Source organism: Pseudogulbenkiania ferrooxidans 2002, from assembly GCF_000174355.1.
Classification (GTDB): domain Bacteria; phylum Pseudomonadota; class Gammaproteobacteria; order Burkholderiales; family Chromobacteriaceae; genus Pseudogulbenkiania; species Pseudogulbenkiania ferrooxidans.
Window position 1 is genome coordinate 1 of the sequence record NZ_ACIS01000015.1, and the last position, 56,146, is coordinate 56,146.

51 protein-coding genes (1 of these 51 cut by a window edge) are annotated in these 56,146 nt (G+C 65.7%); 28 read left to right on the forward strand and 23 right to left on the reverse strand.

Translation table 11 applies throughout. From position 1 onward, the window contains the following. The 6 genes from FURADRAFT_RS18960 to FURADRAFT_RS18985 all read right to left on the reverse strand — a co-directional run. The coding region (locus FURADRAFT_RS18960) for a glycosyl transferase group 1 (RefSeq protein WP_008955789.1) at window positions 1–742 on the reverse strand (742 nt) is incomplete at its 3' end. Further along, the gene (locus FURADRAFT_RS18965; protein WP_008955790.1) at window positions 712–1,992 is read right to left on the reverse strand and encodes a glycosyltransferase family 4 protein; all 1,281 of its coding nucleotides are present in this window, start codon (window positions 1,990–1,992) and stop codon (window positions 712–714) included. The genes FURADRAFT_RS18960 and FURADRAFT_RS18965, both read right to left, overlap by 31 nt. A gap of 154 nt (window positions 1,993–2,146) precedes the next feature. Next, window positions 2,147–3,517 (reverse strand): NAD(P)(+) transhydrogenase (Re/Si-specific) subunit beta, encoded by a 1,371-nt coding sequence (locus FURADRAFT_RS18970; protein ID WP_008955791.1) that lies wholly within the window; start codon window positions 3,515–3,517, stop codon window positions 2,147–2,149. A 9-nt stretch (window positions 3,518–3,526) separates the two neighbouring features. After that, window positions 3,527–3,823, reverse strand: coding sequence for a proton-translocating transhydrogenase family protein (locus FURADRAFT_RS18975; RefSeq protein ID WP_008955792.1), 297 nt, complete (start codon window positions 3,821–3,823; stop codon window positions 3,527–3,529). A gap of 17 nt (window positions 3,824–3,840) precedes the next feature. Continuing rightward, a complete protein-coding gene (locus tag FURADRAFT_RS18980) occupies window positions 3,841–5,004 on the reverse strand; it encodes a Re/Si-specific NAD(P)(+) transhydrogenase subunit alpha (protein ID WP_008955793.1) in 1,164 nt (387 codons plus the stop codon). 230 nt (window positions 5,005–5,234) lie between these two features. Next, entirely contained in the window at window positions 5,235–5,990 is a 756-nt protein-coding gene (locus FURADRAFT_RS18985) for a sulfite exporter TauE/SafE family protein (protein ID WP_008955794.1), read from the reverse strand. 200 nt (window positions 5,991–6,190) lie between these two features. On the opposite strand from FURADRAFT_RS18985, the gene ugpQ reads away from it, so the two are divergent. Continuing rightward, on the forward strand, window positions 6,191–6,937 hold the full coding sequence (gene ugpQ / locus FURADRAFT_RS18990; RefSeq protein WP_008955795.1) for a glycerophosphodiester phosphodiesterase: 747 nt from the start codon (window positions 6,191–6,193) through the stop codon (window positions 6,935–6,937). A 214-nt stretch (window positions 6,938–7,151) separates the two neighbouring features. Here ugpQ and glpD read toward each other — a convergent pair whose 3' ends face one another. Next, window positions 7,152–8,651 carry a glycerol-3-phosphate dehydrogenase gene (gene glpD, locus FURADRAFT_RS18995; protein WP_008955796.1) on the reverse strand — a complete coding sequence of 500 codons (1,500 nt, stop codon included), beginning with the start codon at window positions 8,649–8,651 and terminating at the stop codon, window positions 7,152–7,154. Between the two features lie 281 nt (window positions 8,652–8,932). Between glpD and FURADRAFT_RS19000 the strand changes: the two genes are divergently transcribed. Beyond that, window positions 8,933–11,563: a sensor domain-containing diguanylate cyclase gene (locus FURADRAFT_RS19000; protein ID WP_008955797.1), complete on the forward strand. Its 2,631-nt coding sequence runs from the start codon at window positions 8,933–8,935 to the stop codon at window positions 11,561–11,563. Here FURADRAFT_RS19000 and mnmE read toward each other — a convergent pair. The 5 genes from mnmE to rpmH form a co-directional block, all read right to left on the reverse strand. Further along, window positions 11,522–12,874, reverse strand: coding sequence for a tRNA uridine-5-carboxymethylaminomethyl(34) synthesis GTPase MnmE (gene mnmE / locus FURADRAFT_RS19005; protein ID WP_008955798.1), 1,353 nt, complete (start codon window positions 12,872–12,874; stop codon window positions 11,522–11,524). The genes FURADRAFT_RS19000 and mnmE overlap by 42 nt on opposite strands. A gap of 310 nt (window positions 12,875–13,184) precedes the next feature. Next, window positions 13,185–14,837, reverse strand: a complete 1,653-nt coding sequence (gene yidC / locus FURADRAFT_RS19010) for a membrane protein insertase YidC (protein ID WP_008955799.1) — start codon at window positions 14,835–14,837, stop codon at window positions 13,185–13,187. Between the two features lie 22 nt (window positions 14,838–14,859). After that, complete coding sequence (gene yidD / locus FURADRAFT_RS19015) at window positions 14,860–15,069, reverse strand: membrane protein insertion efficiency factor YidD (RefSeq protein WP_008955800.1); 210 nt, start codon at window positions 15,067–15,069, stop codon at window positions 14,860–14,862. Beyond that, window positions 15,045–15,407, reverse strand: coding sequence for a ribonuclease P protein component (gene rnpA / locus FURADRAFT_RS20320; protein ID WP_081455972.1), 363 nt, complete (start codon window positions 15,405–15,407; stop codon window positions 15,045–15,047). Before rnpA ends, yidD begins: the two co-directional genes overlap by 25 nt. 3 nt (window positions 15,408–15,410) lie before the next feature. Continuing rightward, complete coding sequence (gene rpmH / locus FURADRAFT_RS19020; RefSeq protein WP_008955801.1) at window positions 15,411–15,545, reverse strand: 50S ribosomal protein L34; 135 nt, start codon at window positions 15,543–15,545, stop codon at window positions 15,411–15,413. Between the two features lie 335 nt (window positions 15,546–15,880). Here rpmH and dnaA point away from each other — a divergent pair, with 335 nt between their 5' ends. The 7 genes from dnaA (at window position 15,881) to FURADRAFT_RS19055 (ending at window position 24,936) form a co-directional block, all read left to right on the forward strand. Next, window positions 15,881–17,281, forward strand: coding sequence for a chromosomal replication initiator protein DnaA (gene dnaA, locus FURADRAFT_RS19025; protein ID WP_008955802.1), 1,401 nt, complete (start codon window positions 15,881–15,883; stop codon window positions 17,279–17,281). A 23-nt stretch (window positions 17,282–17,304) separates the two neighbouring features. Continuing rightward, entirely contained in the window at window positions 17,305–18,411 is a 1,107-nt protein-coding gene (dnaN, locus tag FURADRAFT_RS19030; protein WP_008955803.1) for a DNA polymerase III subunit beta, read from the forward strand. A 98-nt stretch (window positions 18,412–18,509) separates the two neighbouring features. Continuing rightward, window positions 18,510–20,900, forward strand: coding sequence for a DNA topoisomerase (ATP-hydrolyzing) subunit B (gyrB, locus tag FURADRAFT_RS19035; RefSeq protein ID WP_008955804.1), 2,391 nt, complete (start codon window positions 18,510–18,512; stop codon window positions 20,898–20,900). Between the two features lie 232 nt (window positions 20,901–21,132). Then, window positions 21,133–21,990, forward strand: coding sequence for a restriction endonuclease (locus FURADRAFT_RS19040; RefSeq protein ID WP_008955805.1), 858 nt, complete (start codon window positions 21,133–21,135; stop codon window positions 21,988–21,990). Window positions 21,991–22,166: 176 nt separating this feature from the next. Next, window positions 22,167–23,159, forward strand: a complete 993-nt coding sequence (locus tag FURADRAFT_RS19045; protein WP_008955806.1) for a hypothetical protein — start codon at window positions 22,167–22,169, stop codon at window positions 23,157–23,159. Beyond that, window positions 23,156–24,256 carry a hypothetical protein gene (locus FURADRAFT_RS19050; protein WP_008955807.1) on the forward strand — a complete coding sequence of 367 codons (1,101 nt, stop codon included), beginning with the start codon at window positions 23,156–23,158 and terminating at the stop codon, window positions 24,254–24,256. The genes FURADRAFT_RS19045 and FURADRAFT_RS19050 overlap by 4 nt, the downstream gene beginning before the upstream one ends. Beyond that, on the forward strand, window positions 24,256–24,936 hold the full coding sequence (locus FURADRAFT_RS19055) for a hypothetical protein (RefSeq protein WP_008955808.1): 681 nt from the start codon (window positions 24,256–24,258) through the stop codon (window positions 24,934–24,936). The genes FURADRAFT_RS19050 and FURADRAFT_RS19055 overlap by 1 nt, the downstream gene beginning before the upstream one ends. A 366-nt stretch (window positions 24,937–25,302) precedes the next feature. Here FURADRAFT_RS19055 and FURADRAFT_RS20855 read toward each other — a convergent pair whose 3' ends face one another. Then, complete coding sequence (locus tag FURADRAFT_RS20855; RefSeq protein ID WP_201441977.1) at window positions 25,303–25,635, reverse strand: hypothetical protein; 333 nt, start codon at window positions 25,633–25,635, stop codon at window positions 25,303–25,305. Between FURADRAFT_RS20855 and FURADRAFT_RS19060 the strand changes: the two genes are divergently transcribed. The 4 genes from FURADRAFT_RS19060 (at window position 25,628) to FURADRAFT_RS19075 (ending at window position 29,980) form a co-directional block, all read left to right on the forward strand. After that, window positions 25,628–27,295: an ABC-F family ATP-binding cassette domain-containing protein gene (locus tag FURADRAFT_RS19060; RefSeq protein ID WP_008955810.1), complete on the forward strand. Its 1,668-nt coding sequence runs from the start codon at window positions 25,628–25,630 to the stop codon at window positions 27,293–27,295. The two genes, FURADRAFT_RS20855 and FURADRAFT_RS19060, sit on opposite strands and share 8 nt — an antisense overlap. A 213-nt stretch (window positions 27,296–27,508) precedes the next feature. Then, complete coding sequence (locus FURADRAFT_RS19065; protein ID WP_008955811.1) at window positions 27,509–28,297, forward strand: alpha/beta fold hydrolase; 789 nt, start codon at window positions 27,509–27,511, stop codon at window positions 28,295–28,297. Between the two features lie 158 nt (window positions 28,298–28,455). Beyond that, window positions 28,456–29,685: a molybdopterin-dependent oxidoreductase gene (locus tag FURADRAFT_RS19070; protein ID WP_008955812.1), complete on the forward strand. Its 1,230-nt coding sequence runs from the start codon at window positions 28,456–28,458 to the stop codon at window positions 29,683–29,685. A gap of 10 nt (window positions 29,686–29,695) precedes the next feature. Continuing rightward, entirely contained in the window at window positions 29,696–29,980 is a 285-nt protein-coding gene (locus FURADRAFT_RS19075) for a sulfite dehydrogenase cytochrome subunit sorb (RefSeq protein ID WP_008955813.1), read from the forward strand. A gap of 269 nt (window positions 29,981–30,249) precedes the next feature. On the opposite strand, the gene FURADRAFT_RS19080 is transcribed toward FURADRAFT_RS19075, so the two are convergent. The 8 genes from FURADRAFT_RS19080 to kynB all read right to left on the reverse strand — a co-directional run bounded on the left by FURADRAFT_RS19080 (window position 30,250) and on the right by kynB (window position 38,602). After that, window positions 30,250–30,528, reverse strand: coding sequence for a hypothetical protein (locus tag FURADRAFT_RS19080; RefSeq protein WP_008955814.1), 279 nt, complete (start codon window positions 30,526–30,528; stop codon window positions 30,250–30,252). Between the two features lie 109 nt (window positions 30,529–30,637). Further along, on the reverse strand, window positions 30,638–32,221 hold the full coding sequence (locus tag FURADRAFT_RS19085) for an asparaginase domain-containing protein (RefSeq protein WP_008955815.1): 1,584 nt from the start codon (window positions 32,219–32,221) through the stop codon (window positions 30,638–30,640). Between the two features lie 46 nt (window positions 32,222–32,267). Beyond that, window positions 32,268–33,077: a hypothetical protein gene (locus tag FURADRAFT_RS19090; RefSeq protein ID WP_008955816.1), complete on the reverse strand. Its 810-nt coding sequence runs from the start codon at window positions 33,075–33,077 to the stop codon at window positions 32,268–32,270. A 395-nt stretch (window positions 33,078–33,472) separates the two neighbouring features. Continuing rightward, complete coding sequence (locus FURADRAFT_RS19095; protein WP_008955817.1) at window positions 33,473–34,243, reverse strand: ABC transporter permease; 771 nt, start codon at window positions 34,241–34,243, stop codon at window positions 33,473–33,475. Between the two features lie 5 nt (window positions 34,244–34,248). Next, window positions 34,249–35,061, reverse strand: coding sequence for an ATP-binding cassette domain-containing protein (locus FURADRAFT_RS19100; RefSeq protein WP_008955818.1), 813 nt, complete (start codon window positions 35,059–35,061; stop codon window positions 34,249–34,251). A 114-nt stretch (window positions 35,062–35,175) separates the two neighbouring features. Then, window positions 35,176–36,564 (reverse strand): amino acid permease, encoded by a 1,389-nt coding sequence (locus FURADRAFT_RS19105; RefSeq protein ID WP_008955819.1) that lies wholly within the window; start codon window positions 36,562–36,564, stop codon window positions 35,176–35,178. A gap of 122 nt (window positions 36,565–36,686) precedes the next feature. Beyond that, window positions 36,687–37,937 (reverse strand): kynureninase, encoded by a 1,251-nt coding sequence (kynU, locus tag FURADRAFT_RS19110; protein ID WP_008955820.1) that lies wholly within the window; start codon window positions 37,935–37,937, stop codon window positions 36,687–36,689. Between the two features lie 29 nt (window positions 37,938–37,966). Next, window positions 37,967–38,602, reverse strand: a complete 636-nt coding sequence (gene kynB, locus FURADRAFT_RS19115; protein ID WP_008955821.1) for an arylformamidase — start codon at window positions 38,600–38,602, stop codon at window positions 37,967–37,969. Window positions 38,603–38,742: 140 nt separating this feature from the next. Between kynB and FURADRAFT_RS19120 the strand changes: the two genes are divergently transcribed. The 4 genes from FURADRAFT_RS19120 to FURADRAFT_RS19135 all read left to right on the forward strand — a co-directional run bounded on the left by FURADRAFT_RS19120 (window position 38,743) and on the right by FURADRAFT_RS19135 (window position 40,597). Beyond that, on the forward strand, window positions 38,743–39,216 hold the full coding sequence (locus FURADRAFT_RS19120) for an Lrp/AsnC family transcriptional regulator (protein WP_008955822.1): 474 nt from the start codon (window positions 38,743–38,745) through the stop codon (window positions 39,214–39,216). A 149-nt stretch (window positions 39,217–39,365) separates the two neighbouring features. Next, window positions 39,366–39,629, forward strand: a complete 264-nt coding sequence (locus tag FURADRAFT_RS19125; protein WP_008955823.1) for a hypothetical protein — start codon at window positions 39,366–39,368, stop codon at window positions 39,627–39,629. A gap of 220 nt (window positions 39,630–39,849) precedes the next feature. Continuing rightward, a complete protein-coding gene (locus tag FURADRAFT_RS19130) occupies window positions 39,850–40,326 on the forward strand; it encodes an aminoacyl-tRNA deacylase (protein ID WP_008955824.1) in 477 nt (158 codons plus the stop codon). A 64-nt stretch (window positions 40,327–40,390) separates the two neighbouring features. Beyond that, on the forward strand, window positions 40,391–40,597 hold the full coding sequence (locus FURADRAFT_RS19135) for a CDGSH iron-sulfur domain-containing protein (RefSeq protein WP_008955825.1): 207 nt from the start codon (window positions 40,391–40,393) through the stop codon (window positions 40,595–40,597). Window positions 40,598–40,684: 87 nt separating this feature from the next. Here the strand turns inward: FURADRAFT_RS19135 and pdxH are convergent, their stop codons facing one another. Next, window positions 40,685–41,326 carry a pyridoxamine 5'-phosphate oxidase gene (gene pdxH / locus FURADRAFT_RS19140; protein WP_008955826.1) on the reverse strand — a complete coding sequence of 214 codons (642 nt, stop codon included), beginning with the start codon at window positions 41,324–41,326 and terminating at the stop codon, window positions 40,685–40,687. A 192-nt stretch (window positions 41,327–41,518) separates the two neighbouring features. Between pdxH and hemA the strand changes: the two genes are divergently transcribed. From hemA to FURADRAFT_RS19185, 9 genes are all read left to right on the forward strand, one after another. Next, complete coding sequence (hemA, locus tag FURADRAFT_RS19145) at window positions 41,519–42,772, forward strand: glutamyl-tRNA reductase (RefSeq protein ID WP_008955827.1); 1,254 nt, start codon at window positions 41,519–41,521, stop codon at window positions 42,770–42,772. Continuing rightward, window positions 42,772–43,848 carry a peptide chain release factor 1 gene (prfA, locus tag FURADRAFT_RS19150; protein WP_008955828.1) on the forward strand — a complete coding sequence of 359 codons (1,077 nt, stop codon included), beginning with the start codon at window positions 42,772–42,774 and terminating at the stop codon, window positions 43,846–43,848. Before hemA ends, prfA begins: the two co-directional genes overlap by 1 nt. Window positions 43,849–43,985: 137 nt before the next feature. Then, window positions 43,986–44,177, forward strand: a complete 192-nt coding sequence (locus FURADRAFT_RS19155; protein WP_008955829.1) for a YgaP family membrane protein — start codon at window positions 43,986–43,988, stop codon at window positions 44,175–44,177. A 187-nt stretch (window positions 44,178–44,364) separates the two neighbouring features. Continuing rightward, a complete protein-coding gene (locus FURADRAFT_RS19160; protein WP_008955831.1) occupies window positions 44,365–45,231 on the forward strand; it encodes a DMT family transporter in 867 nt (288 codons plus the stop codon). Between the two features lie 536 nt (window positions 45,232–45,767). Further along, window positions 45,768–46,709, forward strand: a complete 942-nt coding sequence (locus FURADRAFT_RS19165) for a choline ABC transporter substrate-binding protein (protein WP_008955832.1) — start codon at window positions 45,768–45,770, stop codon at window positions 46,707–46,709. A gap of 33 nt (window positions 46,710–46,742) precedes the next feature. Further along, window positions 46,743–47,633 (forward strand): BKACE family enzyme, encoded by an 891-nt coding sequence (locus FURADRAFT_RS19170; protein ID WP_008955833.1) that lies wholly within the window; start codon window positions 46,743–46,745, stop codon window positions 47,631–47,633. A 102-nt stretch (window positions 47,634–47,735) separates the two neighbouring features. Beyond that, the gene (locus FURADRAFT_RS19175; protein WP_008955834.1) at window positions 47,736–48,701 is read left to right on the forward strand and encodes an L-carnitine dehydrogenase; all 966 of its coding nucleotides are present in this window, start codon (window positions 47,736–47,738) and stop codon (window positions 48,699–48,701) included. A 1-nt stretch (window position 48,702) separates the two neighbouring features. Beyond that, a complete protein-coding gene (locus tag FURADRAFT_RS19180; RefSeq protein ID WP_008955835.1) occupies window positions 48,703–49,200 on the forward strand; it encodes a thioesterase family protein in 498 nt (165 codons plus the stop codon). Next, a complete protein-coding gene (locus tag FURADRAFT_RS19185) occupies window positions 49,197–51,155 on the forward strand; it encodes an acetoacetate--CoA ligase (RefSeq protein ID WP_008955836.1) in 1,959 nt (652 codons plus the stop codon). Before FURADRAFT_RS19180 ends, FURADRAFT_RS19185 begins: the two co-directional genes overlap by 4 nt. Window positions 51,156–51,292: 137 nt before the next feature. Here FURADRAFT_RS19185 and FURADRAFT_RS19190 read toward each other — a convergent pair whose 3' ends face one another. After that, entirely contained in the window at window positions 51,293–52,285 is a 993-nt protein-coding gene (locus tag FURADRAFT_RS19190; protein WP_008955837.1) for a GlxA family transcriptional regulator, read from the reverse strand. Between the two features lie 231 nt (window positions 52,286–52,516). Between FURADRAFT_RS19190 and FURADRAFT_RS19195 the strand changes: the two genes are divergently transcribed. After that, window positions 52,517–53,794 (forward strand): MdtA/MuxA family multidrug efflux RND transporter periplasmic adaptor subunit, encoded by a 1,278-nt coding sequence (locus FURADRAFT_RS19195; RefSeq protein ID WP_008955838.1) that lies wholly within the window; start codon window positions 52,517–52,519, stop codon window positions 53,792–53,794. Then, window positions 53,791–56,146, forward strand: the 5' portion of a protein-coding gene (locus tag FURADRAFT_RS19200) for an MdtB/MuxB family multidrug efflux RND transporter permease subunit (protein WP_008955839.1). 737 nt of this gene lie beyond the right edge of the window; only the first 2,356 of its 3,093 coding nucleotides appear in the window; its start codon is at window positions 53,791–53,793; its stop codon lies beyond the right edge, outside the window. The genes FURADRAFT_RS19195 and FURADRAFT_RS19200 overlap by 4 nt, the downstream gene beginning before the upstream one ends.

Below are 56,146 nucleotides of genomic sequence, written 5' to 3' on the forward strand. Positions count from 1 at the left end.
CCAGTTCCGCCGCCGCCGCACCGTCACCGACGATCAGCCAGTGCAGATGGCGCCCCTCCGCCAGCAGCCGCCGGTAGCACGCCGCCATCAGCCGGTACGAGGCCATCTTGTCGCCCGGGCGCAGCATCGCCACGCTGATCAGCCAGGGCCGCGCCGGGTCGAGCCCGGCTTCGCGCGCCAGCTCCCCCCGCGGGCGGCGCCGCGCCAACGTCGTGGTGTCGATGAACGGCGGCAGCCGGCGCAGCACCCGCAGCGGGTTGGCCAGGATCGTCGCCAGGCCGGGCTCGTCGCGCGGGTTGACGATGAAGATGCGTGCCGCCTGGCGGATCGCCGCCACGCAGTCGGACAGGTTGTCCTGCCACAGCCCGCCTTCCTGCTGCGGCGCGTGCGAGGCCTCGCACAGCAGGTAGGGGATGCCGAGCGCGCGGCACACCGCCGGGCCGATCCAGTCCGGCGCCTTGTGGTAGAGGTGGTAGGTGAACCAGGCCTGCGGCCGCTCCTCCGGCGGACGGGCGCGATAGGCGGCGATCAGCGCCGCGGCGCGGCGTTCGGCGCGCGCCTTGAGCCGCTGTTGCTGGCGCGGATCACCGACGCCGTCGTAGCTGCGCAGGCTGGAGGCCAGCTCCACTTGCCAGCCGGCCAGGCGCAGACCGCGCAGCAACAGCCGCGCCAGCGTGCGGTCGCCGGACGGCACCGGGTGGCGCGGCGATTTCAATGGGGCGTAGAAGGCGAGACGGGGCATGCTGCCTCCGTAGCGGGAAGAGGGGTGTCAAAACAGGCCAGCAGCCGCTCGATGCCGCGCTCCATGGCGAACTCGCGGCGCACCCGCTCGGCGCCGGCCTGGGCCAGGCGCTGGCGCAGGCCGGGGTCGGCGATCAGCCGCGCCAGCGCCGCGCCGAGCGCCGCCACGTCGCCGGGTTCCACCAGCACGCCGCTCACGCCGTCCTCGATCAGTTCGGGGATGCCCGACAGCCGCGTCGACAGGCAGCACACACCCTGGCTCTGCGCTTCCATCAGCACGTTGGGCAGGCCGTCGCGGTCGCCGTCGTCGACCACCTTGCACGGCAGCGCGAAGAGATCGGCCTGGCGGTAGGCCGGCAGCACCTCTTGCTGCGGCAGCGCGCCCAGCCAGCGGATGTTGTCGGCCAGCCCGAGCCGCTCCGCCTGGCGTTTGAGTTCCGGCAGCAGCGTGCCGCCGCCGATGTGGCTCAGGCGCCAGTGCTGCCCGGGCGGCAGCGTCGCCAGCGCCGCGAGCAGGTCGTCGTAGCCCTTCTTGGCCACGGCGCGGCCCACCGACAGCAGCTCCACCGGGTGCGCCGGGTCGCTGCCGTCGCGCGCGGCCGGGGGCGCGGGCGGCGGCGGAAAGCGCGCGAAGCTGATGCCGTGGTAGACCAGATGCACCTTGCCGCGCCCCTCAGGCAACGCCGAGAGGTAGTCGTGGTTGGCGCGGGTGCAGGTGGCGAGCCACTGCATGTCGGCCAGCTTGGCGCGGATTTCCCACTCCGGCTGGGTCCACACGTCCTTGGCGTGCGCCGACGCCGCCCACGGCAGGCCGCTCAGGCGCGCGGCGTAGCGCGTCACCGAACCGGGGGTGTGGATGAAATGCACGTAGAGCTGCTCGATCTCGGGCGGGCACTCCGCCGCCAGCACCAGTGCCTGGCCGAAACGGCGCACCCGGTTGGGGGTGAAGTCGCGCGCGAGGTCGGCGAGGAACAGCCGCCAGGTCGCCCACAGCGCCGCCGGCCGGCGCAGCGCCAGCAACGCGGCACGCAGCACGCGCCACGGCTGCTGGTACAGGTACTCCGGCAGATACACCACGCGGGCGCGGATCTCGTCGTGCACCGGGTGGCGCTCCAGGTCGGTGGGGTGGCGCAGCGAAAACAGCGTCAGCGTGAAGCCGCGCGCCTCCAGCTCGCGCAGCTCCTGCGCGATGAAGGTTTCGGAAAGGCGCGGGTAGCCTTTCAGGACGACGCCGAGGTGGCGGGTTGGCATGGTGGGGTTCCGGTCGCTCTGTTGGGTTGTGGCCGAGACCATTCCAGTATCGACCAGTTTTGCGCGCCATGCCGTGGCTTCGCGCGGGCGACAAAAAACCGCCCGGCCGTTGCCGGCCGGGCGGTCGATCTTTCAAGGTTGGCCCAAGCCGGCGTTAATGCGCCACGCTCTTCACCAGGTCTTCCACCACCTTCTTGGCGTCGCCGAACACCATCATGGTCTTGTCCATGTAGAACAGCTCGTTGTCCAGACCGGCGTAACCGGCGTTCATCGAGCGTTTGACCACCACCACGGTGCGCGCCTTGTGCGCCTCCAGGATCGGCATGCCGTAGATCGGGCTTGCCTTGTCCTTCTGCGCCGCCGGGTTCACCACGTCGTTGGCGCCGATCACCAGCACCACGTCGGTGTTGGCGAAGTCGGAGTTGATCTCCTCCATCTCCTGCACCTGCTCGTACGGTACCTCGGCTTCAGCCAGCAGCACGTTCATGTGCCCCGGCATGCGGCCCGCCACCGGGTGGATGGCGTAGCGCACCTTCACCCCGGCCTCGTGCAGCAACTCGGCGAACTCCTGCAGCGCGTGCTGCGCACGCGACACCGCCAGGCCGTAACCCGGCACGATGATCACGCTGTCGGCGTTGCTCATCAGGAAGCCGGCGTCCTCGGCCGAGCCCGACTTGTAGTTCTTCGGACCCGACGCGCCCGCCGCCGCCGCGGCCGGTTCGGCGCCGAAGCCGCCCAACAGCACGCTGACGATGGAGCGGTTCATCGCCCGGCACATGATGTAGGACAGGATGGCACCGGAGGAACCGACGCAGGCGCCGGCGATGATCAGCACCGGGTTGTTCAGGGTGAAGCCGATGCCCGCCGCCGCCCAGCCCGAGTACGAGTTCAGCATCGACACCACCACCGGCATGTCGGCGCCGCCGATCGGAATGATCAACGTCACGCCCAGCACCAGCGCCACCGCCACCATCGCCAGGAAGGCGGCGTGGCTATCGCTGACGAAGTAGACGATGCCGAAGCCCACCATGGCGATGGCCAGGATCAGGTTGAGCAGGTGCTGGCCGCTAAACGACACCGCCTTGGAGCCGAACTTGCCCGACAGCTTGCCGAACGCCACCACCGAGGCGGTGAAAGTGATCGCGCCGATGAAGGCGCCGATGAACAGCTCGACCTTCTGCACCGGGGTATGCTCCACCCCGCTGTGGAAGATCGCCGCCACCGCGATCAGCACCGCCGAGAGGCCGACCAGCGAGTGCATCGCCGCCACCAGCTCCGGCATGCCGGTCATCTCGACGGTCTTGGCGCGCCACGCCCCGATCACCGCACCGCCGGCGATGGCTGCGCCGATCAGCGCCAGCACCGGCTTGTCCATGATCAGGAAGGTGGTGACCACGGCGATCAGCATGCCCACCATGCCGTACAGGTTGCCGCGCAAGGCGGACACGGGGCTGGACAGCCCCTTCAGCGCGAGGATGAACAGCACCGCCGCGATCAGGTAGAGGATTGCAGAGATATTTTCCATGGCGGCTCCTTACCTTTTCTTCTTCTTGAACATATCGAGCATGCGCTGGGTCACCAGGAAGCCGCCGAAGATGTTGATGCTGGCCAGGAAGATGCCGATGGCGCCGAGCACGGACGTCAGGGTGATGGCCTCACCGTTGATGTCCACCACCTGCAGCAGCGCCCCGACCACGATGATGCCCGAAATGGCGTTGGTCACCGCCATCAGCGGGGTGTGCAGCGCCGGGGTGACGTTCCACACCACGTGATAGCCGACGAACACGGCCAGCACGAACACGGTCAGACTGGTGATGAAAGGATCGATCATGATGCTCTCCTGGAAGGTCAGGCCCGCGTCGCGGCCGGCTGGGCGGCGGCGGCGGACGGGGAGGAAGGTTGGCCGAAGCGCACCGCGCCGTCGTGGGTGATCAGCGTGGCGGCCAGGAGGTCGTCTTCCAGGTTGAGGGTGAAACCGTCCTTGCTCAGCATCAGCGACAGGAAGGTCAAGAGGTTGCGCGCGTACAGGCTGGAGGCGTCCGCCGCCACCAGCGCCGGCAGGTTGGTGGTGCCGACCACGGTCACGCCGTTGTCGGTCACGCTCACCTCGCCCGGCACCGTCAGCGCGCAGTTGCCGCCGGCCTCCGCCGCGATGTCGATGATCACCGAGCCCGGCTTCATCGCCCGCACCACCTCGGCGCTGATCAGCTGCGGTGCCTTCTTGCCCGGGATCAGCGCGGTGGTGATGATGATGTCCGCCGCCATGGCGTGCTTGGTCACCAGCTCCGCCTGACGGCGCTTGTAGTCGTCCGACATCTCCTTGGCGTAGACCCCGTCGCTGGCCGCCTTCTCCTCATCGGTCATCGGCACCTCGATGAACTTGGCGCCGAGCGACTCCACCTGCTCCTTGGTGGACGGGCGCACGTCGGTCGCCTCCACCACCGCGCCCAGGCGCTTGGCGGTGGCGATGGCCTGCAGCCCCGCCACGCCCACGCCCATGATCAGCACGCGCGCCGGCTTCACCGTGCCGGCGGCAGTCATCAGCATCGGCATGAAGCGCGGGTAGTAGTGCGTGGCCAGCAGCACCGCGCGGTAGCCGGCGATGTTGTTCTGACTGGAGAGCACGTCCATGCTCTGCGCGCGCGTGGTACGCGGCAAGAGTTCCATGGCGAAGGCCGACAGCTTCTTGGCCGCCATCGCCGCCAGGTGTGGGTTGGCGTAGGGGTTCATCAGCGAGACGACGGTGGCGCCGGTCTTGAACTCGGCGATCTGGTCGGCCTCGGGCGGGCGCACCTGGAGCACGATGTCGGCGTTGGCGAGCGCGCTGGCGCGGTTCGCCGCCAGGCTGGCGCCGGCGTCGGCGTAGGCCGCATCGGGGACGGCGGACAGGCGTCCGGCCCCCGACTCGACGACCACGGTGTGACCCATGGCGACGAGTTTTTTCACCGTTTCCGGTGTAGCGGCCACGCGCGCCTCGCCAGCCAGACGTTCGGCTGGAATTGCGATCTGCATGGTCAGTTCCTCAGTTGTGTGAAAAGCGTTAGTAAAGACGGCAAACGGCTGTTATCCCCGAAGATTAAACAGCCGTTCGTTTTATCTTTATGTATTTATTTGTTATTAAGCGTAGCGCTTTTATACTTTTGCGACAAATTTTGCGGAAAACTTGTCCACTGTCAATGCGACTTTAGATGTCCCAGATTGCACCGGCATGTCTTGCTCCGCTGTCAATCCGACTCCAAACGTCACCCCAGCATGTCGTAGGCGAACTTGCCGATCAGCCCGGTCACCAGGATCAGGAACAACACCCGCACCAGCCCGGCTCCGCCCTTGATGGCAATGCGGCTCCCGACCTGGGCACCGACGATGTTCGACAACGCCATCGGAATGCTCACCGCGTACAGAATGTTGCCGGTGGTGACAAAAAACGACAGTGCCGCGATATTGGTCGCCAGGTTCACCACCTTGGCCGCGGCCGAGGCGTGCAGAAAGTCGAAGGCGAAACAGCGCACGAACAGGAAAATCAGGAACGTCCCGGTACCCGGCCCGAAAATGCCGTCGTAGAAGCCGATGCCGCCGCCGATCAGCAGCGCCAGCCGCTTCTCCCGCGCGGTGACCGCCGTCGGCTTGTGCACCCGCCCCAGATCCTTCTTCTTCAAGGTATACAGCGCCATCGCGATCAACAGCACCAGCACCACTGGTTTCATCACCTGCTTCGGCACGTGGCTCGCCGCGGTGGCGCCGGCGAACGACAGCAGGAAGGCCGCGCCGGTGGCCGGCAGAATCAGGCCCCACGCCATCCTCACCCGTTTGACGAAGCTGCGCGTGGCGCTGGCGGTACCGAACACCGAGGCGAACTTGTTGGTGCCCAGCAGCGTGGCCGGAGCCTGCGTCGGCAAACCGTTGAACAGCGCCGGCAGCTGGATCAGTCCACCGCCACCGACTGCCGAATCGATCATGCCGGCAAAAAACGCCATCAGGCATAGAAAAACCATTTCCATTGGGCTATTTCTTCTATTTGTTGCGCCGCACAAGCCATGATGACAGTAACTTTTTGTCACACGAGCTGTAAAGCAGGGTTTACGATTAAGGGAAAACGCGAGACCGTAAAGCATAATCGATTCCAACGTTTTTCACGTTGGGGCGGCAATGAGCCGCTTGTCATGCCGCCCGTCATCCCGATCGAGGTACCGAAGTGACCATGCCGTTATGGCCCTATCCGCTGGTATTCGCCCATCGTCTAGGCGGAGCGCTGGCACCGGAAAACACCCTGGCAGGCTTGTTGATCGCGGCACGGCTGGGCGTACGCGCGGTGGAGTGCGACGTCAAGCTGTCGGCCGACGGCGAGCCGTTCCTGTTGCACGACGACACCCTGCAGCGCACCACCAACGGTGCCGGCCCGGCCCGCGCGCTGACGTTGGCGCAGCTGCGCGAACTGGACGCCGGCAGCCGCTTCCACGCCGCCTTCGCCGGCGAAGCGTTGCCGCTCCTGGAGGAGCTGGCCACGCTGTGCCGCAGTGGCGGCATCCAGGTCAACCTCGAGATCAAGCCCTGCCCGGGGCGCGAGGCCGAAACCGGGCGCGTGGTCGCCCGCGCGGCGCGGCGGCTATGGCAGCGCGCCGCAGTGCCGCCGCTGCTGTCGTCGTTCTCGGCCGAGGCGCTGCACGCCGCCCGCATCGCGGCACCGGAGTTGCCACGCGGCCTGCTGTTTGACACGGTGCCGGCCAACTGGCGCGCCCAGCTTGACGCCGTCGGCGCCCTGGCGCTGCACTGCCACCACGCCAGCCTCAACCTGGCGTTGGTCGAATCCATCCACAGCGCCGGCTACGCCGTCATGGCCTACACCGTGAACGACGTCATGGAAGCGCGGCTGCTGCAGTCCTGGGGGGTCGACATGCTGTGCACCGACCGCCCGGACCGATTGGGAGAGCTGCAAAGCCGGGTCTAGCCCATCCCATGAGGTGGCTGTGCCTTCGCATCTTGAGTGCTGGCGGACGGCGTGCAAATCTCTCGCTGAGCCAATCGAAGATTGGCACGCAGGGATTTGCACGCCGTCATTCGCTCCGCGATACGGAATCCTCAGCTACGGCATGATCATTCCGGTTACTGTGCTCCGGTAGCACTCAACCTGCCTTGGCTCGCTCACCCACTGGAACGGACTTTCAGTCCATCCCCAACCCCGCATAGCGCCTCTCCCACTCGGCAGCAAAAGCCTGGCGCTCGGCCGCGCTCATCGCCAGCCCGCACTTGCTGCGGCGCCACAATACGTCGTCCGGCTGGCGTGCCCACTCCTCCCTGATCAGGTATTCCACCTCGCGCTGGTACAGGCCGCCGCCATGGTTGGTGCCGAGGTCGGCCAGCGCCGTCGCTTCTTGCAGCAGCCGCTCGATCAGGCTGCCGTGGCGCTGCAGCAGCGCCGTCAGCAGGGTTGCCGGCAGCCAGGGATAACGCTGCGCCAGCTGGTGCCGGTAGGCGCTCAGCGTCAGCGTCGGCAAGACGCCGCCGGGCAGCGCCGGGGGCGGCTCGTCCGGCAGCTCCAGGTCGAAGTGGCCGGCCAGCCGTGTCAGCGCGGCGCGCGCCAGCTGGCGATGCGTGGTGAGCTTGCCGCCAAACACCGACAACAGCGGCACGTCGCTGCCGTCGAGTTCCAGATGGTAGTCGCGCGTCACCGCCGTGGCGCTGGGCGAGCCGTCGTCGAACAGCGGCCTCACCCCGGCAAAGCTCCACACCACATCCTGCGGCCGGATCGGGCGCACGAAATACTCGTTCACCACGCGGCACAGGTAGTCGATCTCCTCCGCGCTCGCCGCCAGTGTCGCCGGGTCGCCGTCGAACGGCACGTCGGTGGTGCCGATCAGGGTGTAGTCGCCGTACGGCAGCACGAACACCACGCGGCGGTCGCCGTTTTGCAGCAGGTAGGCGTGCTCGCCCTCGTAGCAGCGCGGCACCACGATGTGGCTGCCCTTGACCAGTCGCAGGCGGGAGCGTCCGGCGTGACCCAGGCTGGTTTCCAGCACCCGTTCCACCCACGGACCGGCGGCGTTCACCAGTGCGCTTGCCGTCACCGTGCGCGGCGCACCGGAAGAATCCGCCAGGCGCGCCAGCCAGCCCCCCTCGCTGCGGCAGGCGCCTTCCAGGCGGGTGCGGGTCAGCACGTCGGCGCCGTACTCGCGCGCCTGCATCGCGTTGAGCACCACCAGCCGGGCGTCGTCGACCCAGCAATCGGCGTAGCTGAAGCCGGTATGGTAGCGCGGGCGCAGCGGCGCCCCGGCCGGATGCTGCGCCAGCGTCAGGCGCTGGCTGGCCGGCAGCTGCTCGCGGCTGCCGAGGTGGTCGTACAGCAGCAGCCCGAGGCGGATCATCCACACCGGGCGCAGCGCCTTGTGATGCGGCAGGATGAAGGTCAGCGGGCGGATGATGTGCGGCGCCATCGCCAGCAGCACCTCGCGCTCCGCCAGCGCCTCGCGCACCAGGCGGAACTCGCCATACTCCAGGTAACGCAGGCCGCCGTGGATCAGCTTGCTCGACGCCGACGAGGTATGCGCCGCCAGGTCGTCCTGCTCCACCAGCAGCACCGAGAGTCCGCACTGGGCCGCCAGGTTGGCGATGCCACAGCCGTTGATACCGCCCCCCACCACCAGCACATCGTAATGATCTCGCATCGTTGCCCCATCCCGTTTGGCTGTCCTGCTTTCAGCATACGACATGGTGCCGGCGCAAGGAGGGCGGCGGTGGTCAATAGCGCCGGCACATGGGCGGCGCCATGGGCCGCCAGCCCCCACCGCGATCCGATGCCACAACCAGGTAAAAATTTGTTCGGCATCTACTCATTCGGCATGGTGGACGGTATTTTTCCGGTAGAATGTCGGGCACCATGGCACTCGCTGCGTCCCGGTGCCATTCCGGCTCATGCCCACTAACCCGACCCTAGTCCGACAACACCATGTGGAATGCTACCCGCCTGCGTCTGGCAGCGGCTCTCGTCGTGCTGGCCACCGTGCTGGCCCTGCCAGCCTACTGGCTGCGCCTGGAGCACAGCCACGACGTCTTGCGGGCGCAGGCGTTGCAGCAGAGCGCCCTGCACGCCGAGCAGATGGCGGCCGCGCTGGCCGACAGCCAGGCCGGCGCGCTGGCCAACGTCGACTTCGCGCTGCAGGGCCTGCGCGCGGAATACCTGGTGGCGCCCGAGCAGGTGGCGCTGCACGCCAGGCAGATCATCGCCACCTTCCCGGCCGGCATGCTGAGCCAGATCGCGGTGATCAACGCCGACGGCTACCTGACCTTCTCCAGCCTGAACGACTCGCTGCACGTCTACCTGGGTGACCGCGACCACTTCAAGGTGCACGCCATCAGCCGCACCGACCAGATCTACATCAGCAAGCCGGTGCTGGGGCGGGTGTCCCAGGCCTGGAGCATCCAGTTCTCGCGCCCGATGTACCGCGACGGTAAGTTTGCCGGGGTGATGGTGTTCTCGATTGCGCCGGACTTCTTCATCAACCGTTTCGGCGCGCTGCGCCTGGGGCCGAACGACACCCTGGCGCTGTTGCGCAGCGATGGCCGCTTTCTGGCGCGCAATCGGCTGCAGGACAAGGCGATGGGGCAGCCGTTCGACTTCAACGCGCCGTTCCGCGGCCCGTCCCCCGCCGCGCATGGCAGCTTCCGCCTGACTTCCACGCTCGACCACGTGCCGCGCATCCACGCCTGGCAGCTGCTGGAGGTGTTCTCGCTGATCGCCGTGGTCGGTTTCGACGAGCGCGCCGTGCTGGCACCGGTCGAGCGCACCATCGCCGCCAGCCGCGAACAGAGCACGGTGGGGTCGCTGCTGCTGGCCGGCTGCGCCGCGGCCCTCGCGCTGCTGCTGTTGCGCCTGGCGCGTCAGCAGCACGCGCTGGACGAGAGCGAGGCGCGTTATAGCGGCCTGTTCGAGAACAACGCCGCCATCAAGCTGCTGGTCGACCCGGCCGGCGCCCGCATCGTCGACGCCAACCCCGCCGCCGCCGAGTTCTACGGCTACCCGCGCGAGGTGCTGGCGCGGATGCGCCTGCCGCAGCTGATCTCGCTGCCGGCCGAGGTGCTGCAGCGCGAAATGGAGCGCGCGCTGTCCGGCGAGAGCGCCCGCTTCAGCTGCGTCCACCACCTCGCCAACGGCGAGCAGCGCCAGGTCGAGGTCTACACCGGGCCGGGCCCATTGGACGGCCGCAACCTGCTGCACTGCATTGTGCACGACGTCAGTCCCCGCCATGAACTGGCGCGGCGGCTGCGGCACAGCGAGGAACAACTCCAGGCCCTGTTCGACAGCGTGGCCATGGGTGTCGCCGTGGTCGACGCCGACGGCGCGGTGAGCGCCGCCAACCCGCTGGCGCGGCGCCTGCTGGGGCTCGACGAGGCGGGCTGGATGCGGCCCGAGCGCTGGCTGGTGCACCCGGACGGCACGCCGCTTGCCGCCGCTCAGGCACAAGGACTGGCGGCGGTGCGCGACGCGGCCCCGCTCGAGCACGAACAGCTCGGCATCGCCAGCCATGGCGCCGAACCGCAGTGGCTGTCGCTCAGTGCCCGTCCGCTCGGCGGCGACGCCCAGGGCCGGACACCCGCGGCGCTGCTGGCATTCAGCGACGTCTCGCCGCTCCTGGCCGGCCAGGCGGCGCAACGGCTGGCGCAGTCGGTGTTCGACGCCGCCAGCGAAGGCATCATGGTGACCGATCTCGACAGCGTCATCGTCACGGTCAACCACGCCTTCAGCCTGCGCAGCGGCTACAGCGCCGACGAGATCGTCGGCCACACCCCCGCCATGCTGGCCTCGGGCTGGCACGATGAGGCCTTCTACCGGACGCTGTGGCAACGCCTGCGCCAGGACGGCCATTGGGAGGGCGAGATCAACAACTGCCGCAAGAATGGCACGGTGCAGGCCGAGTGGCTGAAGATTTCGGTGCTGGCCGACGAACAGGGCCGGCCCAGCCACTACGTTGCGCTGTTCAGCGACATCTGCCCCGAGCGGCAGCGCCAGCAGGCAGCCTGGCAGCAGGCCCACTGCGACACCCTGACCGGTCTGCCCAACCGCACCCTGCTGCTGGCCCGGACGTCGCGCGCCATGGCACGCGCCGAGGCACACGGCCAGCGCGTCGCGCTGCTCTATCTCGATCTGGAGCGCTTCCAGCCGATTGCCGCGCGCTACGGCGAAGCAGCCGGCGAGCAGCTGCTGCGTCAGGTCGGGCGGCGTTTGGAGAATGGCTTGCGCCCGCAGGATTGCGTGGCGCGGCTGGGGTGTGACGAATTCGCGGTCCTGCTGGCCGACCTGCCGCAGGACGCCACCGCCATCGCCGAACGGGTGGAGCCGCTGCTGGCGCGGCTGGCCAATCCGTTCATGCTGGGCAAGCACCGTGTCGAGATCGCGCTGCGCGTCGGCGTCGCGGTGTATCCCGGCGACGGCAACGAGCCCGCCCACCTGCTTGCCCGTGCCGAGTTGCTGTCCCGTTCCGGCACCCCGGGTGCCCCGTTGCTGCTGGCGTCGGGGAGCCCGCCGGGCCGAGGGGGCTTACTTGCCGATGCAGAAGCGGCTGAAGATCACCCCGAGTAGATCGTCCGGGGTGAATTCGCCGGTCACTTCCGACAGCGCGTGCTGCGCCAGGCGCAGCTCCTCGGCGAACAGCTCCACCTGCTGCCACACCGTCTCGGCCAGCGCCAGGTGCTCGGCGGCACGGCGGATGGCGTCGAGGTGGCGTTCGCGCGCCAGGAACACCCCTTCGCTGGCGCCACGGTAGCCGATCATCTCCAGCAGCTTGGCGCGCAGCAGCTCCACCCCGGCCAGGGTGCGCGCCGACAGCCGCACCACCGGATGGCCGTCTTCTTCGGCCAACCCCGGCGCTTCGCCCGACAGGTCCACCTTGTTGAACACGAACACGCGCGGCAGGCGTTCCGGCAGCTTGGCCAGGATGGCGCTCACTTCGGCGCCCACCCCCTCGCGGCTGTCCACCAGCACCAGTACCAGGTCGGCACGCTGCACCGCCTGCCAGGTGCGCTCGATGCCGATCTTCTCCACCACGTCGTCGGTGTCCCTGAGGCCGGCGGTATCGATCACGTGCACCGGCACGCCGTCGATGACGATCTCCTCGCGCAGCGTGTCGCGCGTGGTGCCGGCGATGTCGGTGACGATGGCGACGTCGTCGCCCGCCAGCGCGTTCAAGAGCGACGACTTGCCGACGTTGGGCTGCCCCACCAGCACCACGTGCATGCCCTCGCGCAGGATCGCGCCCTGGCGCGCCGTGGCCTGCACCTGGGAGAGCCGGGCGCGCACCCCGCCGAGCTTGCCGCGCGCGTCGGCGGCCTCGAGAAAGTCGATCTCCTCGTCCGGAAAGTCGAGCGTGGCCTCCACCAGCATCCTGAGCGTGATCAGCTCGTCCACCAGCTGGTGGATCTCGTGCGAGAACGCGCCCTTGAGCGATTTGAGCGCACTCTTCGCCGCGGTCTCGCTGGACGCGTCGATCAGGTCGGCCACGCTCTCGGCCTGCGCCAGATCGAGCTTGTCGTTGAGGAAGGCGCGCTTGGTGAACTCGCCCGGCTCGGCCAGCCGCGCCCCCAGCTCGAGGCAGCGCGAGAGCAGCATGTTGAGCACCACCGGCCCGCCGTGGCCCTGCAGCTCCAGCACATCCTCGCCGGTGAATGAGTTCGGGCCGGGGAAGTACAGCATCAGGCCGTTGTCGATGGCCGTGCCGTCGGCGGCGACGAAGTCGCTGTAGGTGGCGTAGCGCGGCTGCGGGGTCTTGCCGCCCGAGATGGCCTGGGCAAACGGCAGCAAACCACGGCCGGAGACGCGGATGACGCCGACGCCGCCACGGCCGGGAGCGGTGGCGATGGCGCAGATGGTGGTCGGAGTGTAGGCAAGCGACATGGTGGCGATCCTGCGGCAAAGGCGGAAAAGACGGAAAAATCTGGCCGAAACGGTCTCTGAGCCTATTTCATTAGGCGGCTGCGCCTTTGCATCTTGAGCGCCGGCAGTGCGCGGAATCCTCATGTACTGTGTGTACATTCCGGTTCCTGTGCGCTGGCTGCCCTCAACCTGCTTGGGCTCGCTCGCCTCCTGAAATAGACTTTTGTTTAGACCGTTTCGGGCAAGTTTTTCTCTGGCTGGCCACGCCCAGCGTGCCAGGAAAAAAGCCCGGCCATCAAGGCCGGGCTCGTCATCGGGAGTGCAAAGCGGCTCAGGACTGCAGCGCCAGCTTCTTGGCCTTCTCGATCTGCTTGTTGATGTACCACTGCTGGGCGATCGACAGCACGTTGTTCACCACCCAGTACAGCACCAGACCGGCCGGGAAGAAGAAGAACATCGCCGAGAACGCCAACGGCATGATCTTCATCATCTTCGCCTGCATTGGGTCGGCCGGCGGCGGGTTCAGGAAGGTCTGCAGGAACATGGTGATGGCCATGATCGCCGGCAGCACGTAGAACGGGTCCGGGCGGGCCAGATCGTTGATCCACAGCGTCCACGGCGCCTGGCGCAGCTCGACCGAAGCCAGCAGCGACCAGTACAGGCCGATGAACACCGGAATCTGGATCACCATCGGCAGGCAGCCGCCGAGCGGGTTGACCTTCTCGCTCTTGTACATCTCCATCACGGCCTGCTGCATCTTCATGCGGTCGTCGCCGTACTGCTCCTTCAGGCGTTCCAGACGCGGCGCCAGCGCCTTCATCTTGCCCATCGAGCGGTACGAGGCGGCGGTCAGCGGGTAGAACAGCGCCTTCACGGTCAGCGTCAGCAGGATGATCGCCCAGCCCCAGTTGTTCACCAGCGCGTGCAGCTTGGTCAAGAGCCAGAACAGCGGCGAGGCGAAGATGTGCACCCAGCCGTAGTCCTTGGCGTACTCCATGCCGTCGGCCACCTTGGTGATGATGTCGAACTCTTCCGGACCGGCGTACAGCGGCACGGTGATCGAGCGGCTGGCGCCCGGCGCGATGGCCGGCAGATCCACCAGCGTGGCGGCGGAGAACAGACCGTTGCTGCTCTTCAGCTCGAAGCGGCACGGCTGGCCGGCGGCGCACACGCTCTGGCCGCCCAGCGGCTTGATGATCCAGGCGCTCATGAAGTAGTGCTGCAGCATCGACACCCAACCGTTGTCGGCGCTCTTGACGTAGTCACCCTTGCCCTTGGTCAGATCGTCGAACGACACCTTCTGGAACTTGCCGTCGGTGGTGTACACCGCCGGGCCGGTGAAGGTGCTCGCAAAGCGGCCTTCGCCTTCCGGCTTCTGGCCGTCGCGCAGCAGGCGGAAGTAGGCGGTCGGGGCGACCGGCGCGCTGCCGCTGTTGCTGATGTCGTAACGCACGTCGATGTCGTAGGCGCCCTTCTTGAAGGTGTATACCTTGCTTACCTTGACGCCGTTGGCTTCAGGCGCGGTCAGCTTCACCTCCAGCTTGTCGCCGTTCATCTGGTAGCTGGTCTTCTCGGCCGTGAACACGGTCTTGTGCGTCGGCAGCGCCGGGTTGGAGGCAGCCACCAGACCGGTCTGCGCCACGTACACGCGGCCGCCCTTGTCGGTGAACAGCTCGAACGGCTTGCTGGCGTCCTCGGCGGCGTTGTGCTTCAGCAGATCCAGGCGACGCAGGTCACCCCCCACGGTGTCGATCTCCGCCTTGTAGAGGTCGGTGCTGACCGTGATGCGCTGGCCCGACGTCAGCTTGGCGGCATCGGCCGGCTGGGCTGCCGCGCTCGGGGCGGCCGGGGCTCCCGGCGCACCCGCCGTAGTCTGGCTCTTGGCCAGCTGCTGCGGGGTCGGTTTGGGCGCAAAATATTCCTGCCAGAGCAGCAGGATGCTCATGGACAGAACGATGAAAATGATCAGTCGTTTGGAATCCATCTCTCGTTACCGGGAAAGGTGGTCAGGGAACCGGGTCGTAGCCGCTGCCACCCCAGGGGTGACAGCGCGAAATACGCCGAACAGCCAGCCAGCCGCCTTTGCAGGCGCCATGTTTCTTCACCGCCTCGATCGCGTAGCCGGAACAGGTCGGCACATAGCGACAGCGCGGCGCGAGCCACGGGCTGATGGCGACCTGATAGCAACGGATCAGGAAGATGAAGAGGCGTGACATCGGGCTAGTTTACCAAAGAGTGAGGACAACGCCGTGACAGCTTCGGTGCGCGTCTCGCGGTCGAACACGAGGCGGGAACGCACCACGTAATCGAAGGAGCCGAGCGTCTGCTGGTTCAGGCGGAACCACTCTCGAACGGTGCGCTTGATGTAATTACGGCGATACGCCCGCTTGGCGACCTTCTTGCCGACCACGAGACCGAGTCGCGGGCGGTTAAGGCCGTTGGGGCGGGCGTATACCTGAAAATAGGGATTGCTGCGCGCTTGCCGCAAACTAAAAACGGATGAAAATTCATCCGTTTTCAACAGCCGGTGCGCACGGCGAAAGCGAAAGGCCAAAACTTACACGGCCAGACGCTTGCGACCCTTGGCGCGGCGGGCGGCCAGAACGGCGCGACCACCACGGGTCTTGGAGCGTACGAGGAAGCCGTGGGTGCGCTTGCGGCGCGTGGTCGAAGGCTGGTAAGTGCGTTTCATGATTCGGTGTTCCTATTTCGAAACGAGGAAATAAACGCGTGATTTCACAAGAAAACCCCGGCTTTGTCAATCGCTAATTTTTTCGCTCCCTGTGGATAACTTTCCGGAAAACTATTAGAATGTCAAAACTTAGCGCCCCCCACCCGCTGCGTAAGAATTGAACAGAAACCTTCCCCCTGCGGGCAAGGTTAGCCGCTCCGGCTGGGAGGATGCGCCTCTGCGCCATGCCGAACACTGACCGCCGCGCCGCCCACGAGGCCCTGGCACGGCGGTATCTCCCGCCTTCGCGACAACGGACAACGGCGGGATTTTTTGCTTTTTATTGCGTGTACTTAATGACCGAACTGGATCAATTCTGGCCTGCGTGCCTCGCTCGCCTCGAGGGCGAACTGTCTTCACAGCAGTTCAACACCTGGATCAAGCCGCTGGCCGCCGAACTCACCGAGGACGGCGTGCAGCTGTTGGCGCCCAACCGCTTCATCATGCAGTTCATCAAAGACCGTTTCCTCGGTCGCATCGAGGAACTGGCGGTGGAGCTGATGGGCGAGGTGCCGGTCGAGCTGCGCCTGGGCAGCCCCAATGCCGCCCCGGCGGTGGTGCCGGCCAAGCCGGCCGCGCCGAGCGGCAAGAGCGCACCGGCCGGCGGCGCGGCCCCGGCCGTGGCCACCCCGGCCAAGCAGGCGGCGGTCAAGGCCATCGGCGGCGGGCACGAAAGCACCCGGCTCAACCCGGCGTTCACCTTCGACACCCTGGTGACCGGTAAGGGCAACCAGCTGGCGCGCGCCGCGGCGATGCAGATCGCCGAGAACCCGGGCGACCAGGCCTACAACCCGCTGTTCGTGTACGGCGGCGTCGGCCTCGGTAAGACCCACTTGATCCAGGCCATCGGCAACCACGTCTACCAGAAGAACCCGCAGGCCAAGATCCGCTACATCCACGCCGAGCGCTACGTGGCCGACATCATGCGCGCCTACCAGCACAAGGCCTTCGACGAGTTCAAGCGCTACTACCACTCGCTCGACCTGCTGCTGATCGACGACATCCAGTTCTTCGCGGGCAAGAACCGCACCATGGAAGAATTCTTCTATGCCTTCAACGCCCTCTTGGAAAGCGGCAAGCAGGTCATCATGACCTGCGACACCTACCCCAAGCAGATCGAAGGCATGGACGAGCGCCTGATCTCGCGTTTCAGCTGGGGGCTGACCGTCGAAATCCAGCCGCCGGAGCTGGAAATGCGCGTGGCCATTCTGATGAAGAAGGCCGAGGCCGACAGCATCAAGCTCGACCACACCGTGGCCTTCTTCATCGCCCAGAACGTGCGCTCCAACGTGCGCGAACTGGAAGGCGCCTTGAAGCGCGTGGTGGCCTACGCCCGCTTCACCAACCAGAGCATCTCGCTGGAACTGGTCAAGGAAGCGCTGAAAGACATCCTCGCCGCCGGCAACCGCCAGGTGACGGTGGACGCCATCCAGAAGACCGTGGCCGAGTACTACAAGATCAAGCTGGGCGACATGCACAGCAAGAAGCGCAGCCGCGACATCGCCCGGCCGCGCCAGATCGCCATGGCGCTGGCCAAGGAGCTGACCCAGCTCTCGCTGCCCAACATCGGCGACGCTTTCGGCGGGCGCGACCACACCACGGTGCTGCACGCCTGCAAGACCATCGCGGAGATGCGCGGCAGTGACGCCGACATCGGCCACGATTACGATACCCTGCTGCAAATGCTGCGCAACTAAAAAAACTTTCGGGAGCCCGGAACATGCTGATTCTGCAAGCTGAACGCGATGCCCTGCTGAAACCGCTGCTGGCGGTGACGGGGATTGTCGAGCGTCGCCACACGCTGCCCATCCTGTCCAACGTGCTGATCGAGAAAAAGGACGGCGCGGTGGGCTTTCTGGCCACCGACCTGGAAATCCAGATCACCACGGCCAGCGCTGAAACGCTGCCGGGCGAATCGTTCCGCCTGACCACCTCGGCCAAGAAGCTGCAGGACATCCTGCGCGCCATTCCCGGTAACTCCACCGTGTCGCTGGAGCAGCAGGACAACCGCCTGACGCTGAAAGCCGGCAAGAGCCGCTTCAACCTGCAGACGCTGCCGGCCGAAGACTTCCCGCTGTTGTCGGTCAACGGCACGCCGGAAGCCACCTTCAGCCTGCCGCAGAAAGAACTCAAGCGTCTGATCTCGCAGGTGCAGTACAGCATGGCGGTGCAGGACATCCGCTACTACCTGAACGGCCTGCTGATGCAGACCGACGACAACCAGGTGCGCCTGGTGGCCACCGACGGCCACCGCCTGGCTTTCGCCGCCGCCGAAATCGACACCTCGCTGCCCAAGGCCGAGGTGATCCTGCCGCGCAAGACCATCATCGAGCTCTACAAGCTGCTGCAGGATAGCGACGAGCCCATCACCATCGAAGTGCTGGCCAACCAGGTGCGCTTCACCTTCGGCTCCACCGTCATCATCAGCAAGGTGGTGGACGGCAAGTTCCCCGACTACAACCGCGTCATCCCGCTCGACAACGACAAGCTGTTCCTGATCGACCGGCTCACCTTCCTGCACGCGCTGCAGCGCGCCGCCATTCTCGCCAACGAGAAATTCCGCGGCGTGCGCCTGGTGCTCAAGCCGGGCAGCCTGTCCATTCTGTGTACCAACAGCGAACAGGAAGAAGCCGAAGAAGAGCTGGAAATCGACTACGGCGGCGGCGAGCTGGAAATCGGCTTCAACATCAACTACCTGCTGGACGTGCTCACCAACCTGCCGGCCGAAACGCTGCAGCTGGCCTTCGGCGACGCCAACCGCAGCACGCTGGTGACCATTCCGGACTACAGCCAGTTCAAGTACATCGTGATGCCGATGCGCATCTAACGCGGTTTCGGCCGGCCTCGGGCATCACCAGGTTGGCCGAAGACGAAGGCGGGGGCCTCCCCCGCCGGTGACACCTGCCACACGACAGAGAAGGTTTTATGAGCGAACAGGAATACGGCGCAGACAGCATCAAGGTTCTCAAGGGTCTGGATGCCGTACGCAAGCGCCCGGGCATGTACATTGGCGATACCTCGGACGGCACCGGCCTGCACCACATGGTGTTCGAGGTGCTGGACAACGCCATCGACGAAGCGCTGGCGGGTCACGCCGACACCATCAAGGTCACCATCAACCCGGACAACTCCATCTCGGTGGAAGACAACGGCCGCGGCATCCCGACCGACATCCACCCGGAAGAAGGCCGCTCCGCCGCCGAAGTGATTATGACCGTGCTGCACGCCGGCGGTAAGTTCGACAGCAACAGCTACAAGATCTCCGGCGGCCTGCACGGCGTCGGCGTCTCCGTGGTCAACGCCCTGTCCGACTGGCTGCGCCTGAAAATCTGGCGTGACGGCAAGGTGCACGAAATGGAATTCCGCCGCGGCGAAGCGGTGGCCCCGCTCACCGTCACCGGCCACAGCACCTATCGCGGCACCGAAGTCACTTTCCACGCCAGTGAAGAAACCTTCGGCAAGATCGAATTCCACTTCGACATCCTCGCCAAGCGCATCCGCGAACTGTCGTTCCTGAACCAGGGCGTGGCCATCACCCTGATCGACAAGCGCACCGGCAAGGAAGAAAACTTCGCCTTCTCCGGCGGCGTGGCCGGCTTCGTCGAGTACATGAACCGCAACAAGACCGCCCTGCACCCCAAGGTGTTCCACGCCATCGGCGAAAAGGAAGGCATGACGGTCGAAGTGGCGATGCAATGGAACGACTCCTACCAGGAATCGGTGCAGTGCTTCACCAACAACATCCCGCAGCGTGACGGCGGCAGCCACCTCACCGCGCTGCGCCAGGTGATGACCCGTACCCTCAACGGCTACATCGAACAATCCGATACCGCCAAGAAGGCCAAGGTCGACACCTCCGGCGACGACATGCGCGAAGGCCTCACCTGCGTGCTCTCCGTCAAGCTGCCGGACCCGAAATTCTCCAGCCAGACCAAGGACAAGCTGGTCTCCAGCGAGATCGGCCCGGTGGTCAACGAAGTAATCAGCGACGCGCTGAAATCCTTCCTGCTGGAAAACCCCAACGACGCCAAGATCATCGTCGGCAAGATCGTCGACGCCGCCCGCGCCCGCGAAGCCGCGCGCAAGGCGCGCGAGATCACCCGCCGCAAGGGCATCATGGACGGCCTCGGCCTGCCCGGCAAACTGGCAGACTGCCAGGAAAAAGACCCGGCCATGTCCGAACTCTACCTGGTGGAGGGTGACTCCGCCGGCGGCTCGGCCAAGCAAGGCCGCGACCGCAAGTTCCAGGCCATCCTGCCGCTCAAGGGCAAGATCCTCAACGTCGAGCGCGCCCGCTTCGACAAGATGCTGGCCAGCCAGGAAGTCGCCACGCTGATCACCGCGCTCGGCTGCGGCATCGGCAAGGACGAATACAACCCGGACAAGCTGCGCTACCACCGCATCATCATCATGACCGATGCCGACGTCGACGGCGCGCACATCCGTACCCTGCTGCTCACCTTCTTCTACCGCCAGACTCCCGAGCTGGTGGAGCGCGGCCATATCTACATCGCCCAGCCGCCGCTCTACAAGGCCAAGCACGGCAAGCAAGAACGCTACCTCAAGGACGACTACGAGCTCGACCAGTACCTGCTGCAACTCGCGCTGGAAAAGGCCGAACTGATGCCGGCCGAAGGCGAAGCCGCCCTCTCCGGCGACACCCTGGCCGAAGTGGCGCGCCAGTTCCTGCTCGCCCGCGCCGTGATCGAACGCGAAAGCCGCGTGGTCGACCCGCTGGTGCTGCAAGCCATGCTGCGCGTTGGCCGCCTGTCGCTCGACACCGAGCACGCCGCCCGCGACGCCGTCGCCGTACTCACCGCCGCGCTGCCGGCCGAGTTCATCCGCCTCGACCTGCTGCACGACGAGAAGAACGACGGCTGGATGATCAAGATCACCCGCAAGCTGCACGGCAACGTGATGGTGACCGTGCTCGACCAGGACTTCCTCGACTCCGGCGACTATGCCGAACTGGCCAAAACCGGCGACCTGCTCAAGGGCCTGCTGCGCGAAGGCGCCACCGTCAAACGCGGCGAAACCGTCAAACCGGTGGCCGACTTCGGCGAAGCGCTCGACTGGCTGCTGGCCGAAGTGCGCAAGGGCATGAACATCCAGCGCTACAAAGGCCTGGGCGAGATGAACCCGGAACAGCTGTGGGAAACCACCATGGACCCGACCGTGCGCCGCCTGCTCAAGGTGAAGATCGAAGACGTGATGGGCGCCGACGACGTGTTCACCACGCTGATGGGCGACAACGTCGAACCGCGTAGGGCGTTCATTGAGGGGAATGCGCTAATTGCACGAAATATCGATGTTTAATCGCTAAGTTCGTCGAAATACCGAGAACCGGCCACGGCAACGTGGCCGGTTTTTTCATAGCCCATCGCCGGTTAAACCGCCATGTCTGCGGTAAATCCGACCTTCAACCCAGCGGTAGTAGTGGGGATAAGTTTATCTGATTGATGAGGCGCAAGGGATCAGCTCAACCGCTGTGCAAATGGCCCATAAAGTGCGTAACATGCTTACGTATTAATGCATATGGGGTAAGGCTATGGCCCGGCGCAAAGATTCTTTGCTTGAAGTCCTGATGGAGATTGCTTCGAAATTGCCATGGCAGGCCGGTCTTGCCTTGGCTTTGGTGGCTTATTTCATCTTCCACCACTACGCCTCGCTCCCTCCCATCGTTCCCACTACCTTGGGTAGCAACGGTCCTGGCCACACGCTCGGTGACAGCTTGAGCCGCCAGCTAGTGGTGTCCTTCTCGATGGTCTTCCAGTATCTCGTCCCGCTCTGCTTCGCCCTGGGCGCTTTCATCTCCTACCGTAACCGCCGCCGGCAAGCCGAGCTTCATCGCAATGTGTCAGCCAATCCGAGCCGAGAGGCATTGGAGAAGCTGTCATGGCGAGAATTCGAGCACCTCACCGCCGAACTCTTCCGGCGTGATGGCTATCGGGTCGTGCAGCAGGGCGGAGATGGTCCCGATGGGGGCGTGGACCTGGAGCTGTACATGGGGAAAGACAAATATTTGGTGCAGTGTAAGCAGTGGAAGACCAGCAAGGTTGGCGTGGCTATCGTGCGCGAACTGTATGGCGTCATGACGGCTCGCGGGGCGGTGGGCGGCTATGTTGTGGCGTCGGGTGAGTTCACAGAGGATGCCAAGAACTTTGCCGAAGGACGATCCATACAGTTGGTGCCGGCACAAAAGGTACTGACCATGCTCAAGCAGCAGTCCAGCCAACAAGCTACCCAGCCAACCAGTCCTCCACCGGTTACTTCTGCTGTGCCGTCCTGTCCGAGCTGTGACAGCCCGATGGTGCTGCGTGTCACGCAGAAGGGTGAACTGGCGGGTACGAAATTCTGGGGCTGCTCGTGCTTTCCAGCTTGTAGGGGGATTAGGAAAGTTGGCTAAAGGGAAGTGTTTGGTCAACTAGTACAACTGAAGAGTTGTGGCACTGAAAAGCCAGCAATATCACTGATATTGTCTCGTTGCCGCTTTCATGCTGATTAATTGTAGCTAACAACTAAATAATTTGTATGCACGAATTAATTCAGCTTTTTTGTAAGCAATATTTTCTGGAGGGATAAGTGGCTGAAACGATAAATATCGGCGAGATTGCAGCGAAGATATCGAAGGACATCTTTAAGCATTTCCTTTGGGAAGCTCACCCCAAGCGGGACGACAACTTCAAGTGCTCCAATGAGAAACACCTCGGGGAAGGCAGCAAGCCAAAAGCATCTCACCCCGGTGATGTCGTCTTCTTTTATGAGGATCCCTACTTAGGTAAGCGTATCTACTTGCACACAGACCTTAAGAGCTACTCAGCTGACTCCATCACGGCATCCCGGCTTCGCGGTGCATTCAAGTCTCTTTGCATGACTGTCGAGTGTGCAAAGGAGTCATCGGAGTGGCGTTCGAAATATTCAGTCGATGCATCGGAACAGCATGAGGTACGCGGACTGCTGTTCATCCACAATCACGACAACGGCTACGATAAACCGTTTTACGAAGCCATCGACAAGGTGGATTTGCCGGCGCTCCCGGTAGCCCCCGGATCACTGCTGCATTTCCTTGGGCCGCATGATATCCAACGGCTGTTCAGCATCGCGAATGACATCAAGGGCTTAAAAGGGGAAGACGAGCTTCCGAAGGAGTACACCTTCTACTACCCCGATTTGGTGATGTCACGGCGTCAAGGTGACGTTTGGGGTCAGCCTGCCACGATTGAGACACTCACAGGCCCATACATCATCGTCAAGCACGGAGCCACGGAAACCTACGGCGCGGGCTATGTCATTTACTACAACGCCCCAGGGGAATGCTCGGAAGAGTTTGAGTATTTCTTGGATAGTCTCTCACGATATCAGATGCTCGAATCGGGTGAAAAAATCCGGGTCCGGGTCACCAAAGGCGATGCCACTAACGACTTGAAAAGCGTGTTTCAAATGGCCAAGAAGAAGTACGCCAAGGCTTGGGGGTTCGACCCAGCCCGAGAAGCCATCCTGAACCAAATTGACATCGATAGGATAACCAGTATGACCAGTACCTATAATCCAGGTGACTTGGGGTGGCGAGAATGAAGAAGCGTGTGCACGGCCCGTCCCTCTACTACGCTACTGACAAGAATGTCTTTGAAGCTTTGAATCAACACAAGGTCGATACCCCGACCGTCATGAAGCTATTTCAGCGCCGAAATATCATCGTCGGTAAAAAGACGCCTCGCGAAGATTTGGCGAAGTATTTCTCCCGACTAACACACGACTATTACGACCATAAGGGCATCGCCGCACGTCTTGGAATCGCACCTCGGCGGGAACGCATCACGTCGATGGATGTAACGGGTGTAAGCGAAATCGAAGAGCTACAGGCTGCCGTCGATCAGCTTAAACAAGAGTTGGAGGCGGGTGGTGACGTGGTGCATGTATCGCGGGACGGCGATAATCTGACGATGCACGTTCAGTACTCAACTGTGGACTACAAACGTAGCGAGTTTACCCAGGTGCAGGTTCGTGATGGAACGGTTGAGTTCGTCAAATCTCCTGATGGCTTTATCGTTCGCAACACACAGAACGAATATCTCAACGATGTCCGAGAGACATTGTTGGGTAAGATTGAGAAGGCTGTAGAAACCTCACTGACCAAAGTCGTGGTATCGCTCTTTGACGTGATGTCGCCAAAACTTAGGTCCAAGTTCTTCCACGAGTTGGCAACAAACCTTCCGGGCTACGTGCGACGAGATGTGACCGATGTTTATGTTTACAAGGCCAAGCCCGAACCCGAAGATGAATCAGATAACTCTGTTACTGATGATCCCGATACACACGTGGAGCGTGTCTTCCTGCGTGGTAATGGAGTTACCAGATCAGAGTTACTGAATGGGTTGTTGGATGAGGATGACTACTACATCACCAAGATTGGTTGGACTGCGACGGAGAATATGGGTAATGGCAATGTCTATGACATCGAAGCTGTCTTCGCTGACCCAAAAGAATGCACAGGGTTCTCCTTCATTCTGAGTGGTGTATTTCCTATGGAACAGGGGAAGGTATCTGCTCGTCGGCGAGCTCCTCACAAGTTTGAAGTTGATGCAATCTCTCGCGTCATTGAGGCCAAGTCGCGCGAGCTAATGACGAGGCTGCGCGAGGAGTTTGCTGGGTTGAGCACCGGAGACGCGTAATGCTTACCAGGTACCGTTGGTATCGAATCCAGTTTCCACGTAGCAATGTCGATTTGAATGGCATCCTTGCTAGTCGGCCTCTCACCCAGAATGCGAGCTTTGGCTTTTTGCGTGTTGAAGGGGTTATAGGTTCGCCAAAGTTTCGATTCCTATGGCGTACGAAAATCGTTGTGACCAGGCTGGATGATGAGGGTACCCCCTCTTACGAAGAGGTGGCCAGTGTCAGCTTCACCGACTTTGTGATTATCGTTGTTGGTGGTGTGACATTCCTTCGGATCGAGAATCCAGGTCGAAACATTCGCGATCTACTCAATGCACTTGAATCCATTGTTGGCTTCGGATTCACAAGTAAGCCCCTGACATTTGACAAGGTCAAGCCGACGTCGGTCTTCGAGCATGTCGAAGTTACCAAGTTGGTTGGCTTGAAAGTGATAGGTGCTGTCATTGACGAGGACTTGGTTGCACGGATGGAATTCGCGTCTAAGCAGGGGATGATTGTTGAAAACATGAAACTACTGGATGGCTTGCGCTACAAGGTAGACTGCGCCGTTTTCGAACTAATTTACGAGGGCATACGTGGCCAAGTGACCTTTGCATCAAGCGGTGTGGTCAAGATCAGCGGACAGCTTGCACCAAGACTGGTGCATCTGATAGAGCAAGATTTGCCCAAGCTTGTTTAACGAAGCCCAACTTGTTCACTGCCACCCTAGATTAAGAGGGGCGAAGCTCTTCGCCAAACTGTTCGCTGTGGTTGCGCTGGGCGTCAGTCTTCATGTCCAAGCCGATACCCCCAAGGCCGGGATCGTGGTGATGCACGGCAATGTGAGAAAAGTGTAGAAAAGGGGAGAGATTTATTTGGCTACATCTTGCAGCCAACCTTGCTACTCATCCGGTGCGATGTGCTGCGCTCATGGCGGCGCTGCGTGCCTGCAGGTCGGTCATGAATCAGTCCAGTACGTTGTCCTACAGCGGTTGTGCCTGCTGCCGGAAGTAGCCCATGTGTCCGATGCGGCCTGTGCCTTGGCGTGGGTCGAGGTCGACACGTTCTAGCGGGGCATTGCAATAGGCCTGCATGAAGGCATCCCGCGAGCGGGCAGCGCCCACAGATCATCCAGCGCGTTGGCCGCAACGCGCGGTCGCGCCGTCCCCTCCTTAAGCGCCTGTTTTTTATAGCCGGGCCGGCGCGGCGGCAGGGGGCGTGTTACCATTTGCGCCGCGCCGTTTTTATTGCTTTGCAGCATGCGGCGGCGCACCGCTGCTGCTGCAGCACCATTGCCATGATGCGGCCAACGTTGGCCGCCTTTCTGTCGTCTTCCCGCCTTGTCGCCGGTCGCGGCGTAACCTGTTTTCTGCCGCCGCACGGCGCTTCCCATGATCATTCTGAAAAACGTGGCCTTGCGCCGCGGTACCAAAGTCCTGCTCGACAACGCGTCGGTGACGCTCAATCCCGGCGAGAAAGTCGGCCTGGTCGGCCGCAACGGCGCCGGCAAATCCTCGCTGTTCGCGGTGCTGAACGGCTCGCTGCACGAAGACGGCGGCGATGTGTCGATCCCGTCACAGTGGCGCATGTCGCAGGTGGCGCAGGACATGCCGGAAACGGCGCAGACGGCGACCGAGTTTGTGGTCGAAGGTGATACCACCCTGCTCGCCGCGCAGCAGGAGGTGACCGAGGCCGAGGCCGGCGAAGACTACATGCGCATGGCGCACGCCTATACCGCGCTCAACGATGCCGGTGCCCACGACGCGCCGGCACGGGCGCAGGCGCTGATTCTCGGCTTGGGTTTCAGTGTCGCCGAGCTGCAGCAGCCGGTGAACAGCTTCTCCGGCGGCTGGCGCATGCGGCTGCAACTGGCGCGCGCGCTGATGTGTCCGTCCGACCTGCTGCTGCTGGACGAGCCGACCAACCACCTGGATCTGGACGCGCTGGTATGGCTGGAAGCGTGGCTGAAGCAGTACGCCGGCACCATGGTGGTGATCAGCCATGACCGCGAATTCCTCGATGCCGTCACCAACGTGACGCTGCACGTCGACAACGCCAAGCTGGTGCGCTACGGCGGCAATTACAGCAAGTTCGAGGACATGCGTGCCGAACAGCTGGTCCTGCAGCAGGCGGCGCAGGCCAAGCAGCAGGAAAAGATGGCGCACCTGCAGAAGTTCATCGACCGCTTCAAGGCCAAGGCCAGCAAGGCGAAGCAGGCGCAGAGCCGCGTCAAGGCGCTGGAGCGGATGGAGAAGATCGCGCCGGTGCTGGCCGATGCCGAGTTCCAGTTCGAATTCAAGGAGCCGCAGAGCCTGCCCAACTCGATGCTGTCGATGAGCGGCGCTGTGTTCGGCTATCCGGCGCCTGAAGGCGCGGCGGAAGGCACGCCGCCGACGGTGATCGTGCGCAACGTCAACCGCACCGTGCTGGCCGGGCAGCGTATCGGCATTCTCGGTGCCAACGGCCAGGGCAAATCGACGCTGGTGAAAACCGTGGCCGAGGCGTTGCAGGCGGTCGGCGGCGAGATCATTCGCGGCAAGGGGCTCAATATCGGCTACTTCTCGCAGCAGGAGCTGGACGTGCTGCGGCCGGAGGACGATCCGCTGCAGCACATGTTCCGTCTGGTGCGCGACACCCCGGCGGCGATGCGGCCGTCGGCCAATGATTGCCGCGAGCAGGGGCTGCGCAATTTCCTCGGCACCTTCAACTTCAGCGGCGACATGGTGAAGCAGGCGGTCGGCAGCATGAGCGGCGGCGAGAAGGCGCGGCTGGTGCTGTGCATGATCGTGTGGCAGCGGCCGAACCTGCTGCTGCTGGATGAACCGACCAACCATCTGGATCTCGCCACCCGCGAGGCGCTGAGCGTGGCACTGAACGAGTTCGAAGGCTCGGTGATGCTGGTCAGCCACGACCGGGCGCTGCTGCGCGCGGTGTGCGACGAATTCTGGATGGTGTCGCGTGGCGGGGTCAGCGATTTCGGGGGCGATCTGGACGATTACCAGGTCTACCTGCTGGAAGAGGCCAAGCGCCGGCGCGAAGAAGCGGCCGGCAAGCGTTAAGCCGGCCCGTCTGCGCGTTACCACCTTTCGGCCAACCTTGTTCAAGGTTGGCCGAAAGGTTTTGGGTGGCGACGGAGAAAAGGGGACCGATTTATTTCTGGTATACGGGCAGCAGCCAGACGGATAGCTGAGGGCCGCTGCCGGCGGCGATGTGCCTTCCCCCGTCGCCGTATCGTGGCATGATGTCTTTTTCCCCTTCTTTACGAAAACAACATGAAGCGCTTTGCCAGACTGTTTGCTGTGGCGGCGCTGGGCGTCTGTCTGCACGCCCAGGCCGATACGCCCAAGGCCGGGGTGGTGGTGATGCACGGCAAGGGCGGCTCTCCCTCTAAATATGTGTCTGACCTGGCCGCCTCGCTCGAGCGCGACGGGTTTCTGGTGGCCAATCTGGACATGCCCTGGTCTGGCCGGCGCGAGTACGACGTGGATGTCACCACTGCCGAAAACGAGGTGGAAGCAGCCTTGACGGCGTTGCGGCAGAAGGGTGCCGGCAAGGTGTTCGTGGCGGGGCATAGCCAGGGTGGGGTGTTTGCGCTGTATTTCGGCGGCCGGCACCACGTCGACGGCGTGGTGGCCATCGCGCCGGGCGGCAACGTCGGCAATGCCACCTTCCGTGAGGCGGTGGGGCCGTCCGTGGAGCAGGCGCGCCAGCTGGTGGCGCAGGGCAAGGGACAGGAGAAGGCCCGGTTCAGCGATTACGAGGGCGGCCGGGGGACCTATGCCGTGGCCTCCACGCCGGCGGCCTATCTGACCTGGTTCGAGCCGGAAGGGGCGATGAACCAGACGCTGGCGATGCGCGGCATCAAGGCGGATACCCCCGTGCTGTACATTGCGCCCAGCAACGATTACCCGGCCTTGGTGCGGGTGAAGCACGAGATGTTCGGGCTGCTGGCCAAGCACCCGCTGACCAAGATGGCCGAGCCTACTTCCAGCCATCTGAACGCGCCTTCGGCCTCGGTGCAGGAGATCGAGCGCTGGATTGCCACGGTTTCCAAACAGTAAACGCCCCCGACGCTAGCGGCCGGCCGGGCCGGTCGCCGTTGGGGTGTCTCTCCCGTGCGGCAGTCGCTTGGTCTTCGATGGCTGTCTGCAAATCGCATTGCGTTGCCCTTGCCACCATCTAACATGGAACAAACTCCAACAATTCGGGAGGGGCGGCGATGGGTATCAACCGGCGGGATTTTTTGCGTGTCGGCTCGGGCGGCTTGCTGCTGGCTGGCGGGGGTTTGCTGGTGCCGGCCTGGGCCAAGGGCGCGAAGTTGCTGCAACCGGCGGCGCTGCCGGATGGCACGCGTGAATCGGCCTTGCTCGAGGCCTTGCCCGGCAAGGTGCCGCTGATCAAGCGCAGTTACCGTCCTCCCAACTATGAAACGCCGCCGGAGTACTTCCGCGAGGTGTTCACGCCCAACAAGGCGTTTTTCGTGCGCTATCACCTGGCCAACATTCCCGAGGTGGAGGCGCGCAGCTGGCAGCTGCGCATCGGCGGCGAGGTGGAGAGCCCGCTGGTGCTGACGCTGGACGAGCTGCGTCGCTTCGAGACGGTGGAGCTGGCGGCGGTGTGCCAGTGCTCGGGCAACCGGCGTGGCCTGTTCCAGCCGCACGTGCCGGGGGTGGAGTGGAGTTACGGCGCGATGGGCAACGCGCGCTGGCGCGGGGTGCGCTTGCGCGACCTGCTGAACAAGGCCGGGGTGAAGAAGGGCGCGCTGGAGCTGGTGCTCGACGGCGCCGACGGCCCGGTGCTCGACAAGACGCCGGATTTCGTCAAGAGCCTGCCGCTGTGGAAGGGGCTGGACGAGAACACCCTGATCGCCTTCGAGATGAACGGCGAGCCGCTGCCGCACTGGAACGGTTTCCCGGCGCGGCTGATCGTGCCGGGCTGGACCGCCACCTACTGGGTCAAGCACCTGAGTTCGATCAACGTGGTGTCGGCGCCGTTCGACGGCTTCTGGATGAAGAGCGCCTACCGTGTGCCGGTGGGCAAGTTTCCGGTGGTGGAGCGCTTTTTGTCGCAGGAGACGGCGGCCAACACGCCGATCACCGAGATGGTGGTCAATTCGCTCATCACCAGCGTGCGCGACGGCGAGCGGCTGTCGCTGGGCAAGCCGCTGGAGCTGGCCGGCATCGCCTGGGACGCCGGCTATGGCATCCGCCAGGTGGAGGTTTCCACCGACGGCGGCATGAGCTGGCGCAACGCCGAGCTCGGCACCGATCACGGCCGTTTCTCCTTCCGTCCCTGGCATTACCGCTTCCAGCCGCGCCACAAGGGCCGCTATACGCTGCTGGCCAAGGCCACCAACCGCATCGGCCAGACCCAGACCTTCGAACTGATCGCCAACCCGGCCGGGTATCACCACAACCTGGTGCACCAGGTGGCGGTGGACGTCGTGTGAGGGGCCCGCCATGAACAAGACACTCTGCGCGCTGCTGTTGCTGCTGCCGGCCCTGGCGCTGGCCGACGAGAGCGCCGTCAAACTGCGGCAAGGCAGCAACCAGGACGTGGTCGCCCGCAATTGCGCGGTCTGCCACAGCCTGGACTACATCCAGATGAACTCGCGTTTTCTCGACCGCAAGGGCTGGGAGGCGACCGTCACCAAGATGGTCAAGGTGATGGGGGCGCCGATCAAGGAAGAAGACGTGCCCCTGATCCTCGATTACCTCGATCAGCAGTACGGCAAGCCGAAGTAGGCCGGGGTGTGGGTGCCTATTTCGCCAATCGCATGGCGGGGCCTTAGCGACGCACAGGCCGCTCGGGTACTCGACATGGTGCGCGCCCAGGCCATTCCGATCGATCGTTACGTCTATCTGTCCACTGGGATGTCGCCGTTGCAGCGTCATAAATGACAATGCGGCCACCCCTTTGCCGGGTGGCCGCATTGTTTTGGGCCGACAGGAACCGTTACGCCGAGCAATTGCCCCGCTTTAAAAATCGTTCTTGTCTGGTCAGCCTGCTGTCATTACGGGTTGATATCGATGATCTGGGTGATGTGCGGCTGGCCCTGGCCCGGCAGCGGCTGGTAGATGTGGATCTTCACTACCCGCAGCGGCGCGTTCGGTGCCACGACCTGGGCCTGGGAGAGGTAGGAATAGTTGGTGCCTGCAACCACCTGCGTGGCAAAAGCAAACGGGGTGTATTTCACGCCCATCAGGTTCACAGCTTCTGTAAAAACCTTTTTGGCTTCGGTGGTGAGTTCAAAGTCAAAAGCGGTCCAACCGCCAACAACGGTATCCGACATAATGTTCACCTTTGAAAATGGTTGCAGTTTGAAGAGCCCCGAAACTGCTGCAACCGGACAGTCTGGGGAGATTCCATTCAACGGGTGATCGCTACTCGACCCGCCGGGGTCAGCTCTCGCCCGACCCGGTGTAGAGCACCTCGGTGGCTTCTTGCTGAGCGACGTCGTAGAGGTACAGGGATAGGGTGTTGTCGGTGTACGAGCCGGCCAGCACCAAGGCGCTGCTGGTCGGGCTACTCGGAACGATGCTCGTGCCCCACAGCGGCATGTTGGTCCGGTCGTAAAGGACCAGATTGCCGTCTTGTTCCAGTATCAGGCGGCCGGGCGGGTTAGCGATGGGAGCGCTCAACGCCTGCCATAGTGGGCTGGTGTTGCCGCTCCTCAGCAGTACCGGCCCCAGAACCGGGTCATTGCTCAAGGTCGCGCTGCCATCGAGCGTGGTGATGGATTGGCCGGCCGCCAGGGTTAGCTGGCCCCAGTCATCCAAGCGGTTCACGCTTTTCATTTCCCCCACCAGATTGCTTTGCACCAGGGTTTTGACGGTGTCCGCAGACCAGCCGTGGTAAGCCGCCACGGTGGAGAGGATGATCACCTTGGCGAGGGCGGCCATGGGCGTCATGTCGGCCGGGCTGAGGGCGCCAACCGCAGGCAACCATGCGCCTGCGGCGTAGGCACTGTCGTTCACGGTGCCGCTGAGTACCTGGGTGCAATCGACGATCACCACCCCTGCCGCGTTGGCATTGGCCAGCGCCTGGTAGGTGGCGCCCGCGGCCGGGTTGTCTGGGTTGCCGGAGGGGAAGTTGCCTTCGCCATACGATTCGAGCACCAGCCCCGTGATGCCCGTGGCCACGCAGGCATCGATCAGGTTGGCGATCACCGCCGTGCCGCCCGTCGCCGAGTAGGCGGCAGGGAAGGCGTTGAACTGCATGGCGGGAAACGCATCGATGTTCTGGGCGATATACGTCAGACGCTTCTGCAGGGCCGACAGCGTACTCGGGGTGTCTAGGCTGGTGTCAGGGGTGGTGGGCAGGGGCAGGACGTTGGCGAAATCGATGTCCAGTTCGATGCCGTACTCGCCCAAGGCCGGGTAGTTGGGCGAGGAGAAGGCATTGAACTGGCTGGCGTTGGTTTTGACCGTGCGGTTGCCGCGGTACAGCTGGTTCTGGAAGTACACGCCGACTTCCGGCACGCCGCTCTGTGCCGACGCCACCGCACCGCAGACGTTCTGGAACGCATCGGTGTTGTAGTTGATGGCCAGAGCGGATTGCGACGAGGCCCGATAGAACAAGGGCACTTGCGAACCCGTGATGATGACCGGCTTGCTCAGCGTAGCGGTGGGAAAGCCCAGCTCGTTGCAGTCGGATAGCAGGAAGGACAAGGCCGGGCCGGTGAAATCCATGCTGTCGGTGCCGTGCAGCACCACCCAGCCATCGTACTGGGTGTAGGTGTTCAATACCCACTCCGCCATCAGGCACCAGTCGGAAGGCTGCAGATTGGTGCTGTCCAGGGTGCCGCTGCTGGATTCCGGAAAGGTGATGGGCGGGAAATCGATGGTGATGTCCGGATACTGCTGTTGCAGTATCGGGGTGATGAGGTTCTTGAAGGCGCTGGAAAAATCGTCGGTGTTCATCGGCGAGAGCGGATTGCCGACGCAGCCGATGGTGCCGCCCGTGTAGAGAATGGCTATTTTCATGGGGATGATGTTCCTCTGTAATGGGCATTCTTCAGATGGCGGAACCTCAGATGATCTTGACGCCCGAGTCGGGCACGAACATGTAGCAGTAGAAGGAATATTCGACGATCAGGTCGTCCGGGTTGTAGTCGGGCTGGCTCTTGTCGGGCTGCACCGGGCCCTGGTTGACGGTCCAGTTGGCGACCGCCGGGTTCTGGATCAGGTTGCCGGCGAAGTCGAAGTTGGTGACCTGGTCGCCGCCATCCTTCTGTGACCACGAATTGAAATTGACCACGTCGTCGCAGCGCGCCCAGTGGTAGTCGCCGGGCCAGTTGGCATCGCCGGCCGGGGAAATCATCAGGGCGACGAAATGGCCTCCCAGGGCGCCGGTGCCGACCAAGTCGTTCGGGCTGGTGGCCTTGCGTTTTTGGGCAAAGGTCTTGATGTCGCCGAGGCAGGTGCCGACGTACACGAGGCCGTCCTGCTCGGCAAAGTGACTGATGGAAGGGCCGTTGAGGGTCGCCGCGGTGATGAGGTTGCCACTGGCCCGGCCTGGCTGTGGGAACGTGTTGGGGGTGATGTTGCAGCCATAGGCGTAGCAATTGTTGTGCGGCTGGAATTTGTACGACATGAAATTGCCGTTGCAGTCTTCCGGCGGGTTATAGCCCGAGGTGCCGCCGACGACGGTGGGGCTGTACTGGGGAATGCCGACGACCCGCGTCGGCCCCGGGTTGGTGATGGTGATCGGGACGGTGACAGGGGCCAGATAGTGTTCGTCGGGGGCGGCGGCGCCTAGCGCGGTCTGGGTGATCTGATGAGACAGGTCTTGCGTGGCGGCCATGCCGCTGAATTTGAACTGCCGAGTTGCTTTATTCATCTTTACTCTCCGTACTGGTTTTGTTGCGGGATAAAGTCTGAAAAATGCTGCCAACCCTGGCTCGCCACTGCACAAGCCATCATGCCCTGTCAGCCATCACGACCGTCTTGTGACCCGCTCCCGACTTACCGGCGGGTTGCGTCTGAAGGAGGTGAATACTTGCCCAGAACGGTGGTGTCGGCAAAACCCATTTTGCATGACGATGAAGTAAGCGCCCGGCTTGCTGGCTTGTCAATGTCATTTTGTCGTGATGGCGCTGACCTCTCGGTGGAGCCTATGGGAATGTCTGAATTTCGCCACTGAAGAGGGCGGTGCTGCGGGCGGGTAACTGGGAAATGACGGTTATCGCTCTGTCGTCGGCGATTGGGGCATGGTTGGTGGTCGTGCGGAGGATGTCAGCGTGCCAGCCCCGGGTAGAGTTTGGCGGCCAGGGCCAGCAGTAGCAGGAAGACCAGCAGCATGATGCCAAAGCTGGTGGCGTCGCCGTAGACGCTATGCCCGCCCACGATCATCGCCCCGCGCAAGGCGTCCACCAGGTAGGTCAGCGGGTTGAACGCGGCGATGGCCCGGAGCCAGTCCGGCATGATATCGAGTGGATAGATGGCGTTGGAGGCGAAAAACAGCGGCATGGTGAGCAGCTGGCCGATGCCCATGAAGCGCTCGCGCGTCTTGACGATGCAGGCGATCACCAGCGAGAAGGTGGAGAAGATGCACGAGCCGACGAACACGGCGGCGGCCACGGTGACCATCGGCAGCGGCTCCCAGCGGATCGCCACGTGCAGCGCGATCGCCACCAGGTACACCACCGCCGCCTGCACCAGCCCGCGCAGCCCCGCCGCCACCGCCTTGCCGAACACCAGGGCGCTGCGCCGCGCCGGGGTGACCAGGAGCTTGTGCACGATGCCGAGATCGCGCTCCCAGATGATGGCGATGCCGTAGAAGATGGCGCTGAACAGGATGCTCTGCGCCAGGATGCCGGGGGCCATGTAGTCGAGGTAGCGCAGGCTGCCGGTGGGGATGCCGCGCACGTGGCTGAACACCTGGCCGAACACCGCCAGCCACAGCACCGGCTGCACCGCGCGCGACAGCAGCTCGGTGGGGTCGCGCCGCAGTTTGCGCACCTCAGCGTCGGTCACGGCGGCGCTTTCGTAGAGCCAGGCGAGCATGTGTTTCACCCCAGGCGTTGGATGGTGCCGCGGCTTTGGCGGATGCCGCGGTAGTAGCCTTCCTGCTCGATGACGGCGCCGCTGAAGTGGGCGAAGACATCGGCCAGGTCGGCCTGTGGTCCGACTTGCGCCTTGAGCGCGTCGGGTTGGCCGATGACCGCCAGCCGGCCCTGATGCAAGATGGCGAGTTCGTCGCACAGCACGTCGGCCTCTTCCATGTCGTGGGTGGTGATGAGGATGGTCATGCCCTGGCTGTGGCGCAACTGCTGCAGCCGCTCCCACACGGTGCGGCGCGCCACCGGGTCCAGCCCGATGGTGGGTTCGTCGAGAAACAGGATTTCCGGAGTGTGCAGCGTGGCCTGGGCCACTTCGAGGCGGCGGATCATGCCGCCGGAGAAGGTGCGCACCAGCTTGTGCGCCACCGTGTCGAGGCCGGCGAAGGCCAGCGCCTCGTGCACCCGCGTCTTGAGCCGGGCGCCGTGCAGGCCGTACAGGCGCGCCGACAGGGTGAGGTTCTCGGTGGCGGTGAGGGCGCCGTCGGCGGACAGCAGCTGGGGCACGTAGCCGATGCGCCGCCGCACCTCGATCGGCTCGGCCGCCACGTCGAAACCGGCCACCGTGGCGCGGCCGGAACTGGCCTCGAGCAGGGTGGTGAGAATCTTGATGGTGGTGCTCTTGCCGGCGCCGTTGGGGCCCAGCAGGCCGAAAATCTGTCCGCGCGCCACGCTCAGGGTGAGCCGGTCGAGCGCCGTGACGTGGTTGAAGCGCTTGCTCAGGTCAACCGTGGCAATCGCGATGGAGTTGTTGGTGGCGGCCATGATCCATGCTAGCACCGAAGGCGGCGCTTGGCCGGCTACGGCCAGGCTCCCCGCCGGGGCCGTGGCTACCGGCCCGGTGGGGGGAAGGTCAGCAGGGCGGGCGGCCGCGTACGCTTACGCCTCGCCGCGGCGCAGGCCGTTCTGGCGGAAGAACAGGTAGTACACCGCGCTGAGCAGGGCGAGGAAGGGCAGGCCGAATACCAGGGTCATGCGGAACACCTCGGTGAAGGCGGTGGTGACCAGGATCGCCAGCATCAGCAGCAGGCCCGCCAGCGTGGTGAGCGGAAAGCCCTTCATGCGGAACGACAGCGCCGGGCCGCCCTGGCAGTCGTGGAAGCGGCGGAAGCAATAATGGGTGAGAAAGATCATCAGCCAGGTGAAGATGGCGCCGAACATCGAGATCGCCATCATCAGCTCGAACGAGTGCTCCGGGTACAGCACGTTGAGCACCGTCGCCAGCGCGATGCCCACGGTGGACAGCAACAGGGCGTTGAGCGGGATGCCGTTGCGGGTGACGCGGCCCATGCCGGCCGGGGCGTGGCCGGCGCGCGACAGGCTGAACATCATGCGCGTGGTGATGTAGAGCTGGCTGTTCATGGCGGAGAGCGCCGCCACCAGCACGATGAAGTTGATCGCCCCGGCGGCGCCCGGAATGCCCAGCACCTCCATCACCTTGACGAAGGGGCTGCCGCTCTTGCCGGCGGCGTCCCACGGCACGATGGCGAGGATCAGCGCTAGCGACAGCAGGTAGAACACCGCCAGGCGCAGCATGGTGGCGCGAAAGGCCTGCTTCACCGCCTGTTCCGGGTTGTCGGCCTCGCCGGCGGCGACGGCGATCATTTCCACGCTGAGGTAGCTGAAGATGGAGATGATCACGGCGACCCAGGTGCCTGAGAGGCCGTGCGGGAAGAAGCCGCCGTGCGCGGTGTAGTGCTGCAGGCCGTACTGCGCCGAGCCGGAGCCGAAGATGACGTAGGCGCCGAGCAGGATGAAGCCGACGATGGCGATCACCTTGATCGTCGAGAACCAGTATTCCACCGTGCCGAAGGCCTTGACGCTGGTGGCGTTGATGCCGATCAGCAGGCTGGAGAACAGCGCGATCCAGGCCCAGGCAGGCACCGCGGGGAACCAGAATTTCATGTACACCGCCACCGCCGTGACCTCGGTGCCGACCGCCAGCACGATGCACGACCAGTAGGCGTAGCGCACCAGGAAGCCCGCCAGCGGGCTGACGTAGTGCTCGGCGTAGGCGCCGAACGAGCCCGAGGTGGAGTGGGCCACGGTCATTTCCGCCAGGCAGCCCATCAGCAGCAGGGTGATCAGGCCGCCGATGGCGTAGCTGATCAGCACGCTGGGCCCGGCAAAGCCGATGGCGAAGCTGCTGCCGAGGAACAGGCCGGTGCCGATGGCGCCGCCGATGGCGATCATGCTCATCTGGCCGGCGCTGAGGCGGCGGTGCAGGCCCTGCTCACGCCGCGCGATGTGGTCGAACGAGTTGCTCATCTGTTTCTCCATTCATGAGGTCAAGCCGCCGGCAATACCCGGCCCGCCGCCCGGCTCGTCGGAGCGGGGCGGGAGGGGCAAGGGCGGTCGTTGTTATGGGGTGAGGGGAACGGCGCGGGGGCTCAGGTCACCGAGGCGCGCTGGTGGAATTCGGGGCGATCCCAGCTGCCGCTGTCGAGGATGTCCTTGAGCGTGTCCACCGCGTCCCAGATGTCGGCGTAGCCGAGGTAGAGCGGGGTGACGCCGAAGCGCAGCACTTCCGGCTCGCGGTAGTCGCCGATCACGCCGCGCGCGATCAGCGCCTGCATCACGGCGAAGCCCTGCGGGTGGCTGAAGCTGACGTGGCTGCCGCGCCGGGCGTGCTCGCGCGGGGTGACCAGGGTGAGCGGGTGGTCGGCGCAGCGCTGTTCCACCAGCTCGATGAAGAGGTCGGTCAGCGCCAGCGACTTGTCGCGTACCGCCGTCATGTCGGCCTGCAATGCCACGTCCAGGCCGCATTCGATCAGCGACATCGAGACGATGGGCTGGGTGCCGCACAGGAAGCGGCGGATGCCGCTGGCGGGCTGGTAGTCGGTGGCCATGGCGAACGGGCGCTGGTGTCCCCACCAGCCCGACAGCGGCTGCCAGAAGCGGTCCTGGTGGCGCGCCGCCACCCAGATGAAGGCGGGCGAACCGGGGCCGCCGTTGAGATATTTGTAGGTGCAGCCGACGGCGAAGTCGGCCTCGGCGCCGTTGAGGTCGACCGGCACCGCGCCGGCGGCGTGCGCCAGGTCCCAGAGGGTGAGGATGCCGTGGCGGTGCGCCAGCGCGGTGGTGGCGGCCATGTCGTAGAGGTAGCCGGTGCGGTAGTTGACGTGCGACAGCAACAGCACCGCCACGTCGTCGCCCAGCGCTGCTTCCAGCGGCGTGGCGTCGTCGATCAGGCGCAGCTGGTAGCCCTGCTGCAGCAGGTCGATCATGCCCTGGATCATGTAGAGATCGGTGGGGAAGTTATCGCGTTCGGACACGATCACGCGGCGCTCGGGGTGGTCCTGCTGCTGGATGCGCAGGGCTGCGGCAAGCGACTTGAAGAGGTTGAGCGAGGTGGTGTCAGTAACCACCACTTCGCCGTCGTTGGCGCCGATCAGGCGGCTGAGCTTGTCGCCCAGCCGCGCCGGCAGGTCGAACCAGCTGGCGGTGTTCCAGCTGCGGATCAGGCCGACGCCCCATTCCTGGTCGATGACCTCGGCGCTGCGCGCGCGCGCCGCCTTGGGCAGCACGCCGAGCGAGTTGCCGTCGAGGTAGATCACGCCGGGGGGCAGGTCGAACTGGTGTTTGAGCGCGGCCAGCGGGTCTTGCCGGTCGGCGGCGAGGCAGGCTTCACGGGTATGCATAGTGGGTCTCCTTGTGGGGGCGAGGTGTGTCAGGCCAGCGTTCTGAGCACGGCCCGAACCGGGCTGGCGTCGAGCTGGACGAGCTTCAGGGGCAGCGCGATCAGTTCGTAATCGCCTTCCGGCACGTCGTCGAGCTGCAGGTTTTCCAGAATCGCCATGCCGTGGCGCGCCACGGCATGGTGGGCATCGAGTGTCTTGCTGTGGGCCGGGTCGAGCGAGGCGGTGTCGACCCCGATCAGGCAGACGCCTGCTTCGGCCAACCCGTCGATGGCGGCCGGGTCGATGGCGGCAAAGTGTCCGTCCCACTGCCCGTGCGGAAACTGCCGGTAGCTGCGGATCAGCACGCGCGGCGGCAGCGGGCCGGCAACGTCCTGCAGCCGTGCCGCCAGTTGCGGCCACGTGACCAGGGGGCCGGCGTCCAGGCAATGCACGACGCGGCAGGGGCCGAGGTAGGGCGTGAGTTCCACTTGGCCGATGGCCAGGCCGTGCGGCGAGTAGTGCAGCGGGGCGTCGGCATGCGCGCCGCAGTGCGTGGAGAGCGTCAGGCGCGAGACGTTGACCGGGCAGTCGGCGGCCAACTGCCAGGTGCGGTGCGCGCGGAAGGGCGTGTCGCCCGGCCAGACCGGGGTGTCGGCGGACAGCGGCGGCGAGATGTCGAACAGCATGGAGCAGGCTTTCTTGGCTACGGCTGATGAAAACTATGCTAGCACCGGCGGCTTTGGCCAAAATTGCAAGTTCGACTTGTCGATGTGCTATTTTTCGCAGATTATTCGAAGAAATAGTGCTAAACGATTGGATATTGCAGATGCAGGTCGATTCGATAGATTGGCGCATTCTTGCCGCGCTGCAGCAGAACGGCCGGCTCAGCAATCAGGACCTGGCCGACAAGGTGGCGCTGTCGCCGTCGGCCTGCCTGCGCCGGGTGCGCACGCTGGAAGAGCACGGCCTGATTCGTGGCTACCACGCCGAACTCGATGCGCAGCAGCTGGGTTTCGAGCTGGAGGCCATCGTGCACGTCACGCTGGACCGCTCGCGCGAGGAGTGGCACGAGCAGTTTCTGGAGCAGATCGCGGCGCTCGACGAGATCGTTGCCGCCTACGTGGTGAGCGGGCCGACCAACTACGTGCTGCACGTGCGCACGCGCCATCTCACGGCGTTTTCCAACTTCGTGGTGGAGAAGCTCAACAAGATTCCGGGCATGCGCGACATCTGCTCCTATATCGTGATGAAGAAGGTCAAGGACCGCCTGGGCCGGCTGCCGGTGGACAAGGGCGACTGAAGCGCGGGCCGGCGCGGCGCGTGCTTGGGGGGCGGCGCTTTTCTGCGCTACATTGCATGAGGCGCGGCCCGTATTACGCCGCCATGCCGTCGGCTGTGACGGCTCTTGACCGTGATTCGACCGTAACTGCAACCACAAGGAACAGAACAATGCGCAAATTCGTGATGATGGCCCTGTTGGCCCTGGTTTCGGCCAACGTGGCCCTGGCCGGCGACGCCGCGTGCGAAGCCAAGGCGGCGGAGAAGAAGCTGGCGGGTGCCGCCAAGGCCAGTTTCCTCAAGAAGTGCGAGAAGGACAGCAAGGGCATGGCAGCGCAGTCGAGCTGCGAGGGCAAGGCCGCCGAGAAGAAGCTGGCGGGCGCCGCCAAGAGCAGTTTCATGAAGAAGTGCGTGAAGGACGCCGGCGCCAAGTAAGCCGGCAGCGCGTGGCGTATCAGCCGAGCCCGTCCGTTGTGGACGGGCTTTTTATTGCACGGACGGCGGGGGCGTGTTGCCGGATGCCTTCACTTGTGGGGGAAAGCGGGCTAGTTTTAAAGAATATCAAGGGGCAACCATTCGCATAGCGCACGGCCCGCGCCCGTCATCCGTCGGCGTCCGGCGGCCGGGTCATGGCCGACTTTGGAGGAGGACGATCATGTCGATCTCTACCACCTTGCAGGACTGTCTGAGCCGCAAGGGCAGTCAGTACGATATCGTGCATCACGCGCACACCCATTCCACCAGCGAAACCGCCCAGGTGGCGCACGTGCCGGGCGACCGCCTGGCCAAAACGGTGCTGCTGGCCGACGAGCGCGGCTACGTCGCGGCGGTGCTGCCGTCCACCTTCCGCCTGGACATGTCGGAGCTGAGGGACACCACCGGACGGGATCTGGAACTGGTCCGGGAGGCCGAGCTGTCGGCGCTGTTCCAGGACTGTGAAATCGGCGCGGTGCCGCCGGTGGGCATGGCCTACGGCATGCAGACCTACCTCGACGAGAGCCTGGCGATGCAGCCGGACATCTACTTCGAGGCGGGCGATCACGAGGACCTGATCCACATGCGCACCGAGCAGTTCCTCAACTTGATGGACAAGGCGGAGCGGGGCAGTTTCGCCCACCGCTGGAGCACGTGACGGAGCCGGGCCGGCGCGGGCGACGCCAGTGCGCCGGCGCCGGCCCTAGCCTCAGGGAGCACGCATGGGAAAAGCCATCATCACGCCGCGCAACAACGGCCCGTATCTCATCAAGGGCGAATTCACGATCGTCACCCAGGGCGGCCGGGAGATCGCCGTCGAGGGTGACCAGGTCTGGCTGTGCCGCTGCGGCCACTCCAGGAACAAGCCGTTCTGCGACGGTTCGCACAAGGCGGCCGAGTTCAAGAGCGATCTGGACGAGCCGTCGTAGCGGCGCCGTGGACGGCGCGGGTGCGGCAGACAGCAAAAAAGGTTGGCTTCGGCCAACCTTTTTAGCGATAGCGGGACGCCCCCGGGGTTAGGGCGCCAGTCGCGCCTTCTGCCACTGGCCGGCATCGTCCAGCGTGTACACCACGCGGTCGTGCAGCCGGCTGGGGCGGCCCTGCCAGAATTCGATGCGGTCGGCGGCCACGGCGAAGCCACCCCAGTGCGGCGGGCGCGGCACGTGCAGCGGGTACCTGGCGCCTAACAGCGCGGCACGCTTGATCAGCTCGGCCTTGGAACCGATCTCGCTGCTCTGTTCCGAGGCCCAGGCGCCGAGCCGGCTGGCGTAGGGGCGGCTGTGGAAGTAGCTGTCGGACACCTCCGGCGCCACCGTCACGGCCTTGCCTTCGATGCGCACCTGGCGTTCCAGCTCGGGCCAGAAGAAGGTCAGCGAGACCCAGGGGTTGGCCGTCAGTTGGCGTCCCTTGCGGCTGTGGTAGTTGGTGTAGAACACGAAGCGGCCGTCCTCCACCCCCTTGAGCAGCACGATGCGCGCGCTGGGGCGGCCGTCGTCGCCGACGGTGGCCAGGTGCATCGCGGTCGGCTCGTTGACCTTGGCGGTGATGGCTTCGTTGAGCCAGAGCGTGAACTGCGCGACGGCGTCGGGCAGGCAGTCGTCCGGCGACAGTTCCTTCTGGGCATAATCGTGGCGGATATCGGCGAGCTTCAGCGACATGGCGTCCTCCTGTGGGGCGCTATCTTACTCCCTTGGCCGGGGCAGCGGGGAGTAGGTGTGGCTGCGCCGGACTGCCCATCCTGCTTGCTTGGCCGACGGCTGAGGTGACACCGGCTCCTCCGCCGTGGGGAGTAGGGACGGGAACACTGGTTTAGGCTAGAATAAGCCATTTAACCTGCGGCCTTTCCGCTCATGCATCTGGTTGCTTTCGGACTCAATCATCAAACCGCGCCGTTGTCGGTCAGGGAGAAGCTCGCTTTCCCGGCGGAGGTATTGCCGGGAGCGCTGGAGAGCCTGGTCCATTCCGACGCCGCGGGCGAGGCGGCCATCGTCTCCACCTGTAACCGCACCGAGATCTACTGCGCGAGCCACAACCCGCAGGCGGCGCTGGAGTGGCTGTCGCAATTCCACGGCCTGCCGCTCGACGAACTCGTCCCCTACCTGTACCAGCTCGACGCCGCCGCCGCCGCGCGCCACGCCTTCCGCGTCGCCTCGGGGCTGGATTCGATGGTGCTGGGCGAGACGCAGATTCTCGGTCAGATCAAGGACGCGGTGCGCGCCGCCGAGCAGAGCGGTACGCTCGGCACCCAGCTCAACGCGCTGTTCCAGAAAACCTTCGCCGTCGCCAAGGAAGTGCGCAGCAAGACCGCGGTCGGCTCCAACTCGGTGTCGATGTCGGCGGCGGCGGTGAAGCTGGCCGAACAGATCTTCCCCACCATCCGCGAGCTCAAGGTGCTGTTCATCGGCGCCGGCGAGATGATCGAACTGGTGGCGACTCACTTCGCCGCGCGCAACCCGTCCTGTATCACCGTGGCCAACCGCACGCTGGAGCGTGGCGAGAAGTTGGCCGAACGCTTCGGCGGCAACGCCATCACCCTGTCCGACCTGCCCGAGGCGCTGCCGCGCTACGACGTGGTGGTGACCTCCACCGCGAGCCAGCTGCCGATCCTGGGCAAGGGCCTGATGGAGCGCGCCATCAAGATCCGCCGCCATCGCCCGGTGTTCATGCTCGACCTCGCCGTGCCGCGCGATATCGAGGCCGAGGTGGGCGAGCTGGACGACGTCTTCCTCTACACCGTGGACGATATCGCCAGCGTGGTCGAGGTCGGCCGCGAGGCGCGCCAGCTGGCGGCGGAAGAGGCCGAGACCATCATCCAGGCGCGCGTGCAGGAATTCGTCGAATGGCTCAAGCGGCGCGAGACCGTGCCCTTGATCCGCGGCCTGCGCGACGAGGCCGAGCGCGTGCGCCGCCACGCGCTGGAGGCGGCGCACAAGCAGCTGGCGCGCGGCGATGACCCGGCCAAGGTGCTGGAAGCGCTGTCGCAACAGCTCACCAACAAGCTGATGCACCCACCGACCCAGGCACTGTCCGCGGGCCACGGCCCCGAGCACGACGCGCTGGTGCACGCCATCACGCGTCTTTACCGTTTACACCCGGAGTCGTAATGAAACCGTCGATTGCGACGAAGTTGAGCCAGCTGGCGGACCGGCTGGAAGAAGTCACCCATCTGTTGGCGAGCGAAGCCGCCACCCGGGACATGGACGCGTTCCGCAAGCTGACGCGCGAACACGCCGAACTCACGCCGGTGGTCGAAACCTACCAGGCCTATCGCCAGTGCGAGAGCGACCTCGCCACCGCCACCGAGATGCTGGCCGACCCGGACATGAAGGAATTCGCCCAGGCCGAGATCGACGAAGGCAAGGAGCGCATGGCCAGCCTCGATGTCGAGCTGCAGAAGCTGTTGCTGCCCAAGGACCCCAACGACGAGAAGAACATCTTCCTCGAAATCCGCGCCGGCACCGGCGGTGACGAGGCGGCGCTGTTCGCCGGCGACCTGTTGCGCATGTACACGCGCTTCGCCGAGCGCAACCGCTGGCAGGCCGAGATCGTGTCGTCGTCCGAGTCGGACCTCGGCGGCTACAAGGAAGTGATCGTGCGGCTGGTGGGCTTTGGCGCCTTCTCGCGCCTCAAGTTCGAATCGGGCGGCCACCGCGTGCAGCGCGTGCCGGCCACCGAAACCCAGGGCCGCATCCACACCTCGGCCTGCACCGTGGCGGTGATGCCGGAGGCCGAGGAAATCGCCGAGGTGGTGCTGAACCCGGCCGACCTGCGCATCGACACCTTCCGCGCCTCCGGCGCCGGCGGCCAGCACATCAACAAGACCGACTCGGCGGTGCGCATCACCCACCTGCCCACCGGCATCGTCGCCGAATGCCAGGACGGCCGTTCGCAGCACGCCAACAAGGCCAGCGCGATGCAGGTGCTGGCGGCGCGCATCTACGACATCCAGCTGCGCGCGCAGCAGCAATCGGTGGCCGCCGAGCGCAAGAGCCTGATCGGCTCGGGCGACCGCTCCGAGCGCATCCGCACCTACAACTACCCGCAGGGCCGCATCACCGACCACCGCATCAACCTGACGCTGTACAAGCTCGACCAGGTGATGGACGGCGACCTGTTCGAACTCACCGACGCGCTGATCGCCGAACACCAGGCCGAGCTGCTGGCCGCCATGGGCGACTGAGTCGCATCTCCTGCTTTACCGCCACGCGGGCCGCCTTCGGGCGGCCCGTTTCGTTTGGGGGCGGGCTTGCCTTTTTACGCGCCATATATTATATATTTATATATATTGTTTTCGAATGGCGCACAAAGGAGCGAGTGATGAAGCAGAACATCGGCAGGATCGAACGCGTGGTACGCATCGCGGCGGGGCTGGGCATCGTCAGCCTGGCGCTGGTCGGGCCGCACAGCCCGTGGGGCTGGCTGGGGCTGATTCCGCTCGCCACCGGCCTGGTCGGCTGGTGCCCGCCGTACGCGCTACTCGGCATCAACACCTGCAAGTGCCGCCACTAGCCGTTGCTTCCGTCCTGTCCGCCGCCGCCCTGCGCGGCGGTTTCCATTTGCACAGCAAGAATCGGATCGTCATAAGACGCCACCTTCTCTACACTGGCGTTTTGCGAGGACATCCCGATGAATCTTCCGAGTCGTTATTCCGGGCGTCACCGTCGGCGCGCCGTGACCGTCGTGGCGGAGGTGCGCCATGGCTGAGCGGCGCGACTGGCTGTGGCTGGTGTTGCTGGCCGCGATGTGGGGCGGCTCGTTCCTGTTCATGCGCGTGGCGGTGCCGGAGCTGGGGCCGTTCCCGCTGATCGCGCTGCGCCTCAGCGTGGCAGCGCTGGCCTTGCTGCCCTTGCTGCTGTGGCAGGGCGGGATCGCGCTGTGGCGCCAGCATTGGCGCGCCATCGCTATCGTCGGGGTGTTCCTGTCGGCGCTGCCGTTCTGCCTGATCGCCTGGGCCACGCTCAGCCTGCCGGCCGGGGTGGCCTCGGTGCTCAACGCCACCACGCCGCTGATGACCGCGCTGTGGGCGATGCCGCTGGCGGGCGAGGCGATGACCCGGCAGCGCGCCGCCGGGCTGGCGCTGGGGCTGGCCGGGGTGCTGGTGCTGACGCTGGGACGCGGCGCCGCGTTCGGCCTGGACAGCGGGATGCCGGTACTGGCGATGCTCGGCGCCACCGCCTGCTATGGCTGGTCCGGCCACATGGCCAAGCGCTGGCTGCCGGGCCTGCCGCCCCTGGTGACCGCGACCGGCAGCCTGGCGTCGGGTGCGCTGCTGCTGTTGCCGCTGGCGCTCGTCACCTGGCCGCCGGTCGTTCCGCAGGGCAAGGTGTGGGGCGCGGTGCTGCTGCTGGCGCTGGCCTGCACGGCGTTGGCCTACGTGATCTTCTACCGCCTGATCGAGAAGCTCGGCGCCACCCGCGCCAGCAGCGTCACCTACCTGGTGCCGGTGTTCGGCGTGTTGTGGGGGGCGATGTGGCTGGGCGAGGCGGTGAGCGCGGCGATGCTGGGCGGCGGGGTGCTGATCCTGGCCGGGGTGTTGCTATTAGGCTGGCGACGGCGCGGCTGAGAACCTGTGCACGATCCTGCTGCGCGTCCCTGATCGGGGCCCATGTGCTGCTCGGAATCCTCATGGACTCCATGTCCATTCCGGTTCCTGCGCTGCTCTTTACCCCGCTGAGGGGCGCTCGCGACAGATCGTGGACAGGTTCTGCGAGCCCATCCCGAGGCGGCTGCGCCTGCGCATCGTGAGCGCCGGCGATGCTCGGAATCCTCATGGACTCCGTGTCCATGCCGGTTCCTGTGCGCCGGCGGTACTCGACCGGCCTTGGCTTGCTCGCCTCCTGGGGCGGATTTTGACGGCTTCGGCCAACCTTTTCACCCAACGGGGAGCTTCGGCTCCCCGTTTTTCGTTTGTGGTGCCAGCGTGTCGCTCCAGTCCGATCAAATGTCGCCAGAGTTCGCTGGGCCGGGGGCCGATGCCGCTACAGTGACGCCACTACCCCCTCCGCCGGGTGACGGCGGTGCCACCGGGCGCCGCGTGGATGGCCGTCGCAACGGCCCGCGGGTCGGAACAGGACCGATTCTTTATCACGGAGCTAGGACATGAAACTGGATATCAAACCGCTGGTGCTGTGCCTCTCTTCGCTGCTGGCGCTGCCGGCCTTGGCCGCGGAGCCGGAAAGCTGCCGCAACGTGCGTTTTGCCGACGTCGGCTGGACCGACATCGCCGCCACCACCGGGCTCGCGACGGTGGTGTTCAAGGGGCTGGGCTACGTCCCGAGCAAGACCATCGCCTCCGAGCCCATCGTGTTCGCCGGCCTGAAGAGCAAGCAGCTGGACGTCTACCTCGGCTACTGGGACCCATCGCAGACCCCGGCCATTACCCCGTTCGTGCAGAGCAAGTCGTTGCAGGTGCTGCCCGGCGCCAACCTCGACGGCGCCAAGTACACGCTGGCGGTGCCGAGCTACGCCGCCGAGCGCGGCCTGAAGACGTTTGCCGACATCGCCAGGTTCCGCAAGGAGCTGGACGGCAAGATCTACGGCATCGAGCCCGGCAGCCAGGGCAACGCCCAGATCAAGAAGATGATCGACAGCAACGAATTCGGCCTGAAGGGCTTCAAGCTGATCGAGTCGAGCGAGGCCGGCATGCTGGTCGAGGCCACCAAGGCGTTCCGCCAGAAGCGCCCGATCGTGTTCCTGGCCTGGGAACCGCACCCGATGAACTTCCTGATGAAGCTGACCTACCTCTCCGGCGGCGACAAGCAGTTCGGCCCCAACTACGGCGGCTCCAAGGTGTACACGGTGCTGGCCAACGACTACCAGCAGCGCTGCCCCAACGCCAGCAAGCTGGTCGGCAACTTCAAGTTCACCCTCGACATGGAAAACCGCGTGATGGACCCGATCATGAACAAGGTCGATCCGGCCAGCGCCGCCAAGCAGTGGCTGCAGCGCAACCCGCAGGTGCTGACCGCCTGGCTCGACGGCGTCACCACCTTCGACGGCAAGCCCGGACTGGACGCCGTGAAGAGCTATCTGGCGCAGTAAGCCGGCCCCCGATTCCCGCAGAAAGGACACAGCATGAACCATGACGTCATCGTCACCTGCGCGGTGACCGGCGCCGGCGACACCGTCGGCAAGCACCCGGCCATCCCGGTCACCCCGCGCCAGATCGCCGACGCCGCCATCGAGGCGGCCTGTGCCGGCGCCACCGTGGTGCACTGCCACGTGCGCAACCCGGATACCGGCAAGCCCAGCCGCGACCCCAAGCTGTACCGCGAGCTGGTGGACCGCATCCGCTCCTCCGGCGTCGACATGATTCTCAACCTGACCGCCGGCATGGGCGGCGACCTGGAGATCGGCGCCGGCGAAAAACCGATGGAGTTCGGCCCCGGCACCGACCTGGTGGGCGGGCTGGAACGGCTGATCCACGTCGAGGAGCTGCTGCCGGAAATCTGCACCCTCGACTGCGGCACGCTCAACTTCGGCGACGGCGACTACATCTACGTCTCCACCCCGGCGCAGCTGCGCGCCGGCGCCAGGCGCATTCAGGAGCTCGGGGTGAAGCCGGAGCTGGAGGTGTTTGACACCGGCCACCTGTGGTTCGCCAAGCAGCTGCTGAAGGAAGGCCTGCTCGACGACGCGCCGCTGTTCCAGCTCTGCCTCGGCATCCCCTGGGGGGCGCCGGCCGACACCACCACCATGAAGGCGATGGTCGACAACCTGCCGCCGGGGGCGAACTGGGCCAGCTTCGGCATCGGCCGCATGCAGATGCCGATGGTGGCGCAGGCGGTGCTGTTGGGTGGCAATGTGCGTGTCGGGCTGGAAGACAACCTCTACCTCGACCGTGGCGTGTTCGCCAGCAACGGCTCGCTGGTGGAGCGCGCCATCGACCTGGTGCAGAAGCTCGGCGCGCGCACGCTGACGCCGGAAGAGGGGCGCCAGAAGCTCGGGCTGAAGAAGCGCGGCTGATCCTGCGCAGGATGTGGGAGCGCGGCGCGCCACACATTCTGGCTCTGAATACGACGAAACATTCCATGCTGGGCCATCCGGCCCCAGCGAGAGGAGGCAGTCATGCCTGTGATTAGCGAAATCAAGACTTTTGCCGCGCTCGGCGTCGGCGTGATCGGCAGCGGCTGGGTGGCGCGCGCGCTCGCCAACGGCCTCGACGTGGTGGCCTGGGACCCGGCACCCGGTGCCGAGGCGCAACTGCGCGCCAACGTCGCCAACGCCTGGCCGGCGCTGGAGCAGGCCGGCCTCAAGCCGGGCGCCTCGCCGGCTCGGCTGCGCTTCGTCGCCACCATCGAGGAGGCGGTGACCGACGCCGACTTCATCCAGGAGAGCGCGCCGGAGCGGCTGGAGCTGAAACTGGAGCTGCACGCCCGGGTGTCGGCGGCGGCCAAGCCGGGGGCCATCATCGCCTCGTCCACCTCGGGGCTGCTGCCGTCCGAGTTCTACCGCGACGCCGTGCACCCGGAGCGCTGCATCGTCGGCCACCCGTTCAACCCGGTGTACCTGTTGCCGCTGGTCGAGGTGGTGGGCGGGGAGAAGACCTCGCCGGAGACCATCGAGGCCGCCAAGGCGATCTACGCCGGCCTCGGCATGCGGCCCTTGCACGTGCGCAAGGAGGTGCCCGGCTTCATCGCCGACCGCCTGCTGGAAGCCTTGTGGCGCGAGGCGCTGCATCTGGTCAACGACGGCGTGGCGACGACCGGCGAGATCGACGACGCCATCCGTTTCGGCGCCGGCCTGCGCTGGGCCTTCATGGGCACCTTCCAGATCTACACGCTGGCCGGCGGCGAGGCGGGCATGCGCCACTTCATGCAGCAGTTCGGGCCGGCGCTGCAGCTGCCGTGGACCTATCTGCCGGCGCCGGAGCTGACCGACGAACTGATCGAACGCGTGGTCGAGGGCACGGCGGTGCAGCAGGGAGAGCGCTCGATCAAGGCGCTGGAGCGCTACCGCGACGACTGCTTGCTCGGTGTGTTGGGCGCGGTGGCGGCGGCCAAGGCGCGTCACGGCCTGAAGCCGGAGGAGTGAAATGAGCGCGCTGACGCTGTACCGCGATGAGGTGCGCGCCGAGTGGGTCGACTACAACGGCCACTTGCGCGACGCCTTCTACCTGCTGCTGTTCAGCTACGCCGTCGACGCGCTGATCGACACCATCGGGCTCGACGCGGCGGAGCGTGAGCGCAGCCGGCGCTCGGTCTACACGCTGGAGGTGCACCTGAATTACCTCTCCGAGTTGAAGCAGGGCGAGGCGGTGCGGGTGGATTGCCAGCTGCTGGCCCACGACAGCAAGCGCCTGCACGTCTACTTCACGCTGCATCGTGGCGACGAGGCCGAGCCGGTGGCCGCCAGCGAGCAGATGCTGCTGCACGTCGACACGGCGCAAGCCTGCTCGGCACCGTTCGACGCCGCGGTGCTGGCCAGGGTCGAGACGCTGGCGGCGGCGCACGCCGGCCTGCCGCGCCCGGCCTACGCCGGCCGGGTGATCGGGCTGCCGCGGCGCGCCGCGACGGAGGGCGGGCAGACATGAGCGTACCCGTTCCCAACGAGCCCTTGTGGCGGCCCGGCGCACCGTGCCGGCTCGACGCCTTCCGCGCCGAGGTGGCACGCGGGCAGGGCATCGCGCTCGACGACTACGACGCGCTGTACGACTGGTCGATCCGCGAGCCGGCGGTGTTCTGGCAGGCGCTGTGGCGTTTCGCCGAGGTGCGCGCCATGCGCGAGGCCGACACGGTGCTGCAGGATGGCGAGCGCATGCCCGGCGCGCGCTGGTTCGTCGGTGCGCGGCTGAATTTCGCCGCCAACCTGCTGCGGCGGCGCGACGACGGCGTGGCGCTGGCGTTCTACGGCGAGGATCAGGTGCGCGCGACCTGGAGCTGGGGCCGGCTGTACGGCACCGTGTCGCGCCTGGCCCAGGCCTTGCGCGCCCAGGGCGTCGGCCCCGGCGACCGGGTGGCCGGCCTGGTGCCGAACATGCCGGAGACGGTGGCGGCGATGCTGGCCACCGCCAGCCTGGGCGCGATGTGGAGCAGCTGCTCGCCGGATTTCGGTGTCGAGGGCGTGCTCGACCGCTTCGGCCAGATAGCACCCAAGGTGCTGTTCGCCAGCGACGGCTACCGCTACAACGGCAAGGCGATCGACGTGCGCGCCAAGCTGGCCGAACTGGCCGGCGCGCTGCCGGGGCTCGAACGCGTGGTGGTGTGGAACTATGCCGGCGGCACCCCGGAACTCGACGGAATCGCCAAGGTGGTGACGTGGGACGACTTCGTCGCAGCGTACCCGGCCGGCGAGATCGACTTCGCGCCGATGCCGTTCGAGGCGCCGCTCACCATCCTGTATTCGTCCGGCACCACCGGCCAGCCCAAGTGCATCGTGCACGGCGCCGGCGGCACGCTGCTGCAGCACCTGAAGGAGCACATGCTGCACGGCGACCTCGCTGACGGCGACCGCCTGCTGTACTACACCACCTGCGGCTGGATGATGTGGAACTGGATGGTGTCGGCGCTGGCGGTGGGAGCCACGCTGGTGTTGTACGACGGCGCGCCGCTGCTGAATGACGCCCCCGACGTGCTGTGGCGCATCGCCGAGGCGACGCGGCTGACCCATTTCGGCACCAGCGCCAAGTATCTGTCGGCGCTGGAGAAGGCCGGCGTCGCGCCGGGCGAGCGCTACGACCTCAGTAGCCTGCGTTTCGTCTATTCCACCGGCTCGCCGCTGCTGCCGGCCAGCTACGACTACGTCTACCGGGCCATCAAGCCGGACGTGGCCTTGTGCTCGATCTCCGGCGGCACCGACATCGTGTCCTGCTTCGCGCTCGGCTGCCCGGCCAAGCCGGTGTACCGCGGCGAGCTGCAGGCGCGCGGGCTCGGCATGGCGGTCGAGGTGTGGAACGAGGCGGGGGCGCCGGTGGTGGGGGAGAAGGGCGAGCTGGTGTGCACCAGACCGTTCCCGTCGATGCCGCTCGGCTTCTGGAACGATGCCGATGGCACGAAGTACCGCGCCGCCTACTTCGAACGCTTCCCCGGGGTGTGGGTGCACGGCGACTGGGCCGAGCTGAGCACGCGCGGCGGGCTGATCATCCACGGCCGCTCCGACACCGTGCTCAATCCCGGCGGGGTGCGCATCGGCACCGCCGAGATCTACCGCCAGGTGGAAACGGTGCCCGAGGTGCTGGAGTCGCTCGCCATCGGCCAGGACTGGCAGGGCGACGTGCGCGTGGTGCTGTTCGTGCGGCTCGCCGCCGGGCTGACGCTGAGTGATGAACTGCAGCAGACGATCCGCGCACGCATCCGCCGCCACACCACGCCGCGCCACGTGCCGGCGCGCATCGTGCAGGTGGCCGACATCCCGCGCACGCAAAGCGGCAAGTTCGTGGAACTGGCGGTGCGCGAGGTGGTGCACGGCCGGCCGGTGAAGAACCTGACGGCGCTGGCCAACCCGGAGGCGCTGGAACTGTTCCGCAATCTGGCCGAGCTGGCGGTGTAGGGCGGATGCCCCTGCTGTGCTGGGGCGATCCGCCGGGCGTCGCGATATACCGCGTCGGTATGCGCGTCGAATGCGCCGCTGATTCGTGGCGCACCGGCTTGGCGGAACGCCCCGTAGGCGGGGCTTCCGCCCTACGGTCAAGGTGCCGCCCGCGCGGCGCTCTCTTCGTGGCGGTCGTGGCTCGGCGTCACCCTATAGCGCTGGCGGTAGGCGCGCGCGAAATAGGTGGCCGAGTCGAAACCGCACGCCACGCCGATCTCCATCACGCTCATCCCGGTCTGGCGCAGCAGCTCGCGCGCCCTCTCCAGCCGCAATTTCAGGTAGAACGCGCCCGGGGTATCGTCGAACTGGGCGCGGAACAGCCGCTCCAGCTGGCGCCGCGTCACCCCCACCGTCTCGGCCAGCTCGTCCGCCGTCAGCGGCGTCTCGAGATGCCGTTCCATGGTTCCGATGGCGTTCACCAGCTTGCGGTTGTGCACGTCGTAGCGCACCGCGATTTGCAGGCGCTGGTGATCCGACTTGGCGCGGATGCGGCCCAGCACGAACTGCTCGGACACCTGCATCGCCAGTTCGGCGCCGTGGTGGCGGCCGATCAGCTCCAGCATCAGGTCGATCGAGGCGGTGCCGCCGGCCGAGCTGATGCGCGCCCCGTCGATCTCGAACAATTCCTGGGTGACGTTGAGCGCCGGGTAGTGCTCGCGAAACGCCGCGATCGCCTCCCAGTGCAGCGTCAGCTTCTCGTGCCGGAACAGCCCGGCCTCGGCCAGCACGAAGCAGCCGGTGTCGATGCCGCCCAGCGTCGCACCCTGCCGCGCGAGCTGGCGCAGCCAGGCGGTCAACGCCGGCGTGGCGTGCGCCAGCGGGTTGAAGCCCGCCACCACGAACAGCGTGCGCACCGCTCCCGCCCCGCTGCAGGCGCCTTCCGCCGCCAGCGACATGCCGTTGCTGGCGCTGACCGCGCCGCCGTCCAGGCTCAGCAGGTGCCAGCGGTACAGCGCCGGGTGGAAGCGGTTGGCGACGCGCAGCGGCTCGATCGCCGACAGCAGGCCGAGCATGGAGAATTCCGGCAACAGCACGAAGTGGATGTCTTCGGGGGCGGCGGTCGGCGGAGTCGGGCAAGGGGCGCTCATCGGGCGGGGCGGCTCGGTTGGGGGGTGACACAGCATAGCGCATGCGCGGCACGGCGCCGAGTCCGGCGCCGGGGGCCCTCCCGAGCGGCATGACGCGTGGCACGAATTCGCATTCTCTCCATGTTTGCGTAAGGTTTAGCCGATATCATTGAACCTCGCCCGGTGCGTCGAGGTTGGTCCGGGCGTCTGCCCGTTTTCCTTTTTCCCAGCCCCAGACAGCGAACCGACACGATGAGCCCGACCCCCTCCGAATCCACCCCCCCGTCTTCTCCCTCTACCCCCCGCCCGCGTCGCCGCCTGCTGTGGCTGGCCCTGTTCGGCCTGGTCGTGGCCGGGGCGGTCGGCTGGCAGCGCTGGCACGCCGCGTCCGGTGCGGACAAGGCGGCGGTGCAGAAACGGGGCGAGCGCGGGCCGCAGACGGTGACGGTGGCGACGGTGCGGCGCGGCCAGCTCAAGGTCTACCTGACCGCCCTGGGCACGGTGACGCCGAGCGAGACGGTGACGGTGAAGAGCCGCGTCGACGGCCAACTGATGCGCGTGCTGTTCACCGAGGGCCAGCTGGTCAAGTCCGGCCAGCTCCTGGCCGAGATCGACCCGCGCCCGTTCGAGGCGGCGGTGGCGCAGGCCGAGGGGCAGCTGCTGCGCGACAGCGCGCAATTGAAGAACGCCGAGATCGACCTGGCGCGCTACCAGTCGCTGCTGGCGGAGAATTCCATCGCGCGCCAGCAGGTGGATACCCAGGCGGCGCTGGTGCAGCAGTTCCGCGGCACGGTCAAGGTCGACCAGGGGGTGGTCGACAACGCCCGCCTGCAGCTGTCGTACAGCCATATCACGGCGCCGCTGGCGGGGCGCGTCGGGCTGCGCCGCGTCGACGCCGGCAACATGATCACCGCCAACGACGCCAACGGCCTGGTGGTGATCACCCAGACCCAGCCCAGCCACGTGGTGTTCGCGCTGCCCGAGGCGCACCTGAGCACGGTGATGAAGCCCTATCTGGCCGGTCAGGCGCTGTCGGTCGAGGCATGGGACCGCGGCGGCAAGCTGCTGGCCCAGGGCAAGCTGGAGACGCTGGACAACCAGATGGACAGCACCACCGGCACGGTCAAGCTCAAGGCGCGTTTCGCCAACGCCGACAACGTGCTGTTCCCCAACCAGTTCATCAACGTCAAGCTGCTCACCGAGGTGCGCCGCGACGCGGTGCTGATCCCGGAGGCGGCGCTGCAGCGCGGCAAGGACGGCCCCTTCGTCTACCTGGTGCAGCCGGACAACCGTGTCGCCTTGCGCCCGGTGGTGCCGGGGCCGGCCGATGCCGGCCAGCTGGCGGTGGAGCAGGGCCTGGCGCCGGGTGAGCGCGTGGCGCTCGACGGCCTCGACCGGCTGCGCGCCGGCAGCCAGGTCAAGCCGCGCGCCCTGAACGACGCGGGCGCCACGGCGCCGGGCGCTGGCGGCAAGCGCCGTGGCAAGCACGCGGCCTCGGCGCCGGCGGCGCAGGGACAGGCCAAGCAATGAACCCGTCCCGTCCCTTCATCCTGCGGCCGATCGCCACCACGCTGTGCATGCTGGCGCTGGTGCTGACCGGCTGGGTGGCGTACAAGCTGCTGCCGGTGTCGGCGCTGCCGCAGGTGGATTACCCCACCATCCAGGTGGTGACGCTCTACCCGGGCGCGAGCCCGGAGGTGATGGGGGCGATGGTGTCCTCGCCGCTGGAGCGCCAGTTCGGCCAGATGCCGGGGCTGAGCCAGATGCGCACCAGCAGTTCCGGCGGCGCCTCGGTGATCACGTTGCAGTTCACGCTCGACATCGCGCTCGACGAGGCCGAGCAGGAAGTGCAGGCGGCGATCAACGCCGCCAGCTCGCTGCTGCCGGCCGACCTGCCGTCGCCGCCGATCTACAACAAGGTCAACCCGGCCGACAGCCCGATCGTGTCGCTCGCCATCACCTCGCCGACGCTGCCCTTGCCCAAGCTGGAAGACCTGGTCGACACGCGCCTGGCGCAGAAGCTGTCGCAGCTCTCCGGGGTGGGGCTGGTGAGCCTGAGCGGTGGCCAGCGCCCGGCGGTGCGCATCCGCGCCGACGCGCGCGCGCTGGCGGCCAACGGTCTGACCCTGGCCGATCTGCGCAGCGCCATCGGCAGCGCCAACGTGAAGCAGTCCAAGGGCGGCTTCGACGGCCCGCTGCAGGCCTCCAGCATCGACGCCAACGACCAGCTCGCCTCGTCCGACGACTACCGCCGCCTGGTGCTGGCGTACAAGAACGGCGCACCGCTGCGCCTGTCCGACGTGGCCTCGGTGGTGGACGAGGTGGAGAACCGCCGTCTCGGCGCCTGGGCCAACCGCAGCCCGGCAATCATCGTCGACATCCGCCGCCAGCCCGGCGCCAACGTGATCGAGGTGGTGGACCGCATCAAGACGCTGCTGCCGCAGCTCAAGGCGACGCTGCCGGGCTCGGTCGACGTGACCCTGCTCAGCGACCGCACCGACGGCATCCGCGCCGCGGTGCACGACGTCGAGTTCGAGCTGATGCTGGCGGTAGCGCTGGTGGTGATGGTGATCTTCCTGTTCCTGCGCAACGTGCCGGCCACCCTCATCCCCGGCGTGACGGTGCCGCTGTCGCTGGTCGGCACCTTCGGCGTGATGTACCTGGCGGGCTTCAGCCTCAACAACCTGACGCTGATGGCCTTGACCATCGCCACCGGCTTCGTGGTGGACGACGCCATCGTGATGATCGAGAACATCGCGCGCTACATCGAGGAGGGCGACTCGCCGCTGCAGGCCGCGCTCAAGGGCTCGGCGCAGATCGGCTTCACCATCATCTCGCTGACCTTCTCGCTGATCGCGGTGCTGATCCCGCTGCTGTTCATGGGCGACGTGGTGGGGCGGCTGTTCCGCGAGTTCGCCGTCACGCTGGCGGTGTCGATCCTGCTGTCGGCGGCGATCTCGCTGTCGCTGACGCCGATGATGTGCGCGCGCCTCTTGAAGCACGTGCCGGAGGAGAAGCAGGGGCGCTTCTACCACGCCAGCGGCGCCTTCATCGACGGCATGATCGCGCGCTACGGCCGCGCCCTGGAGTGGGTGCTGGAGCACCAGCCGCTGACGCTGCTGGTGGCGCTGGGCACGCTGGTGCTGACCGCCGCGCTGTACCTGGTGGTGCCCAAGGGCTTCTTCCCGCTGCAGGACACCGGCGCCATCCAGGCGGTGACCGAGGCGCCGCAGTCGGTGTCGTTCGCCGCCATAGCCGAGCGCCAGCAGCGCCTGGCCGCGGTGCTGCTGCACGACCCGGCGGTGGCGAGCCTGTCGTCCATCGTCGGCGTCGACGGCAGCAACGCCACGCTCAACAGCGGGCGCCTGCAGATCAACCTGAAGCCGCATGGCGAGCGCGACGACGTGTCCACGGTGGCGGCGCGGCTGCAGCAGAGCGCGGCGCAGGTGCCGGGCATCGCGCTCTACCTGCAGCCGGCGCAGGACCTCACCATCGAGACCACGCCCAGCCGCACCCAGTACCAGTTCGCGCTCGACAGCGCCAACGCCGCCGAGCTGGCGCAGTGGGTGCCGCGCCTGCTGGACGCGTTGCGCCAGCGCCCGGAGCTGGCGGACGTCGCCAGCGACCAGCAGGAGCAGGGCCTGCAGGCGTATATCGAGATCGACCGCGACAGCGCGGCGCGCCTCGGCGTCAGCGCCGCGGCGGTGGACAACGCGCTGTACGACGCCTTCGGCCAACGTCTGATCTCGACCATCTTCACCCAGACCAACCAGTACCGCGTGGTGCTGGAATCGGGCGGGGCCGCCGGCAAGGGCCTGGCCGCGCTCGACGATCTCTACCTGACCAGCAGCGGCGGCACCCCGGTGCCGCTGAAGAGCGTGG

What these genes read in the sequence shown, in the direction of transcription:
- FURADRAFT_RS18965 (WP_008955790.1), bottom strand. Translation starts at nt 1,992, where the DNA reads ATGCCAACCCGCCACCTCGGCGTCGTCCTGAAAGGCTACCCGCGCCTT.
- FURADRAFT_RS18970 (WP_008955791.1), bottom strand. Translation starts at nt 3,517, where the DNA reads ATGGAAAATATCTCTGCAATCCTCTACCTGATCGCGGCGGTGCTGTTC.
- FURADRAFT_RS18975 (WP_008955792.1), bottom strand. Translation starts at nt 3,823, where the DNA reads ATGATCGATCCTTTCATCACCAGTCTGACCGTGTTCGTGCTGGCCGTG.
- FURADRAFT_RS18980 (WP_008955793.1), bottom strand. Translation starts at nt 5,004, where the DNA reads ATGCAGATCGCAATTCCAGCCGAACGTCTGGCTGGCGAGGCGCGCGTG.
- FURADRAFT_RS18985 (WP_008955794.1), bottom strand. Translation starts at nt 5,990, where the DNA reads ATGGAAATGGTTTTTCTATGCCTGATGGCGTTTTTTGCCGGCATGATC.
- ugpQ (WP_008955795.1), top strand. Translation starts at nt 6,191, where the DNA reads ATGCCGTTATGGCCCTATCCGCTGGTATTCGCCCATCGTCTAGGCGGA.
- glpD (WP_008955796.1), bottom strand. Translation starts at nt 8,651, where the DNA reads ATGCGAGATCATTACGATGTGCTGGTGGTGGGGGGCGGTATCAACGGC.
- FURADRAFT_RS19000 (WP_008955797.1), top strand. Translation starts at nt 8,933, where the DNA reads ATGTGGAATGCTACCCGCCTGCGTCTGGCAGCGGCTCTCGTCGTGCTG.
- mnmE (WP_008955798.1), bottom strand. Translation starts at nt 12,874, where the DNA reads ATGTCGCTTGCCTACACTCCGACCACCATCTGCGCCATCGCCACCGCT.
- yidC (WP_008955799.1), bottom strand. Translation starts at nt 14,837, where the DNA reads ATGGATTCCAAACGACTGATCATTTTCATCGTTCTGTCCATGAGCATC.
- yidD (WP_008955800.1), bottom strand. Translation starts at nt 15,069, where the DNA reads ATGTCACGCCTCTTCATCTTCCTGATCCGTTGCTATCAGGTCGCCATC.
- rpmH (WP_008955801.1), bottom strand. Translation starts at nt 15,545, where the DNA reads ATGAAACGCACTTACCAGCCTTCGACCACGCGCCGCAAGCGCACCCAC.
- dnaA (WP_008955802.1), top strand. Translation starts at nt 15,881, where the DNA reads ATGACCGAACTGGATCAATTCTGGCCTGCGTGCCTCGCTCGCCTCGAG.
- dnaN (WP_008955803.1), top strand. Translation starts at nt 17,305, where the DNA reads ATGCTGATTCTGCAAGCTGAACGCGATGCCCTGCTGAAACCGCTGCTG.
- gyrB (WP_008955804.1), top strand. Translation starts at nt 18,510, where the DNA reads ATGAGCGAACAGGAATACGGCGCAGACAGCATCAAGGTTCTCAAGGGT.
- FURADRAFT_RS19040 (WP_008955805.1), top strand. Translation starts at nt 21,133, where the DNA reads ATGGCCCGGCGCAAAGATTCTTTGCTTGAAGTCCTGATGGAGATTGCT.
- FURADRAFT_RS19050 (WP_008955807.1), top strand. Translation starts at nt 23,156, where the DNA reads ATGAAGAAGCGTGTGCACGGCCCGTCCCTCTACTACGCTACTGACAAG.
- FURADRAFT_RS19055 (WP_008955808.1), top strand. Translation starts at nt 24,256, where the DNA reads ATGCTTACCAGGTACCGTTGGTATCGAATCCAGTTTCCACGTAGCAAT.
- FURADRAFT_RS19060 (WP_008955810.1), top strand. Translation starts at nt 25,628, where the DNA reads ATGATCATTCTGAAAAACGTGGCCTTGCGCCGCGGTACCAAAGTCCTG.
- FURADRAFT_RS20855 (WP_201441977.1), bottom strand. Translation starts at nt 25,635, where the DNA reads ATGATCATGGGAAGCGCCGTGCGGCGGCAGAAAACAGGTTACGCCGCG.
- FURADRAFT_RS19065 (WP_008955811.1), top strand. Translation starts at nt 27,509, where the DNA reads ATGAAGCGCTTTGCCAGACTGTTTGCTGTGGCGGCGCTGGGCGTCTGT.
- FURADRAFT_RS19070 (WP_008955812.1), top strand. Translation starts at nt 28,456, where the DNA reads ATGGGTATCAACCGGCGGGATTTTTTGCGTGTCGGCTCGGGCGGCTTG.
- FURADRAFT_RS19075 (WP_008955813.1), top strand. Translation starts at nt 29,696, where the DNA reads ATGAACAAGACACTCTGCGCGCTGCTGTTGCTGCTGCCGGCCCTGGCG.
- FURADRAFT_RS19080 (WP_008955814.1), bottom strand. Translation starts at nt 30,528, where the DNA reads ATGTCGGATACCGTTGTTGGCGGTTGGACCGCTTTTGACTTTGAACTC.
- FURADRAFT_RS19085 (WP_008955815.1), bottom strand. Translation starts at nt 32,221, where the DNA reads ATGAAAATAGCCATTCTCTACACGGGCGGCACCATCGGCTGCGTCGGC.
- FURADRAFT_RS19090 (WP_008955816.1), bottom strand. Translation starts at nt 33,077, where the DNA reads ATGAATAAAGCAACTCGGCAGTTCAAATTCAGCGGCATGGCCGCCACG.
- FURADRAFT_RS19095 (WP_008955817.1), bottom strand. Translation starts at nt 34,243, where the DNA reads ATGCTCGCCTGGCTCTACGAAAGCGCCGCCGTGACCGACGCTGAGGTG.
- FURADRAFT_RS19100 (WP_008955818.1), bottom strand. Translation starts at nt 35,061, where the DNA reads ATGGCCGCCACCAACAACTCCATCGCGATTGCCACGGTTGACCTGAGC.
- FURADRAFT_RS19105 (WP_008955819.1), bottom strand. Translation starts at nt 36,564, where the DNA reads ATGAGCAACTCGTTCGACCACATCGCGCGGCGTGAGCAGGGCCTGCAC.
- kynU (WP_008955820.1), bottom strand. Translation starts at nt 37,937, where the DNA reads ATGCATACCCGTGAAGCCTGCCTCGCCGCCGACCGGCAAGACCCGCTG.
- kynB (WP_008955821.1), bottom strand. Translation starts at nt 38,602, where the DNA reads ATGCTGTTCGACATCTCGCCGCCGCTGTCCGCCGACACCCCGGTCTGG.
- FURADRAFT_RS19120 (WP_008955822.1), top strand. Translation starts at nt 38,743, where the DNA reads ATGCAGGTCGATTCGATAGATTGGCGCATTCTTGCCGCGCTGCAGCAG.
- FURADRAFT_RS19125 (WP_008955823.1), top strand. Translation starts at nt 39,366, where the DNA reads ATGCGCAAATTCGTGATGATGGCCCTGTTGGCCCTGGTTTCGGCCAAC.
- FURADRAFT_RS19130 (WP_008955824.1), top strand. Translation starts at nt 39,850, where the DNA reads ATGTCGATCTCTACCACCTTGCAGGACTGTCTGAGCCGCAAGGGCAGT.
- FURADRAFT_RS19135 (WP_008955825.1), top strand. Translation starts at nt 40,391, where the DNA reads ATGGGAAAAGCCATCATCACGCCGCGCAACAACGGCCCGTATCTCATC.
- pdxH (WP_008955826.1), bottom strand. Translation starts at nt 41,326, where the DNA reads ATGTCGCTGAAGCTCGCCGATATCCGCCACGATTATGCCCAGAAGGAA.
- hemA (WP_008955827.1), top strand. Translation starts at nt 41,519, where the DNA reads ATGCATCTGGTTGCTTTCGGACTCAATCATCAAACCGCGCCGTTGTCG.
- prfA (WP_008955828.1), top strand. Translation starts at nt 42,772, where the DNA reads ATGAAACCGTCGATTGCGACGAAGTTGAGCCAGCTGGCGGACCGGCTG.
- FURADRAFT_RS19155 (WP_008955829.1), top strand. Translation starts at nt 43,986, where the DNA reads ATGAAGCAGAACATCGGCAGGATCGAACGCGTGGTACGCATCGCGGCG.
- FURADRAFT_RS19160 (WP_008955831.1), top strand. Translation starts at nt 44,365, where the DNA reads ATGGCTGAGCGGCGCGACTGGCTGTGGCTGGTGTTGCTGGCCGCGATG.
- FURADRAFT_RS19165 (WP_008955832.1), top strand. Translation starts at nt 45,768, where the DNA reads ATGAAACTGGATATCAAACCGCTGGTGCTGTGCCTCTCTTCGCTGCTG.
- FURADRAFT_RS19170 (WP_008955833.1), top strand. Translation starts at nt 46,743, where the DNA reads ATGAACCATGACGTCATCGTCACCTGCGCGGTGACCGGCGCCGGCGAC.
- FURADRAFT_RS19175 (WP_008955834.1), top strand. Translation starts at nt 47,736, where the DNA reads ATGCCTGTGATTAGCGAAATCAAGACTTTTGCCGCGCTCGGCGTCGGC.
- FURADRAFT_RS19180 (WP_008955835.1), top strand. Translation starts at nt 48,703, where the DNA reads ATGAGCGCGCTGACGCTGTACCGCGATGAGGTGCGCGCCGAGTGGGTC.
- FURADRAFT_RS19185 (WP_008955836.1), top strand. Translation starts at nt 49,197, where the DNA reads ATGAGCGTACCCGTTCCCAACGAGCCCTTGTGGCGGCCCGGCGCACCG.
- FURADRAFT_RS19190 (WP_008955837.1), bottom strand. Translation starts at nt 52,285, where the DNA reads ATGAGCGCCCCTTGCCCGACTCCGCCGACCGCCGCCCCCGAAGACATC.
- FURADRAFT_RS19195 (WP_008955838.1), top strand. Translation starts at nt 52,517, where the DNA reads ATGAGCCCGACCCCCTCCGAATCCACCCCCCCGTCTTCTCCCTCTACC.